The sequence below is a fragment of the Parabacteroides goldsteinii DSM 19448 = WAL 12034 genome (assembly GCF_000969835.1).
Lineage (GTDB): Bacteria > Bacteroidota > Bacteroidia > Bacteroidales > Tannerellaceae > Parabacteroides > Parabacteroides goldsteinii.
In genome coordinates, this window is the sequence record NZ_KQ033914.1 from 144,860 (window position 1) to 194,613 (window position 49,754).

A 49,754-nucleotide genomic window follows, 5' to 3' on the forward strand; every position below is an offset into this window, starting at 1 on the left:
TAGAGGGTGAAAATCCCGTACACGACTTTCTAACGAAGCCTAGTGGTATCCTGAGTAGCGCGGAGCACGAGAAATTCTGTGTGAATTAGCGGGGCCCATCCCGTAAGGCTAAATACTCCCGAGAGACCGATAGCGAACCAGTACCGTGAGGGAAAGGTGAAAAGAACCTCGAACAGAGGAGTGAAATAGACCCTGAACCCGTCTGCCTACAAGCGGTCGGAGCAACGTAAGTTGTGACGGCGTGCCTTTTGCATAATGAACCTACGAGTTACTTTCTCCGGCAAGGTTAAGTATTTCAGATACGGAGCCGAAGCGAAAGCGAGTCTGAACAGGGCGACATAGTCGGAGGGAGTAGACGCGAAACCAAGTGATCTACCCATGGTCAGGTTGAAGGTTAGGTAACACTAACTGGAGGACCGAACCGGTAAGCGTTGAAAAGCTTTCGGATGAACTGTGGGTAGGGGTGAAAGGCTAATCAAACTTGGAGATAGCTCGTACTCCCCGAAATGCATTTAGGTGCAGCCTTTATTTAGTATAGCATGAGGTAGAGCGACTGATTGGATGCGAGGGCTTCACCGCCTATCAAGTCCAGATAAACTCCGAATGCGTGCTATATATTGATAAGGAGTGAGGGCGCGGGTGCTAAGGTCCGCGTCCGAGAGGAGAAGAATCCAGACCATCAGCTAAGGTCCCCAAATAACAGTTAAGTTGAACTAACGAAGTCAGACTGCAGAGACAGCTAGGATGTTGGCTTGGAAGCAGCCATTCATTTAAAGAGTGCGTAACAGCTCACTAGTCGAGGAGTTTGGCGTGGATAATACTCGGGCATAAACTGTTTACCGAAGCTATGGATCCAGAGTAATGGATGGTAGGGGAGCATTCCAGTGGCGTTGAAGGTGAGGGATAACCCTTGCTGGAGTAGCTGGAAAAGCAAATGTAGGTATAAGTAACGATAAAGGAAGTGAGAAACTTCCTCGCCGAAAGACTAAGGTTTCCTGATCAACGTTAATCGGATCAGGGTAAGTCGGGACCTAAGGATAAGCCGAACGGCGATTCCGATGGAAGAATGGTTTAATATTCCCATACTACTTTATAGAGCGATGTGGAGACGGAGAAGTGACAGTCCTGCCAACTGACGGAATAGTTGGTTAAAGGGTGTAGACGTTGATCGCGGTAGGCAAATCCGCCGTGAGAGTCGAACCTGAGAGTATGCCGAGTACTTGTACAAGGCAATATGGATGTAAACAGGCTCCCTAGAAAATCCGCTAAGCATATCTATAGAGTACCCGTACCGTAAACGGACACACGTAGTTGGGTTGAGAATACTGAGGCGCTCGAGTGATTCACGGTTAAGGAACTAGGCAAATTGACCCTGTAACTTCGGGATAAAGGGTCCCTGTCAGCGATGGCGGGGCGCAGAGAATAGGTCCAGGCAACTGTTTAACAAAAACACATGGCTGTGCGAAATAGAAATATGAAGTATACAGCCTGACACCTGCCCGGTGCTGGAAGGTTAAGAGGAGAGCTCATCGCAAGAGAAGGTTTGAATTGAAGCCCCAGTAAACGGCGGCCGTAACTATAACGGTCCTAAGGTAGCGAAATTCCTTGTCGGGTAAGTTCCGACCTGCACGAATGGTGTAATGATCTGGACACTGTCTCAACCGTGAGCTCGGTGAAATTGTAGTATCGGTGAAGATGCCGATTACCCGCGATGGGACGAAAAGACCCCGTGAACCTTTACTATAGCTTTACATTGAATTTGGGCAACTAATGTGTAGGATAGGCCGGAGACTGCGAAGCAGGCACGCCAGTGTCGGTGGAGTCGCCGTTGAAATACGGCCCTTTGGTTGTTTGAGTTCTAACTCGTGGAAACGAGGACACTGTATGGTGGGTAGTTTGACTGGGGTGGTCGCCTCCAAAAGAGTAACGGAGGCTTCTAAAGGTACCCTCAGACCGATTGGTAACCGGTCGTAGAGTGTAATGGCATAAGGGTGCTTGACTGGGAGAGAGACAACTCGATCAGGTAGGAAACTAGAGCATAGTGATCCGGTGGTTCCGCATGGAAGGGCCATCGCTCAAAGGATAAAAGGTACTCCGGGGATAACAGGCTGATCGCTCCCAAGAGCTCATATCGACGGAGCGGTTTGGCACCTCGATGTCGGCTCGTCACATCCTGGGGCTGGAGAAGGTCCCAAGGGTTGGGCTGTTCGCCCATTAAAGTGGCACGCGAGCTGGGTTCAGAACGTCGTGAGACAGTTCGGTCTCTATCTATCGTGGGCGTAGGAGATTTGAGTGGCTCTGACACTAGTACGAGAGGACCGTGTTGGACAGACCTCTGGTTTACCGGTTGTACCGCCAGGTGCACCGCCGGGTATCTAAGTCTGGATTGGATAAGTGCTGAAAGCATCTAAGTACGAAGCCAGCCTCAAGATAAGATCTCCCTGAGGGTCGTTGTAGACTACGACGTTGATAGGCTACAGGTGTAAGGGCAGTAATGTCGAAGCCGAGTAGTACTAATAGCCCGAGACTTTCTATTTCCGAGAGGAAGGATTGATATATCAGCAGGGTTAGTAGAGATACTGACATAGCGAAAGTTACTGATAAAGTAGCGTTGTCCAGGTCAAACATCTTAAAAGGTATTAAGGTGGTTATAGCGTTGGGGATCCACCTCTTCCCATTCCGAACAGAGAAGTTAAGCCCAACCACGTCGATGGTACTGCGTAAAAGTGGGAGAGTAGATAGCCGCCGTTTTAGAGTCACAGACTCCAAACAATGAAAGGAATCAATCGTAAGGTTGGTTCCTTTTTGTGTTTATAGCTTCTTTTCGTTTTTATTCTTACCGATAATATTAGTCGTCTTCTCTTTGCACGAATCAAATAAGATATTTATCTTCGCTATCTAAATTAGTATTCATAGAAAAACATATAATGAAAAGAAGAGCCTTTCTTAAATCGTCACTATTAGCAGGTGCAGGAGTTGGAGTCAATCATTCTGCACAATCTATCACTTCTTCCTTGAATGAACAGAATAATGGGCAAGAGGAAAAGAAAAAGAAACCTCATGTAATTTTTATCATGACAGACCAGCATCGTGGGGATGCTTTGGGATGTATGGGTAACAAAGCTGTTATTTCTCCTAATATAGATAAACTTGCAGCAGAAGGAACACTGTTTGTAAATGGTTATTCCTCGGCTCCAAGCAGTACGCCCGGACGTGCCGGCTTGCTGACTGGTTTATCTCCCTGGCATCATGGCATGCTGGGATACGGAAGAATGGCTGAGCAATATAAATATGAAATGCCTCAGATGTTGCGTAATCTGGGTTATTTCACTTTTGGTATCGGAAAGATGCATTGGTTCCCGCAGAAGGCACTTCATGGATTTCATGCAACTTTAATTGACGAGAGCGGCCGGATTGAGTCAAAAGATTTCATCAGTGATTACCGGGAATGGTTCCAGTTAAATGCTCCGGGACAGAATCCGGACTTAACTGGTATAGGCTGGAATGACCATGGTGCAAGAGTTTATAAACTGGATGAACGTTTACATCCGACAACCTGGACAGGGCAAACCGCCTGTGAACTGATTCGTAATTATAATAATGATCAGCCATTGTTCCTTAAAGTCTCTTTTGCACGTCCGCATAGTCCTTATGATCCACCGAAGCGTTATTTGGATATGTATAAGAATGCGGATATACCTAAGCCAGTTATCGGAGATTGGTGTGGCAAATATGCGGAACATCTGGATCCGGAAAAGGCTGCTTCTGACGCTCCGTTTGGTAATTTTGGGGATGAGTATGCCGTTAAATCCAGAAGGCATTATTATGCAAATATCACTTTTATCGATGACCAGATAGGGCAGATTATTGAAACGTTGAAAGAAAAAGGTATGTATGATGATGCCGTGATCTGTTTTACTGCCGATCATGGTGATATGTTGGGCGACCATTATCATTGGAGAAAGACTTATCCGTATGAGGGTTCTGCTCATATCCCTTATATTGTAAAATGGCCGTCTTATGTCAAGAAATCAGTTCCAAATGGTACAAAGATTGAACAGCCGGTTGAATTACGCGATTTTCTGCCGACCTTTATTGATTTGGCTGGGGGGGCGGTTCCTCCCGATATGGATGGTAGTTCACTGCTGAAATTAGTGCAGGGACATGGAGATGAATGGCGTAAATATATTGATATGGAGCATGCTACTTGTTATAGTGCGGATAATTATTGGTGTGCTTTAACAGATGGCAAACTAAAATATGTCTGGAATCTTCATAATGGAAAAGAGCAACTGTTCGATTTGGTAAAAGACCCGGGTGAGTTGACCGATTGTTCTGCCAAGGCGGAATATGCAAAACAGTTGAAAGAACTCCGTGGAGAAATGGTTAAACATCTTTCAGAGCGTGGAGAGGCTTTTGTGAAAGATGGCAAACTAATGACATTAGAGAAAACAATGCTGTATAGTCCGAATTTCCCTCAAAAATAATGGTTCTTATAAATTCTTTAAACAGTGTAGTGTATGGTCAGAAAATGGATGCTCCTGCTTGTCGGAGCAAGTTGTTTAATAGGTTCAGCTATGGCACAAGATAATCCGATCCTGTTGTTCCCGAAAGGTGCACCGGGAGAAACAACCAAGCTGATAGAAAAAGCAGATACTGATGGCGGTAAGACAGGTGGTGAAACCGTCTTACGGGTTACTAATGTAAGTGAACCGACAATCACTGTTTATCCGGCTCCTGATGAAGTTGCTACAGGGGCGGCAATGGTAGTCTGTCCCGGTGGAGGGTATAATATTCTGGCTTACGACTTGGAAGGAGACGAAGTTTGCGAATGGCTGAACAATTTGGGAATAACAGCTGTGTTGGTAAAATACCGTGTCCCGCGTCGGGAAGGTCACGAGAAGCATGAAGCTCCTTTGCAGGACTTGCAGCGTGCGATCGGTTATGTCAGAGCCCATGCAGAAGAGATGAATGTAGATCCGCAGCGTATCGGTGTGATGGGATTTTCGGCAGGAGGTCATCTTTCTGCGATGGTTAGTAATAATTTTGAGAAACGGACATATCCGGCAGTGGATGCTGCGGATAAGGTAAGTTGTCGTCCTGATTTCTGTCTTTTGGTGTATCCTGCGTATCTGGACGGTGAAAACTTCCAATTGGCACCAGAGATCAAAGTAACGTCGGCAACACCTCCGACTATGCTGATTCAGGCGGAAGACGATAAGTCATATATAAACAGCAGCCTTTTCTATTATTATGCATTAAAAGAAGCAGATGTTCCTGCCTGGATGCACCTGTATAGTAAGGGGGGACACGGTTATGGACTTAGAGATACCGGCGCAGCCGTGAATGAATGGCCTGACAGAGCCGAAGACTGGTTCCGTGAAATAGGGGTAATAGAATAAAAAAACTAAATGGAGTACAGAGATACGCAGAATCTTTGTATCTTTGTACTCACAAATCATGGGGATGACCGGTTTTGACAGCGGGCAGAAGTGGTTTGTAAGCATGTAGTGCGTGGTTGGCTTGCACTTAAATCTCAGACAACGAACAATTAACTGGCGAAAACAATTACGCTTACGCTGCTTAATCGAAGTATAGTAGATTCAAGCTTAATCCCTGCAAAAGTTGTGGGGACGTGACATCACCCGGATGCTGTGGCTCCGAAGCTTTCCGATCAGGTGGTGCAGCAATATCGGAGATAGTCTGAAATGAGCCTCGGGTGTCAGGCGAAAATTTAGAGGATAAGGATTAAGTGGGTGGCTTCGGTCTTGCTTGGTCCCGACAATCGAAGGCGAAGATAAACATGTAGAAAGCAGATTAATTCCTCGTTTGGACGAGAGTTCGAATCTCTCCATCTCCACGAAGGCCACTGAAAATCAGTGGTCTTTTTTGTTTATGGACCAAATTAGAAAATAAATAAGAATATCAGTTGTTTTTTACATCAGGTATGGATAAATGTTTATATTTGCAGAATGAAGCTCCCTTTGAAAATCAGCTTCTACTAATCACTTAAATAACCATATTATGCTTAAACTAGGAACTCACAACTCAATGACTTATCTTAAGCCAACCGGACTAGTCCAGATATTAGCTTGGAATACCGGAAAATGTCAGAACCTGTCTCTTGAAGAACAGTATGAATTTGGCGTCAGATTTTTTGATCTTCGTATTCGTTTTGATGAAAAGGCAACACCTTATTTTGCTCATGGCCTTTTGGAATTTCATGAAAAGGCAGTAACGGATGTACTGGCCTTTCTGGATCAAAAGCAGGATTGTATTGTGAACCTGGTCATGGAAAGTTAAAGTATTTTCCTTGTTGAATGAAGGGACACATGAAACTACAGAGAAAATAAAAGAATCGGAAAAGGAATTAAAAGAATCATTGAAAAAGGTTGTAGAAGGAGGCTTGGAACTTCTTAAGTCACCTACATTCTTTGCCATGCAAAATAATCCGAATTATTGGAAAAATGTAAATGAAGATGTTTATACGATGATGGATTTTGTTCAACTTGGAGCTCCGGAAGAATATCTCTCTCAACTGTCGGTAGATTTGCAGAAAAGGATTAAGGTATTATTTGAGAAACTTCCTCAACTTCCTAAGTAGATTAGAAAAGAAGATGATCTTATAAAAAGACAGAGTTTGCATTCTCAAGCTCTGTCTTTTTTATTCTACAAATCCAACTTTTTATTATTATTCGGAACAGGGATTCCTAAATAAGAGTATTGGTATTCATTGGTACGCTGTTGCGGGAGTATATCGATAGCTTTTACAGCAATATTTTTTCCTGTTTTGGTAGCGACCAGGCAAGTGTTTTGCAATTTTCGTTTTCCCAGGTCGAATACTTTATCAGGATTAAAGTGCTGCCCGTTGATACGCACTTCAAAATGCAGATGTTCCGTAGTAGCTCTGCCTGTCCTTCCTGTTAGTCCGATCGGTTCACCGGCTTTTACGCGGTCACCTACTTTAACCAGATTTTTGGAATTATGGCTGTAAACTGTTTCCAGCCCGTTATAATGACGGATGACTACAACATTACCATAAGCAGCATAAGGTTTTGCCATGCGGACAATTCCATCGAAGGCTGCAACGATGGTATCATTAGCACATGTTTTCAGATCAACACCGGAATGATGTCTTCTGCGGCCGGCATAGGGCGATATGACTTTTGCTCCGGGGAGTGGAAAAGCATAATCTTCATCTGTCATGAGAGCCAGGTCGATAACAAGAGAGTTTTCGTCAGCCAGAAGTTTTGGATCCGGAACAGCTATATCGGCTTTTTCCCGTGGAGAAAAATCCTCAGTAATATCTTTACGTGCATATTCTGTTTTTCCCAATTCCGGTGTAGGAGGAAGGAATATATCTATCTGGGGAAGAGGGATTTCTGTTGACGGAGACAGCATGTTAAATTCCTGATCGGAAACGGATGGTGGTGATTGCACTGATAGTACCGAAGAACAGGTACTTAGTGTTATTAGTGTAATAAATAATAATATATAACTGTAGATCTTAGGCATTATGAAATTTTTTAGCTGGACAAAAATAGAAAAAACAATCCAGTCTAAAGTCCTTATCAGGAATACTTTATAGTTCTTTTTCATTTGTTTATGCTTTTCAATGGTCTGGTGAATGTATTGGAAAGCCATAAAACAGAAAAAAGCGCCAACCGGAGTTGAACGCTTTTTTCATTATAAATCAATAAGAAATGAAATTTCAGTCTCTGTTATTTATTGAAAAGAGATTTGGCTATACCCATCTCCAGGCCGCGAAGTTCAGCTAAACCTCTCAGGCGTCCGATGCAGGAATAACCCGGATTTGTCTTCTTTTTCAAGTCATCGATCATCTGATGGCCATGGTCCGGACGCATAGCGATCGAGCAACCACGTCTTTGTTGTAACTCGAGTAACGCTTTCATTACACCGTACATATCCACGTCACCTTCCAGGTGGTTTGCTTCGAAGAAGTTTCCTTCTGCATCCCGTTGTGTGCTGCGGAAGTGAACGAAGTCGATGCGGTCGCCATAGCGTTCCATAATACCGGCAAGATCATTGTCGCTACGAACACCGAATGAACCGGTACACAAGCACAGACCGTTACTTGGATTCGGAACAGCTTCGATCAATTTTTTGAAATCGTCTTCCGTACTCAGGATACGTGGTAAACCGAGGATGGAGTAGGGAGGATCATCCGGATGGATCACCAGTTTAACACCCGCTTCGTCGGCTACCGGAGCAATTTCCTGCAGGAAGTAGATCAGGTTGGAACGCAGTTTTTCGGCATCGATATCTTTGTAGCGGTCCAGTGCTTCCTGGAACTGTTCGATCGTAAAACTTTCTTCCGATCCGGGCAGACCGGCAATCATATTACGGGTAAGTAGTTTACGGTCATCTTCGGTCATTATATCGAAGCGAGCTTTCGCTTTAGCCTTCTCTTCTGCCGAGTAATCGTTTTCAGCTCCCGGACGTTTCAGGATGAAAAGGTCGAAAGCAACGAAAGCTGCACGTTCAAAGCGAAGAGCCTTTGAACCGTCCGGCATCGTATAAGCCAGATCAGTACGTGTCCAGTCAAGTACCGGCATAAAATTATATGTCACAACATTAACACCGCACTTTCCGAGGTTACGCAGACTTTCCTTGTAGTTGTCGATATATTTCTGGAAATCTCCGGTTTGTGTTTTGATATGTTCATGAACGGGAACACTTTCGACAACAGACCATCTCAAGCCTACCTCTTCGATCATTTCTTTCCGTTTCATGATTTCCTCTACTGTCCATGTTTCCCCGTTAGGGATATGGTGTAAAGCATTTACGATACCGGTTGCTCCGGCTTGTTTAATATCCCAAAGGCTGACAGGATCATTCGGCCCGTACCAACGCCAAGTTTGTTCGCATAAATACATAGAAAATAATTTATTAATTTGTCAATGTGCCAATTGGCTACGGCATATGCTTTAAAGTAATTGGCATATTGGCACATTAACCTATTGGCATATTATTAGGCATTTAGATTGAGAAAGCATCGAAACCGCCGTCGACAATTGCAATTGTTCCGGTTACAAATTTGGATGCGTCACTGATCAGGTACTGAATCGTACCGAATAATTCTTCCGGTGTTCCCAAACGTCTGAACGGTGTGTGGGCAATGACAGATTTGGCACGTTCCGTATAAGAACCATCCGGATTAGTCATCAATGTCCTGTTTTGTTCTGTCAGGAAGAATCCCGGAGCGATAGCATTTACACGTAAGCCTTCACCGAATTTGATAGCCAGTTCACCGGCCATATATTTGGTCAGGTTGGAGATGGCAGCTTTTGCTGCGCCGTATCCGACCACACGTGTCAACGGACGAAGAGCGGATTCAGAAGAGAAGTTTACGATAGCACCTTCTTTCTGTTGAGCCATTACTTCTGCAAAAACCATAGTAGGAAGCACTGTGCCGAACAGGTTCAGATCTACCACTTTTTTGAAAGCATCGACCTGCAGGTCAAAGATGTTGTTGTCCGGACCGATTGTAGCACCGGCCATATTACCACCGGCAGCATTCAATAATGCATCGATGCGGTCATATTTGGCAAGGATATCTTTTTTATTCTGTTCGAGGATCTCTTTATTCAGAACGTCAGTCTGGAAGAAACAGGCTTCGCCACCTTTTGCTTTGATATCGGCAACGATTTTTTCTCCGATTTCCACTGCACGGTCAAGGATTACAACTTTAGCACCTTCTTCAGCCAGATGGCCTGCGATTCCGCTACCCAGAATACCGGCTCCTCCGGTAATGATGACAACTCTGTCTTTAATACAAAATAAATTAGCCATTTTATATATGATTTTTATTGTGATATTTCCATTTTATGTTCAATATGTGCGCGAGCACACGTTGGGTGCAAATGTATGGTATTTATTTGTCAAACAAAAAAAATATAGAAGAAAAATAATTAATTTATGCCTTTAAATATAGTTATTGTAGTACTTAATGTTCTCTTTGATAAGTATATCAATAGGCATATAATTGATTTGTTCGACTTTTTCTTTTAATACTAGGTGTCGGAATAAAGCGCGGACACAATTGAATCCCTGCACTTCCGGACGTTGGGCGATCAGATGGGTGATGTATCCGTTGTTCAGATGGCTCAGATTCGATTCGATCACGTCGTAACCGATTAGTTTAAAATGTTTGTCGATGTCCTGATGCTGGAAATAATCACCCAGGACATGTGCTCTGGAGTTGAAGATTATACCAGCCTTGATCTCTTCATGCGTTGCGAAGAAAGAGTCGAGTATCTCTTTGTTTTCTACTGATTCATCGGCATGAATATGTACAGGGTATATTTTTCCCAGAAAATCGTGACCGTACAGATAATCGCGGAAACCTTCCTCACGTTTCATAACCTGAGTTGAATGCATATCGCCTTTACGGATAAAGCGGAAAATAGCGATGTTGTCCTCCGGATGTATCTGTTCAAAAAGTAACCGCCCGGCGATATATCCGGAATCATAGGAGTTTGTTCCGTAATAAGCGATACAATTGGTATTTTCGATAAAGGCATCGATCAGCACATAGGGGATTTCGAGTTTATCGAGTTGTTGCGTGAGTTGGATAACGCTCTCCTTAAAAAGGGTTGCTATGATTACTCCCTGGCAATCCGCCTCTTCTATTTTGGGAATCAAATTATCGAAACTACTTCTGTCATACTGGTTGAAGTACATCCGCTCGACCTCAATATTGTAACTGAATAATTCCTGTTCGGCCTTGTTGATCCCTTCGGACAGCTTTGCCCAGTATTCCCCCTGTCCGAAAGAGGGTATCAATGTAACGAATTTATACTTTTTCTTGAGGGCTAACGAACGGGCTATCAGATTCGGATGATAGTCTATCTCTTTTAATACTTTTTCGACCTTCTTCTGTGCTTCTTCCGACACTTTGCCACGGTTGTGCAAAATACGATCGACGGTTCCGGTAGAAACTCCGGATAATTCTGCTATATCTTTTATTCTATACGTTTTCCCCATAGGGCAATTCTGTTATCATAAATAATCCGCAGAACATGAAAAGATTCTGCGGACTGTTTGTTTTGTGTTATAAAAATTATAATTCCTCAATAATCTGCAAAGGTGCATTTAATTTACGAAAAACATAGCCATACATCATATATATAAGAGGCATTGCTACAAAAATTCCTATACCCAACAGGATAAGTCCCAATATGAAAATACCGATCATAGCCAGCATAAGCATAAATAACGGCATGCCCTGTCCGCGGGTTATTTCCCAACTGCGTTTCAGCGATTCGATGATACCTGTATCTTCTTCAACAATAAAAGCGGTGAAAAATTGCAATCGGAGAGCCAGATAAATGCCTGGAATAATGAACAGGCAGATACCGAACACCACGATGATCCCCATAAAAAGATTAGCCACAAAATAAGTGATGATTTTACGGGCCTGTTGTCCGTAGGCCGAGAATTGCGGTTCCTCTCCATCCAGGGCTTGGAATATGTTTTTCATGTATCCTAATGCAAAAATGCAGGAGATAATGCAACTGATCAAATTAATAACGATTGTACCCACTATGGATTTTTGCATAGGCATGGCAAAAGCGCTCAGCGTAAAAGAAATTATTGTCATACCTATCAATAAGCCGGCTAAAACCCATATCTGAGTTTTAGTACGTTGCCATGAAGTACTGCATACTTCCGAAATAGAAAACTTTGGTCCCATCAGATTGTAGATTAATTATGTTTATAGATAGCTGTAAATTTAAACTAAATTATTGAATAAACAAACAACAACAACGGAATGTATGCAATTTTGGACTAATTTACTTTCGATCCGGCAAAAAATAGCTATCTGTTTGATCTCTACATATAAATAAAGCTATTTTTTAGTATAAAAGAATGTATAAACGGTAAAAGTGCAATAAAAAGATTCTACATTTGTACGTTTTTTAGGATATGAGTCCCTTTGTTGTCGAGTCTGATAATACAAGCCTTCAGGAATAAATGTACGAAAAAATAAAAGGCAGAAATATATTAAATTATAATTATGGATAAACAAATGTTGAGAACTACTATTACCCAATGTAGACAAATTGCATTATTTGCGCTGGGAGTGTCTTTATTAACCGCCTGTGGTAACAGCCAGAGCGGCATGAAGTTAGGTGACAGTGAATATGCTGTTTTGACCGTGAATTCATCTTCCAGCAATCAGACAACTTCCTATCCGGCGACTATCAGAGGTACGCAGGATATTGAAGTCCGTCCCCAGGTGTCGGGTTTTATTGTTAAGTTATGTGTCGATGAAGGAGCTACGGTCCGTAAAGATCAGCCCTTGTTTGAAATTGATCCCACGCAGTATAAGGCGGCAGTGAACCAGGCCAAAGCAGCTGTTGCTATGGCAGATGCAAACGTAAAAACGTTGACATTGACAGAAAAGAATAAGAAAGACCTGTATAATAATGCTATTATCAGTTCTTTTGAATATGAGACAGCCGTCAACCAATTGATGTCTGCAAAGGCATCCTTGGCACAGGCAGAAGCCTCTTTGGTTAGTGCGGAACAGAATTTATCTTTTTGTAAAGTGACCAGTCCTTCCAATGGCGTTGTCGGAACTTTCCCTTACCGTATCGGAAGTTTGGTGAGCCCTTCTATCTCGAGTCCGTTGACAACTGTTTCCGAGATCGGAGAAGTATATGTTTATTTCTCAATGACGGAAAAGGAATTGTTGCAGCTCACAAAAGCCGGAGGCACACTGAAAGAACAATTGGATAAGATGCCAGCCGTTCAGTTACAGTTGGCAGACGGAACGATGCTGGAAGAAACCGGTAAGATCGATGCTGTCAGTGGCGTTATCGACCAGTCGACCGGTTCGGTTAGTATGCGTGCCGTTTTCCCGAATGACAAAAGAATCCTGCGAAGCGGGGGAACAGGAAACGTGGTATTCCCTTACACCATGGAAGGTATTATTATGATTCCGCAGTCAGCTACGGTTGAAATCCAGGACAAAAAATTCGTATATGTACTGCAACCCGATAATAAAATTAAAAATGTTGAAATTCAGATTTCCTCTTTGGATGATGGTCAGAATTATCTGGTTACTAAAGGTTTGAAATCCGGTGATAAGATCGTTGTTGAAGGCGTTCAGAGTTTAAGAGACGGTCAGGAAATCACGCCGATTACACAGGCTGAGCAGGCTGCAAAGTTCCAGCAGGCCATGAAAGACCAGAACGAAGGAAATTTAAAAACAGCTTTTAATTAATTAAAGGTATAGGATAACCCGGGCTTTCCCGGTGATATTCGTTTATAAAAAAGTAACATATGAAATTAGATAGATTTATTAACCGTCCGGTGCTTTCAACGGTGATTTCCATCCTGATTGTCATCCTGGGTATATTAGGTTTGTTCACATTGCCTATTACCCAATATCCGGACATTGCGCCTCCTACTGTTTCGGTAAGGGCCACTTATACAGGTGCCAATGCGCAGACTGTATTGAATAGTGTGATTGCACCGCTGGAAGACCAGATCAACGGGGTAGAGAACATGATGTATATGACATCAAATGCTTCCAATAACGGTTCTGCCGATATCTCCATATATTTCAAACAGGGAACCGACCCGGATATGGCAGCAGTAAACGTTCAGAACCGTGTGTCGATGGCACAAGGTCTGTTGCCTGCCGAAGTAACGAAGATCGGTGTGACTACCCAGAAACGTCAGAACTCCATGTTGGTTGTTTTTGCCGTTTATGATGCGGAAGACCGTTACGACCAGAAATTTCTGGAAAACTATGCAAAGATCAACCTGATTCCTGAAGTACAGCGTGTACCGGGGGTCGGTGATGCCAACGTATTGGGTACCGATTATTCTATGCGTATCTGGTTGAAGCCGGATGTAATGGCACAATATAAGCTGGTGCCTAACGATGTATCGAACGTGTTGGCTGAACAGAACGTGGAGGCTGCTCCGGGTTCTTTCGGTGAACAGGGAAACCAGTCGTTCCAGTATACGATCCGTTATAAAGGACGTCTGCAAACAGCAGAAGAATTTGATAATATTGTAGTAAAAGCATTGCCCGACGGTGAAGTGCTTCGTCTGAAGGACATTGCCGATATCGAATTGGGACGTTTGACTTACAACTATGTAAATAAAGTAAACGGCCATAATGCAGTAGCATGTATCGTTTATCAGATGCCGGGAACGAATGCAACAGAAACGATCAATAATATCCAGGATTTGCTGGTGAGATCAGAGGCGACTATGCCTCCGGGAATGAAGGTTGAAGTATCCATGAATGCCAACGACTTCCTTTATGCTTCTATCCATGAGGTTCTCAAAACTTTGCTGGAAGCCTTTATCCTGGTGTTTATTGTGGTATATGTGTTCTTGCAGGATTTACGTTCAACCTTGATTCCTGCTATTGCGATTCCGGTAGCCTTGATCGGTACATTCTTCCTGTTGTCACTGATCGGATTCAGTATCAACTTGTTGACACTTTGTGCGATGGTACTTGCCATTGCGATTGTGGTCGATGATGCGATAGTCGTCGTCGAGGGGGTCCATGCCAAGTTGGACCAGGGATATAAATCGGCGAAACAGGCATCTATCGATGCGATGAGTGAACTTGGCGGAGCGATTGTTTCTATTACATTGGTGATGATGTCCGTGTTTATCCCTGTAAGTTTCATGGGAGGTACAGCCGGTATATTCTATCGTCAGTTCGGTGTGACAATGGCTATTGCTATCGGTTTGTCGGCATTGAATGCCTTGACATTGAGTCCGGCACTTTGTGCTATTTTCCTGAAACCTCATGATGAACACGGTGAAAAGAAGACGACATTCGTATCCCGTTTCCATACCTCTTTCAATGTGGCTTACGATTCTTTATTAAAGAGTTACAAGAAGCGTGTATTGTTCTTTATCCAGAAGAAATGGCTGGCATTCGGAACTGTAGCTGTCTCTATTGCCCTGTTGATCTTCTTCATGCAGGTAACGCCGACCGGTATGGTGCCGAATGAAGATATGGGTACTATCATGGGAGCTGTAACATTACCTCCCGGAGCTTCTCAGGAACGTACATTGGAAATCATGGAACGTGTAGATAGTCTGATCGCTTCCGACCCGGCTGTGAAATCACGTACGGCTATTACCGGTTTCAGTTTTATCGGTGGTCAGGGACCTTCTTACGGTTCATTCATCATCAAGTTGAAAGACTGGGAAGAACGTTCTATGACGCAGAGTGCGGAAGTAGTTTACGGTAGTTTATTCATGCGTGCCCAGAAAGTGGTGAAGGATGCACAGGTATTGTTCTTTACTCCGCCTATGATTCCGGGTTATTCCGCTTCCAGTGATATCGAGTTGAATATGCAGGATAAGACCGGTGGTAGCCTGGAGAAATTCTTTGATGTTTCCAAAGACTATATGGCAGCATTGACGGCCCGTCCGGAAATCAAGTCGGCCCAGACTACTTTCAACCCGAACTTCCCGCAATATATGATCGATATCGATGCGGCAGCCTGTAAGAAAGTAGGCATCAGTCCGAGCGATATCCTTATGACTTTGCAGGGATATTATGGTGGTCTGTATGCTTCCAACTTCAACCGCTTCGGTAAGATGTACCGTGTAATGGTGCAGGCCGATCCTTCTATGAGAGCGAATATGGAATCGTTGAAGAATATCAAGGTCAGAAACGGTAACGAAATGGCACCGATCTCCCAGTTTATTACAATAGAGAAAGTATATGGTCCGGATATCATCAGCCGTTTTAACATGTATACCTCAATGAAACTGATGGTTGCCCCGGCTGACGGATTTACCAGCGGTCAGGCACTGAAAGCACTGGAAGAAGTGGCAAGTACCACCCTTCCTGCCGGTTTCGGTTATGAGTTGGGAGGTATGGCACGTGAAGAGGCGGAAACGAGTGGAAGTACTACCGGCTTGATCTTTATCTTGTGTTTCGTGTTCGTTTATCTGTTGCTGAGTGCACAGTATGAAAGTTACGTATTGCCGTTGGCCGTATTGCTTTCAATTCCGTTCGGTCTGATGGGTAGCTTCCTGTTTGTACAGGGTTGGGCTGCGTTAGGTAGCATCCCGGCATTGAAGATGATATTGGGCACAATGTCGAATAACATTTATATGCAGATCGCGTTGATCATGTTGATGGGTCTGTTGGCAAAGAATGCTATTTTGATCGTAGAGTTTGCCCTCGAACGTCGCCGTATGGGTATGAGTATTACCTGGGCTGCTGTATTGGGTGCCGCTGCCCGTCTGCGTCCTATCCTGATGACCTCTCTGGCAATGGTAGTCGGTTTGTTGCCGATGATGTTCGCCTTTGGTGTAGGTGCTCACGGTAACCGTACGCTGGGTACTGCCGCTATTGGTGGTATGTTTGTCGGTATGATCTTCCAGATCCTGATCGTTCCTGCCTTGTTCGTGGTATTCCAGTACTTGCAGGAAAAGGTGAAACCGATCGAATGGGAAGACCTTGACAACAGCGATTTGAATACGGAAATAGAACAGTACGCTAAAAAATAAGTGAGAAGACAATGAAGAAAAATCAAATAATATATATGATGTGTGCAACTGCCCTGCTGAGCAGTTGCCACATCTACAAGGCTTATGATCGTCCTGAAACGATAGATACGTCCGGTCTGTATCGTGATCCGGTATCGGTAACGGATACATTGGCTGCCGATACGACCAATATGGGAAATCTTTCCTGGAAGGAAGTTTTCCGTGATCCTAAATTACAGGCTCTGATTGAAGAAGGACTGGCGAATAACGTGGATATGCAGGCTGCCGTTCTCCGTGTGGAAGAAGCGAAAACGTTGCTGACTGCTGCCCGTTTATCTTTCCTTCCGTCTTTGAACCTGGCCCCGCAAGGCTCGCTGACCACCATGGGAGGATCCAGCTATGCAAAAGCCTATACTTTGCCGGCTGCTGCTAATTGGGAAGTCGACCTGTTTGGTAAGCTGCTCAATGCAAGCCGCGACCAGAAAGCAATCTATTTGCAGAGCCAGTATTCACAGCAAGCTGTCCGTTCACAGTTGATCGGTGGTATTGCCAATACTTACTTTACCCTGCTGATGCTCGACCGTCAGGTAGAGATCACAACCGAAACGGTTGCTATCTATAAAGAAAATGTACGCGCGATGGAAGCAATGAAGACGGCCGGTATGACAACCGAGGCTGCAGTCGTTCAGATGAAAGCCGTATATCATCAGGTATCGTCTTCGTTAATCAATCTGCAACGCCAGGTTCGCGAAGTGGAAAACTCTTTGTCCGTACTGTTGGCTAAAGCACCGCAACGTATCGACCGCGGCAGATTGGAAGATCAGGTGATCCCCGACGAGATCATGGCCGGCGTACCTTTGCAGTTGCTGGAAAACCGTCCGGATGTGAAGATTGCGGAAATGTCGCTTGCCAGTGCTTACTATACGACAAACAAGGCACGTGCCGCTTTCTATCCCGGTTTGAATATTACGGCAACAGCCGGTTGGACGAACGGTTCGGGTATTACTGTTGCTAATCCGGGACAGTTCATGTTCCAGGCCCTGGCTTCACTGGCACAGCCTATCTTCAACAATGGTAAGCTGATCGCTAACCTGAAGGTATCGAAAGCAGAGGAGAAGATCGCCCAGATGAATTATCAGCAAGCAATTCTTGAAGCTGGTAAGGAAGTAAGCGATGCCCTGCATCTTTACGATGCAACCAACAAGATGTTGATTCAGGACAGACAACAGATCGAGCAATTGGAAAAGGCCGTAACCTATACGAAAGCCTTGTTCCAGTCAGCCCAGTCAACTTATCTGGAAATCCTGTCAGCTCAGCAGAGCCTTCTTGGTGCGCAATTGACAGAAGTATCCGACAACGTTCAGCGTATGCAGGCTGTTATCAACTTGTACAGTGCTGTTGGTGGAGGAAGAGAGTAATAACCATTAAAACATAGATTATTATGATTAGTCCGTTAGCTTATGTAGATGCCGGTGCAAAACTGGGAGCGAATGTAACAGTTCATCCTTTTGCATACATCGACAAGAATGTAGAGATTGGCGACAATTGCGAAATCATGCCTCACGCCAGTATCATGAGTGGCGCCCGTCTGGGTAAGGGAAACCGTGTATTCAACGGGGCTGTCATTGCAGCAGAACCTCAGGATTTCAAATATAAAGGCGACACGACATTAGCCGTTATAGGCGATGATAACGTGATCCGTGAGAACGTAGTGATCAACCGTGCCACGACTCCGGATGGGCAGACTTTTATCGGTAATGGTAATTTCCTACATGAAGGGGTGCATATTTCACACGATACACATATCGGAAACCATTGCGTATTGGGTTACGGTAGCAAGGTCTCCGGTAATTGTTTCTTTGAAGATTATGCGATCTTCGGAGGTAATATATTGGCAAGTCAGGGCAGCCGTGTCGGTACCTGGTCGATGACACAGACCGGTTGCCGCTTCCGTAAGGATGTACCTCCTTATATCGTGGCGGCTCAGGAACCGATTTCCTACTACGGGGTCAACTCCGTAATCCTTTCCCACCAAGGGGTGAGTGAAAAGGTGATCAAGCATATCAGTCATGCATACCGTATCGTTTACCAAGGAAAGACCAGTATTTTCGATGCCTTGCTGATGATTAAGGATCAGGTGCCGATGAGTGATGAAATACAGCATATCATTGACTTTATCAATGATTCGAAGCTGGGTATTATCGGAAGGTAAGACGTTTATTATAGAAAAGAAGAGAGGATATTGCTTGGGCGGTGTCCTCTTTTTTTATAACCATCCACTCCGGGAATTGATGGATACCTAAAACCTGTCTCTTATGGGTTAATCAAAGAAAAACCAATACTTTTAAGAGGTAAATGTGTCTGTTTTGACACTCTCTTATTTTTTCATGCAACAGTTTCATATAGGTATCTGTTGTATAGCCGTCCGACTACTTCTTTATAACCCAAATACTACTTCTTTCTGATCTTAAAATAACTGTATGCTAATATAAAGATACCTATCCGTTGATTTTTTGACCTGGGTAGTAAACGTTTTCGACCTAGGTGCTAAACGTTTTTTACCCAGGTCAAAAAATTAGCAGATAAGTATGTTCAGATTAGGAACAAGTAGTATTTGCTTTAGGAGACAACTGTATTTAGAATACAAAATAAGGAACTTTTGTTAGTTGTTTAGGCGTTATCCTTATGGTATATCAATAACAACTGTATAATAATGGCCAGGAAAATATTCATAACTAATGGTCGTAATATTATTAGGCTTTCAATTTTTCCCGTGTATACATTTGCCAGGTTACAAATCACTGTACTAGAGATAAATGACAAGCATAGTAAAAGTATATATCGGGAATAGCGTATTTTATTTTTTCTTTTACATTGTGTATAGATGATAGTAAAAAAGAACCAATATGAAGAACACTCAATAGCATAGAGTAATTGAGTTCCAAATCCAAAAAATAAGTTTTTAACGGAACTTATAATTAACATTCCAATAAAGAATATAGCTGTAAATAATATATATTTGTATATAGACATTTGTTTTCTGGTTTTCCGTAGAGGTCTCTAATGTAAACAAATTAATGGAATATCAAAAATGACAAGAAGATTATTACCATATTTTGATATCATTATCGTATGTGAAAATTCTTCCTTTGAACTTTAAGTCCCTTTTGTCTAGAATTATATATATTGTATTTGAAGGGACATCCTGTGCATAGAGAGTTTTATATTGATCTCCGGAGATACTTATTGAACTCCAATGACTAATATTCCAGTAAGCTAATTCATAGTTATTGATATTGTCTGTTATGTGAAGGCTAGCTAGGTATTGGGTGAGATTAATATGTAATGTGTTCTTGTTGTTGATTTTGTATTTTTTTATATTGCCAAGAAAATCAACAGAAAGAGGGACTCCCATTGTTTTTATGCCACCATAATCTGTTTTAGAGATTGGTAAATACATAATGGATCTTCCAATATTGTGAAATTTATATGATTTATCATCAATCCTTTCTCCTTTAGTGATCTCTTTCCATTTATTATTATTGAATACAGCTAAGTAAATATCTTTTTGTGTTGATTTAATTGAAATCTTGATATTTGATGTCGCTATATATTCATTTGTTACATCTAGATAGTAATTATTATCAAACATTTCAATATTAGTCAATTCTGTGTTAGAGTATACTTGTCGGAATATTTTCGGAGGATGGGCGGCTAGCCAATTTCCTGTTTGCAACATTACTGGATTACAATCTTCATCAAAATAAACGACTTCGACATGTCCATTATTTGTATTCCCCCATAAGGGAATATAGTCTTTCGTTGATGCAATGCCCATAGATCGTAATGCCAGTACTATAATATCTGCTATGACAGAACAGTTTCCTTTTGAAGATAAAAAAGCTTCTTTGTAATCTAAAGAAGGTTTAATATTGAGTGAATTGTTGGAGTAAGATATTTGATTGTTAATGTCTTTGATTATTAATTGCGCAATATTTTTTATTGTCTTTTCATTTTTCATAGTATCAATCAATGGTTTATAGCGTTTCATGAAGAATGATCTCCAGTCTGTTAGATTTTCCTTATTTATTCTATATGGTAGGATATACTCGTAAAATATACTTTTTGTATATCCTTTAGACCAAGGATAGTTTTTCCATGCATAAAATGCTTTGTTACAATTTTCTATTAAATATTGAGGATCAATATATTGTGTGTCATACATAAGATCTGTTTTGATATGCAGATTTAAAGAGTCCAATATGAATTTATAATTGTTTTTATTTATGTGTTTGTCAAATAAAGAGAAATGTGTATTTGTGTCTGATAAATCTTTTATTATTACTTTATGGGTATATTTGTTTGCCATATTTTTAATTAAAAATAATGCTGCGTTATATTTTTCTTTGTCGTTTTTATAATGTTTTAAAACTTTATACAGATTATCGTTGTCTGATTTATAAGAAAGTATATCTGTATTGTTCTTTATGATACAAACAGCACATATAAAAGTAATCGTTGTTGAAAATATAACAATTATTTTTTTATTAATTATATATTGAAATAATTTCATTTGCTTCTTCTTTTATTTTTTGTGTAGTATAAGATGGTATTTTTACATTAAACTCCTTAATATGTTTTGCTATTTTTATCATCTGATTTTGTTTGTTGTATTCTTTGTATATAAGCATTAATTGATATAAAGGGAAGATTCTATTTGGGACTATTTTAGAAGCGTAGGTATAACATTTTATGGCTTCGTGAAGATTGTTGATGTTTTTATAGTTGTTCCCTTTTAATATCCAGATAGATGATGTGTTCATGTGCGTTAATATTTTGTCTAAATGAATATTGCTTTCTTCATTTTTTTGACATTTAGATAGTATGACAGCATAATTGTATAGAAACTGTGTGTCATATTTTAACTTGTCTTTAATAGAATTGTAAATTGTCATTTTTTCTTTATCCGATATTGATGTGTTTTTTGTATTTTGCCAAATAGTGTATGCGTTTTTTCTGTTTATTATAGATCCAATGAAGCTAAAGCTGAAAAAAGAAAATAGTATAATTAATAATTTGCATTGTATTTTATTGAAAGAAAAAAGAATCCTTTTTTCAAATGACGCAAGTATTCCAATAAGGATTGTTATTGTTAATAATGTTTCAACCCTTCTTAATGGATAACTTGATAGTGAAACTATTAATATAGATAGAACTGAATATTTTAAAGGAGATATAATGAACTTATTTTCATTCGTTTTGATTGTAAGCAAATATATTATGAATATTAATGTAAGTATTATTCCTATTATTCCATACTCAACTCCTATTTGTAGAACTTCGTTAAATCCATATTTAGTATTATCAGCGAATATTTTATATTTGCTATCTGGATTTGTACTGAAATAAGATGCCTGGTAATCTGGATATACAGAATAGAAAGTGTTATAGCCGAAACCGAGAATGGGTTTGTCGAATATCATTTTTGTAGTTATCTTGTATATAAGGATTCGACCATCTACAGAGTCTTTTCTGTGATTGATTAAATTGTATAGAAATAATATACCTAGTGATGTAAATAATAAAATGCAAATAGTTGTTTGTTTTATATTAATCTTCCTTATATGATTAATTATTGTGTTACTGCTCTTTATATAAATGTAAATAGTACATATTGATATGGATAGAATAGCACTTCTTGAATCTGTTAGATATATGCTGATAATAATCAGTACTGAGTTTGATCCATATATGATTTTCTGCATAATATCCTTGGTATTCAATAAGAAATAGAATCCAATCGGATAAGTTATGGCCAGATATATACCCGTTATGCCGGAGTTTCTCATTATGCCAATTAAAGGTGATGTATAATTGTTGTATATTGATATGAGAGCATGTATTGTACTTATTGAAATAATAATGAGTAGGATATTAATATTCCATCGTGTCTTTGATATGCAGAAAAACAGAATAATGTAACAGATGATTACATAAGTGTCATTATCCCAGTTCTTAATATTAAAAATAATGTATATTATCCCTATAGCTATATAAATATCATATATGTATATGAATATTCGGTTTTTGAATAGTAGATAATGTAAAATGAATATTATACTAATACTGAAAACAAATATTTCTTTTAGATATCCATAATTAATATTATTTGTTATCAAAGGGTAGAAAAATAATAAACAGGTTAATAAAGTGCTTGGTAATAGATTTGTTTCCCATTTATTTGAAATGTACAATCTGCTTTTCATTAGTAATTGTTAGATAAAATAATTAGTCTATTCTTATAAAACAGAATAGACTAATTTAGATTAAAGTTACTTGTTTGTTTTATACTTTACAGTACCTATTATAATTAATAGAATTATGAAAGTTAGAATTAATGCTTCTATATTGGATAATAGATAGTTCGATTTTAGATCATTTATAATACTTAATTTATAGAATATTAATGATTGTATGATGTAAAATAAAAAAGAATTAATATATAATTCTTTGAGTATTATTTTTTTCTTCTGTATATATCTTGTGACATTTATGAAAAAGAAACAACAGGGAAAAGAGAACATAAGGCTCCTATAAAGAAGATAGCTAAGATTGTTATCTCCTCTTTCTATTATTATGTTTGATAGAAAAAAGAGCGCATAGATAAATAATGCGAATAGAGTCCATTTTATTATATTTTTCATCTTGTTGTAATTTAAAATATTTTGTGAGCAGCTTCTGTACCAGAAGCGATACATCCCCCACCTATGGCTCCTGGTACAGCTCCTACTCCGCCTATGCCTGCTCCTCCCAGAGCTCCCAAAGCAGCACCTATCGCATCTTCTTTCGCTATATCCCATACGCCATCCCAAAAACCTTCTTCAGGATCTCCGCTTTTCGTTGTAATGATTTTTTGTTGGGAATTTTTTATCCCTATGATTTCGACTTTCCATTTTTCTAGATTTTCAGTCCAATATATTGCAGAATAACGAGCAACAGAACATCCACATAAGATAGGAAAACTTTCATTATCGCTAATAGCTTCATTTTGTAATATTTCGTTTTCAAATTCAATTATATTATTGGTTATTTTTTTGAAATCAGCTTCTTTGGGAACCGATAGGATATCGATCAAACGTATGAGATAATCTTTTTGAATATTAGTCATAGTTACATCGGAGAAATTAATGGAATCAGGGAGATTATAGTTGTCTGTCGATTTCGTGATTTTATTATTAAGTAGTTCTTTCTTCTTCATAAAAGAAATAGTTGCTTGCTTGATATATGAGATGTCAACAGGTCTTATTCCTGATTTTGTTTTAGGTAACTGGGTTATTTCATCTAAAATGTAATCCATACCTTCATTGTGGAGTTGTCCGATATAATCTTGAGGATTGTTTGAAACTTTACTTTCTTCGTCGAATATGGACTGACAAGAAAATAACACTGTGCCAATTAGCACTAAAATAGATAAATAATAATTTTTTTTCATATTGTTGAATTTTAAATTGAGGCAAAATTACTATTCATTGGTATTATGCGATCTAACCATTATATCATAAATGAGTAATCAAAGATGTTTTTTTTGGTTATATTTGTATCTATTTTGTAGTATATGAAAGTTGCGAGCATCATCCTTATAGTAGGTTTCCTGTCAATCATTATAAATCAGGGGATCTGGATTTATAATATGAAGAAAACTTATTATGAAGATTACTCCCTGTTCTTCAACAACCTGTTGAATATCTATGTCCAACAGGAGAGAGTCGGCTCTTTGCCTTTTGATCTGTTTGAAATGGATAAATATTTGCAAAAGCGTTTGGATGCGCTCAATCTTATGTTCATCTATAAATTAGAGCTATATGAAAATGGGCGGATGGTCAATACTATCGGGTGCGATGTGAAAAAAGAAGATGATTATGTTTATATCTCTCCGTGTATAAAAATTTCTGATGCTTTATCTTTGCAATGTTCGACAGTTATTCCCTCCTCTTTTATTATAGGGAAAATGAAAAGAATTAATGATATCTCATGTTGGGCAATGGTGATTAGTATCGGATGTCTGATTTATTTGTTGCTTAATATATTGAAAAGAGAAAAGATGTTGAAATCGAATATGTTGGCTATATATGGAACCATACATGATTTGAAATCTCCTTTGAATTTAACTTATCTGCTCATTTCCAGATTTGCAGGTAAAGAATGCGATGAGGCGAAGAAACAGTCTTTTTTGAATTGTAAAGCACAATTGTATACATTGAGTAATGCGATTGAAACTTTATTATCAGTTTTGAAAATGAGAGATCTACCAATTTCATATAAAAAAGAATATGTTGATTTGGTAGGATTGATAAATTCCGTCGTAGGTAATTTATCTAGACTCTACTCTGATAAGCATTTTGTATTATCAATAGAAAATGAGTTGACAACCGAATGGGTTAATGTAGATCCTTTTTACTTGGGAAATTGCATTACAAATCTATTGGATAACTCATTAAAGTATTCCGATGAAAATGTGGCGATTGAGATTTTTCTTGAAAACAGTTCTGATGAATATACTATTACAATAAAAGACACGGGATGGGGGATACCTGCCAAACTTACAAAAAAACTTTTTATCCAATCTTGCAGAGGCGATCACCACAATCAGCCTAGGGGGCATGGTTTGGGATTGTTATATACAGCTCGGGTGATAAAGGATATGGGGGGCTCTCTCGCTTTTCAAAGTGTAGAGGGGAAAGGTTGTACATTTTTTATAACGTTGCCATGCTAAATACAGACAAAAAAATAAAAGTAATAGTTTTCGATGATGATATTTTGTTAGGAAATATGATCGTGTCTTTTTTAAAAGAGGAAGAGATGAAGGCCATTTTTCAATCGTCTTTATATGGAGCAGTAAATGCAGTTCTTTCTTTTGAACCCGATATAATAGTGTTGGATGTTGAAATGGGGGAAGATAATGGGATTGAGTTTGCTTCTGAGATACAGTCCCGTGGTATTACAATTCCTATTTTATTTGTTTCGTCGCATGTTAGAGGATATGAGATTGCTCAAGGTATAGAGGCTGGTGGAAAAGTATATATTAAAAAGCCGTTTGATATGGAAGAACTGATTGTCTACATCCGGCAATATGCCTGTTTTCCAGGACCTTCATGCTTGGTTCCTTTTGGCAGGTTGCAATTGAATAAGGAGACTCGCGATTTGCTTGTTGACAATAGACTGATAAAGAAGCTTAGTAAAACTGAATATCAAATATTGTTATTGTTAATAGAAAAACAAGGCGAAGTGGTTTCCCGTAATTGTTTTTATAAGGAAATTTGGAATGATTGTGATCTTTATGAAGCTAGCTTGAATAATTTTATATCGAAATTGAGAACTCTTTTGCTAGTGGATGATAGCCTGGCTATTAAAACATTGCCGGATATAGGATATATGCTTTCTATTGCCAAAAGAGAAATTGTTGAGTGATTACTCAATAATCAGCTCATAGTCGGCCACATCCAGCCAACGGTCGAATTTGCGGCCTACTTCATGGAAGCTGGAGACTTGTTTGAAGTGTAGCTTTTCGTGTAGTTTTACACTGGGGGCATTGGGGATGGTGATGCAGGCAACCAGCACATGAAATGAGCGGTTGCGGCAGTCTTCGATCAGTTGGTTCATTAATGACCGGCCGTATCCTCTGCCGGGATAGTCGGGATGCAGGTAGATAGTCGTTTCTACGGTTGTGTTGTAGGCTTTTTTGGTTTTCCATTCGTGGGCATAGCAGTAACCGATAACTTTCCCGTCTTCAACGCAGACCCATGCCGGAAAGTTTTCTATGACGGGAGCCAGCCGCTGACGCATTTCCGCTTCGGATGGAACTTCCGTATCGAAGGTGATTACCGTGTTATTCACGTAGTGGGCATAGATCGCAACGATCTCGGCGATATCATGCAATGTCATTGGACGGATCATAATACTTTTTGAGGTAAAGATAATGATAAAATAATAAAGGCTCCTCCATATTTTTCCGGTATGGAAAAGATATGTATTATGTATCTGTAAAAAAGGTAAAATCAAAGTTATATATATTCTCATAAAAAAAGAGGATAACCTCTATGGAGCTATCCTCTTTACTATATAATCAACGAGTTTGTTTCTTGATTATAAAGCACCTACTTCTTTCAGTGCAGCGTTTGTTCCCTTAACAGCGGCAGCGCTCTTAGCGAACAATTCTTTTTCTTCAGCTGTCAGTTCCAGTTCAACGATCTTTTCGATACCGTTTTTACCCAGGATAACAGGAACGCCGATACAAAGATCTGATTCGCCGTATTCTCCTTCCAGATAAACTGAACAAGGAACCATTTTGCACTGATTGTGGATGATAGATTCAACAACGAATGCTCCTGCTGCACCCGGTGCATACCATGCAGAAGTACCCAACAGTTTTGTCAGTGTAGCACCACCAACCATAGTAGAAGCAACAACTTCCTGCAATTTTTCAGCGCTCAGCAGTTTGCTTACAGGGATACCTTTGTAAGTAGCCAGACGAGCTAACGGAATCATTGTAGTATCACCGTGACCACCGATTACCATACCTTCTACTTCGTTAGCATTGCATCCTAATGCCTGAGACAGGAAATATTTGAAACGAGAGCTATCCAATGCGCCACCCATACCGATGATACGGTTTTTCGGCAAGCCCAGAGATTTCAATGACAGGTAAGTCATTGTATCCATCGGGTTAGAGATAACTACGATAATTGCATTCGGAGAATATTTCAGGATGTTCTGAGCTACACTCTTCACGATACCAGCGTTTACACCGATCAACTCTTCACGAGTCATACCCGGTTTACGGGGAATACCTGAAGTGATAACAACAACATCAGAATTTGCTGTTTGAGCATAGTCGTTTGTGCAACCTACAACTGTAGTATCGAAACCCAGCAGCTGAGCTGTCTGCATCATATCCATTGCTTTGCCTTCGGAAACGCCTTCCTTAACATCAAGCATTACAACTTCGTCTGCCACTTCATTGAAGGCAAGAACATTTGCGCAAGTAGCACCTACATTACCGGCGCCAACAACTGTTACTTTAGACATAATAATAAGTTTTATATGTTATTACTTATAATAATACTTTCTTTTTTAACGAGGACAAAGGTACAATGTATTGCTGAATAAAGAAATATTTCCGTAAATAATTTATTTGCGAGGACTATTAATTATCACTAAATGGGGGACAGGGGGAAGGCTTGTTTAGAAAGAATGGACTCGCTTCTGATACTATTTGAGTCATCGTAAGAAATTCCCCACTTTTTTTATTTGTGTGGGGAATTTTCCCCCTATAGGAGGGGAATAATCCCCATTACAATGGGGGAATATCCCCATAGCAGTGGGGATATGTTATAGTTTAAATTCATATCTGATTAATTCTGAATCTGCCAATACAAGTAATATTACAGAAATAAGCATTGATTTAAAAACATTTATTATATTTATGAACAATCGCTTGCGGTCGGTAGTTTTTATTGAAAAGGGGTTCATAATCTTAAATCGATATGCATATGGTTAAGTTCTATTTTTCTTTATTCATATTTCCGATATTTTTATTAGCTGTCCGGGGGATTGAAGGGCAGGCGCAGGTCGCTCCGTTACCGACGGATACGTTCAGGACGGTTGTACCTGATTCCATACGGCTGGATGATGAGATAGCCGTTGGATATGCAACGGGGAATCAGCGGACCATGTCAGGTTCTGTTGATAAAGTTTCCGAAAAACGTATGAACAAGGGGTTTGTCTCCAGTTCGCTGAACGCTTTGAGCGGACAGGCGGCGGGGGTCAGTATCTCTACCGGAGCAAACAGGGCGGCTGCACTGAGTGCTGTCCGGGTGAGGGGAACGACTTCGCTGACCGGAGGGAACGACCCGCTGGTCATTATCGATGGGGTTTCTTCCGACCTGAATACGCTTAGTTCCATTTATCCGGCGGATATCGAGAGTTTCACTATCCTGAAAGATGCTTCCGAGACGGCACAGTACGGTTCGCGTGGTGCTTCGGGGGTGATCGAGGTGGCGACGAAGAAAGGGAAAGGCGGCGCTTTCAGTATCAGTTACGATGGCAGTTTCGGGGTGGAGGCTGTCTATAAGAATATGAAGATGCTGTCGGGAGACGATTTCCGGGCGGTGGCTTCCGAACGTAATATCGACATACTGGATCTGGGTTATAATACGAATTTCCCGGATGAAATAACCCGTACCGGGATTGTGCAGAATCATCATATAGCTTTGGGGGGAGGCTCTGAAACGTCCAACTATCGTGCTTCCCTTGGTGTTATGGACCGGGATGGCGTGGTGCGGACAAATGATTTTCAGAACTTTACCGTTAAACTGGATATCGCCCAGCGTGCTTTCAATGACCGGTTGAAGATAGACCTGGGTGTCTTCGGCTCCTTGCAAAAGAACCGTTATCTGAATGATATCCAGAAGACTTTCTATTCAGCTGCCGCGTTTAATCCGACATTCCCGAACCATCGGGACGAACAGACCGGAGCATGGAACGGGGTAACCAATGCCAGCCAGATTACCAATCCGCTTGCCTGGCTGGAGGTGAAAGATGATGATTCGAATGCCCATTTCAATACCCATCTGAAGTTTACGGTCAACCTGAGCAAACAGGTTAAGTTTTCAGCCTTCGGTTCCTATACATATAATATAATAGATAACTCCCAGTATCTGCCGACCACGGTATGGGCGCACGGACAAGCCTATAAAGGAGAGAGGAAGATGGAGGACTTGTTGGGTAATTTGTTGCTGAGTTATTCGAATGATTGGGGAAAGCATCACCTGGATGCGCTTGGACTGGTGGAAGCTCAGAAGAATATCCTGACCGGATTTTATACGACTGTTACGAATTTCTCAACGGATAAATTCGGATATAATAATTTGCAGGCAGGGGCTGTACGTCTTTGGGAGGGAACGAACTCTTATTATGAAGACCCACGGTTGAGCTCTTTTCTGGGACGTGTCAACTATATGTATGCCGGAAAATATGTGGCGACGGTCAATGCCCGTGCGGATGCTTCCTCCAAAGTCGGCAAGAATAATAAATGGGGGTTCTTTCCTTCTGTCTCGGCTGCCTGGATAATCACGGAGGAGGATTTTATGAAACAGTTCACTTTTCTGAATAATCTGAAACTGCGTGCCGGCTACGGTCTTTCCGGTAATCAGGATGCGATCGATTCTTATAACTCCCTGCAACTGGTGAAACCCAATGGCGTGGTATCGGTAGGAGGTAGCCCGACGGTAACGATGGGGGTAATCCGGAATGCCAACCCCGACCTGAAATGGGAAGTAAAACGTACCGTGAATGCAGGGATAGATGTCGGTTTCTTCCGTAACCGTCTGTTGATGACTGTCGATTATTATCATTCGAAGACCAGCGATATGCTTTATCTTTATGATGTGAGCGTTCCGCCTTTTGCCTACAATAAACTGTTGGCAAACCTCGGTTCGATGCGGAATAGCGGTGTCGAACTGGGTTTCGGCGTTACTCCTTTGCAAACGAAAGATATGGAATTGAGCATCAATGTCAACGTTACTTTCCAGCAGAACAAACTCCTGTCCCTGAGCGGTATGTACAAAGGCGAACAGATGTCGGCACCGGAATATACCAGTATCTCCGATCTGAATGGCGCTGGTTTCCACGGAGGTTATAACCATATCGTCTATCAGATTGTCGGACAGCCTTTAGGTGTCTTTTATCTTCCTCATTGTACCGGGCTGACACAGCAGGAGGATGGTAGTTACAGATATGAGATTGCCGACCTGAATGGCGATGGTGTGAATCTGGAAGATGGCGAAGACCGTTACATTGCCGGACAGGCGACTCCCAAGACGATGCTGGGATCGAATATCAGTTTCCGCTACAAGCAGTTCGATGTCTCTTTACAGATAAACGGAGCCTTCGGGCATAAGATATACAACGGGACTTCCCTTACTTATATGAATATGGGCAGTTTCCCCGATTACAATGTGATGCAAGGTGCTCCGGAACAGAATATAAAGGATCAGACGGCAACGGATTACTGGTTGGAGAAAGGTGATTACATCAACTTTGACTATCTGACCGTGGGATGGAATGTCCCGCTGGGCAAGTGGAAGAAATATGTGCAGAACCTGCGGTTGTCCTGTTCTGTCAATAATCTGGCAACGATCACCGGCTATTCCGGCCTGACTCCTATGATCAATAGTTATATTGTGAATAATACGCTGGGGATAGACGATAAGCGGAATTATCCGGTTTACCGTTCTTATACGGTCGGTTTGAGTTTTCAATTTTAATAATTAGTAGTGATGAAGAAGTTAGTTTTACTATCCTATATTTTGTGCGGTTTTACTTTTCTTTCCTGTAGTAAGTTCCTGGAAGAGAATCCGCGAGATCAAATTTCGGAAGAGGAAGCCTATGATAATGCCACTTCGGTCTACCTGAACACGGTTGCAACGCTTTATAATTATGTAGGTGGTTACAGCGATAGCCAGGGATTACAGGGAACTTACCGGGGAGTATATGACCTGAATACCTTTACGACGGATGAGGCGATCCTTCCGACCCGTGGCGGTGACTGGTATGACGGTGGTTTCTGGCAAGGTTTGTTTCTGCATAAATGGGGTGTCAGCAGTGATGCCATACGGGCGACCTGGGAGTATTTGTATAAGGTGATTGTGTTGAGCAATAAGTCTTTGGAACGTCTGGACGAATTTTATAAGCAGACGGACAACCGGTATATCCCGGCTTATATGGCTGAGGTGCGTGCTTTCCGGGCCATGTATTATTATTACCTGGTGGATATGTTCGGACGTGTTCCGCTTGTATTGTCGTCATCCACTCCGATGAAAGATGTAAAGCAGAGTACCCGGCAGGAAGTGTTTGAGCTTGTGGTAAAAGAATTGCAGGAAGCAGCACCGTTGCTAAGTGCGGAGCGTAGTAACCAGCTCGGTGACTATTACGGGCGTTTGACACGTCCGGTTGCTTATTTTCTGTTGGCTAAACTGGCTTTGAATGCCGAAGTTTACACAAATAATAACTGGACGGCCGGAAGTCAGCCGGATGGAAAAAGTGTGTTTTTTGAAGTCGGCGGTCAACGGTTGAATGCGTGGGAAACCGTGATCGCTTATTGCGATTCCATAACAGCGCTTGGTTATCAGTTGTCACGTACTTATGAAGAGAACTTTTCCGTATTTAACGAAACCTCTGTAGAGAATATCTTTACGATTCCGATGGATAAGAATTTTTATACGAACCAGATGCAATACCTGTTTCGCTCCCGTCATTATAATCATGCGAAGGCTTACGGATTATCCGGTGAGAATGGCTCTGCCGCTACAATAGAAGCACTCCGGACTTTCGGTTATGATACGGATTCGGTCGATGCTCGTTTCAGTAAATGCTATTTTGCCGGTGTTGTGCTTGATCTGAATGGGGATACCGTTCGGCTCGATACCGGGCAGGTGTTGGAATATCTGCCCTGGAAGGTGGATGTGGATATATCCGGCAAACCGTTTGAGAAGGTGGCGGGTGCCCGTATGAAGAAATATGCAATCGATAAAACGGCGACTAAAGACGGGAAGCTGATGGATAATGATATTGTGCTGTTCCGTTATGCCGATGTTTTGCTGATGAAAAGTGAAGCATTGGTCCGTAACGGGGGAAACGGGGATGCAGAGTTGAATCAGGTCCGTTCCCGTGTCGGAATGCCGGACCGTCAGGCTACTTTAGATAATATACTGGCCGAACGTCAACTGGAATTTGCCTGGGAAGGGTGGAGGAGGCAGGATCTGGTCCGCTTTGGTCTTTTTACACGGACCTATAGCAGCCGTCCGCAGTTACCGGGAGAAAGCAGTGGTTATACGACTGTCTTTCCGATTCCCGAAAATATACTTTCCCTGAATAGAAATCTGACACAGAATCCTGGATATTAAATAAATATGAAAAAAGGATGCCCCCGTTATGGAAGCATCCTTTTTCATATTTGCTATAACTGTTTATTATAACTGAATCCAACGAACATAAGCAAAGTCCATACGGTGAGGCAATTCTTTGTTTACAGGGTAAACACGGAAGCCCATTTTATGAACACCAGCTTCGCTCGGAGTTGTTTTCAATTCAAAGAACAGTTTAGAACCTTCTTCTTTCTTCAGCACGAACGGTTTTGTATAAAGCAATTCAAGCTGATGATTTTCCGAGTTTTCTTTGGTCACAACCACTTCAGCTCCAAGCATTCCCTGAAGGTCTTTGCGGTCGATTACCAGATTGAATGAATATTCTTTGCCGACAACCGGTCCGTCGATAGCCAGATCCTTGCTGCAAGTGAATGATTCAACCTGGAAGCTGTCCCAATGTTCTGCCACTTCTTCTTTCCATGCTGCGATAGCTTTGGCTTCAGCGTAGTTACCTTCACGCAAATGGGCGGAACGGTTAGCCAGTTTGCTGTAGAAACGGCTGATATAATCGTCCAACATACGTTTCATTGTATAGTCGGGAGCGATCTGAGACATTGAGTTCTTGATATATTGGATCCATTCGGGAGAGTATCCCTTGCTGTTTTTAGCATAGTAAGTCGGGATGATCTCTGTTTCCAATATATGGTAGATCGTAGCGGCATCCAACTGATCCTGATACTGCTGGTTTTCGTAAGTACGCTTGTCGGTCAATGCCCAACCAGCGCCTTCTTTATAACCTTCGTACCACCATCCGTCGAGTACGGAGAAGTTCAGTACACCGTTCATCTCTGCTTTTTCACCGGATGTACCTGATGCTTCCAGCGGACGGGTCGGAGTGTTCAACCAAACGTCGACACCGGCAACCAGGTGACGTGCCAGACGCATGTCGTAGTTTTCGAGGAAGATGATCTTACCCAGGAATTCCGGACGACGTGAGATTTCTACGATATGTTTGATCAATCCCTGTCCGCCGCCGTCAGCCGGGTGGGCTTTTCCGGTAAATACGAACTGGATCGGATATTTTTCATTGTTTACGATCTTAGCCAAACGGTCAAGGTCTGTGAACAATAAGTGTGCACGTTTATAAGTGGCGAAACGACGGCCGAAACCGATCAGCAACGCATTCGGGTTGATCTTTTCAAGGATAGAAACAACCTTTACAGGGTCTCCCTGATTCTTCAACCAGCTCTGTTTGTACTGGCCTTTGATGTATTCGATCAGTTTATTTTTCAGAGTTTTGCGCAGTTCCCAGATATCGTCGTCGTTGACGTTCTGGATAGCTTCCCAAAGTTTTTTGTTGGATTGGTCTTCAAAGAATTTTTCACCGAAACGCTGGTGGAAGAAACGTTTCCATTCTGTAGAAGCCCATGTCGGCATGTGTACGCCGTTAGTTACATATCCTACATGCAGTTCATCCGGGAAATATCCTTTCCATACCGGAGCAAACATGCGTTGTGATACTTTTCCGTGCAACCAGCTTACGCCGTTTGCTTCCTGGCAAGTATTCAAAGCGAATACACTCATAGAGAACTTTTCGTTAGAACCCGGGTTTTCGCGTCCCATATCGATAAATTCCTGCCAGCTGATACCCAGCTTACCGGGGAATTCACCCATGTAGCGACCGAACAGGCCTTCGTCAAAATAGTCGTGTCCGGCAGGAACCGGAGTATGTACTGTATAAAGAGCAGAAGCGCGTACAACTTCCAATGCCTGATTGAAAGTAAGTCCGTCGTTCTGGATATAGTTAACCAGACGCTGAGCATTGATCAATGCTGCGTGGCCTTCGTTACAATGATAGATCTGTTTTTTGATACCCAGTTTATCCAGCATCAGGATACCGCCGATACCTAACAGATATTCCTGTTTCATACGGTTTTCCCAGTCGCCGCCATATAACTGGTGAGTGATTGAACGGTCCCATTCACTGTTCTGAGGAATGTCTGTATCCATCAGATACAAAGGAACACGTCCTACGCTTACTTTCCAGATATGAGCATATACGGTTCTGCCTGGATAAGGTACTTCCAATACCATCGGTTCGCCGTTTGACTGCATTACCTGAGAAAGAGGTAAAGAGTTGAAATTCTGCGGTTCGTAGTTTGCAATCTGCTGTCCGTCCATAGACAGTGATTGTGTAAAGTATCCGTAACGATACAGGAAACCTACAGCTGTCAGATCGATGTTACTGTCGCTGGCTTCTTTCAGGTAGTCACCTGCCAGAACACCCAGACCACCGGAGTATATTTTCAACACGTTGGTGAGTCCGTATTCCATACTGAAATATGCAACAGACGGTTTAGTAGCATCCGGTTTTACGTCCACATATTTTCTGTAGCTGGCGTAAACTTCCTGGATTTCGGCCATCAATACTTTGTCGGCCTGGATTTCTTCAATACGTTTGAATGATAAGCTTTGGAGTAAAAGCACCGGGTTACCTTCCGTAGATACCCAAAGGTCTTTGTCGATTTTTCCAAATAATTTAGCTCCTTCATGATTCCATACCCACCACAAATTAGTAGCCATTTCGTGTAAGGGTTGTAATGCTTCGGGAAGCATCGAATGTGAATAAACGTCCTTCCAGATCGGACTGTTTGCGTTATTCGCCTTGATTTTCATTATTGTGAGATTTAAAATGATTCAACTTTTAATAAGATGTAAAAAACTGTGGCAAAGATAGAATTATCTTGCTAATTATGAGCTATGTTTAACTGTTTCTTTTAGTTGCAGCTTCCAATGCGTCGCTGAAAGCTTTTTGATAGAAAACAATGAATTTACTCCATTCAGCCTGCTTTGCCAGTTTAAAACAGCGTTTGCGTATTTCTTCAACTTCTTTTTTGTCTTTCTTGACGAGTGAGAGGATTGAAGCAGTGATAGCATCAGCAACATCGAAATAGTTGAAGTCTGTCCGTTCAATAACAGCCACACCTTCGCTGATGTTTTTGCCGGAGACACTTTTTTCCGCCCAAAGGCCGAAGCCGGCCAGATTGGTCGTTACTGTCGGTATGCCAAAGGCAACACTTTCCAGTGGAGTGTATCCCCAGGGTTCGTAGTATGACGGATATACAGTTGCGTCCATACCGATCAGCAGATCGTAATAGGGCTTGTTAAAGATTCCGTCGCGTCCGTCCAGGTAACAGGGCACAAATATTATTTTCAGTTTTTCGGAAGCCTGATTTGTGAATCCTGCGTGTGAGATATAATTTAATACCTTGTCCTGATCCATCAGATTCAGCCAGTGGGTAATAAAAGGCATTTGCATGGGAGAGGTGGTCTGAATATTTTTTTCAATCACCTCTTTCAGGTCGGCGCGTGCGTCGCGGACCCAGGCCGGAACCATCAGGAAGGCAACGACTTCACGTTGTAATTCTCCTGAATTGCGTACACGGTTCATGGCTTCGATGAAGACATCGATCCCTTTGTTGCGGTATTCATACCGTCCGCTGGTCGATACGAGCAATGCATCCGGAGAGATGGGACATCCCAGTAATTTCTCGGCTACATTGATCAATCTCTTGCGAGCTTCTGCACGTTTCTTGGTATATTCTTTTCCTTCGGGAACGAAGTTGGGCTCAAAACCGTTCGGGGTAACAATATCCGGAGCCTTGTCCAGTAATTGCTTACACTCCCGGGCAGTGATATCGCTGACTGTCGTGAAACAGTCCACATGGTGAGCCGTTTGCTTTTCCAGCGAATGTTTGGCCTCCATATTCAGTTCCTTCGCCATCTGGTCGCCGTTGTATCCGTCCATATAAGCATATAATGCTTTGTTGTTGCCGGCAATGGAACGGCCGATAGATGTAGCATGAGTAGTGAACAGGGTTGCAATGGCGGGGATTTGCTTTTTGATATAAAGCGCTCCCATACCCAGCATCCATTCATTGAACAGTGCTGTAACTTTCTTATCGGAAAGATTATAGAAGTTGTAGAAACTTTCAATCACTTTTCCTACTGCATAGGCAAAAATACAGGATTCGTCATAGTCGCCATAAGCGTGCATCGAATCTACCCTGAAGTTTTCCCACATGGAGTAAAAGAAAGCGTCCCGATCACTGAAAAAAGGCTTGAAGTCGATTAATACCACCGGAGGAGTACCAGGTACGTTCCAGCGTCCGACTTTCATTTTTAGTTTGTCAGTGGTTCTTGCATGTTTTTTCCAATCAGCAAACAGAGCATCATCTTCGATAAAGTCCGGAGCGTTAGCGGGTCCCCACACATCAGGTCCGATAAATACCACTTTATCGTTAAACATCTGTTGCAGAGTGTGCGCTTTTGTAGACAGCACTGTGTAGATCCCTCCCACTTTATTACAGACTTCCCAACTGCTTTCAAAGAGATATTCTGGCGTTGTTGTCTTTGTATCCATAAACGATTTTGTTTATAATCAGAGAATTTGAAGCTGCAAAGATACATTATTTTTATCTTTTTTCCTGCGGTGTGAGTTATTTAATAAAGGATTTTGTAGATTTGTAGATATTTTAATGCGAAAATTATGGCTAAAAGAAGAATTTTAAAGAAAGAAATCAGCTATGTAGCAGGTGAACTGTTTTCTGAAGTATTAGTTTGTAAGCTATTTATTCCTGGAGTAGAGGGAGATAAAGCTGATGTTCTGTTGACAAGGATACTGGATATGCAGGATGAATTTATCCGTCGTGCCGGAACTCCGGATGCCAAAGACAACAAAACACTGGTAAAAGAGTATTATCGTAAACTTAGAGTTGATTTGCAGACAGAAGTCGACGCTATTGCTAACGAAATAGGAGAGCTAAGTAAAGAAAAATAATGAAGAAAGCGATCTGTAAGGCACTTCTTCGCATGGCCGGATGGAAACTGGGACCAGTTGGCGAAGATGTGCCTAAATGTGTGATATGCGTTGCCCCGCATACCAGCAATTGGGATTTTATTGTCGGAAAGTTGTTTTATACGGCATTAGGGCGTAACGCCAGTTTTCTAATCAAAAAAGAATGGTTCTTTTTTCCGTTCAATATATTGTTTTCGTGGCTGGGTGGTGTGCCTGTCGACCGTCATCAACGGACTTCGGTAACCGACCAGATGGTTGAGGTGTTTAATAAACGCAAAATTTTTCAGCTGGCTGTGACACCGGAAGGTACACGTAAAAAGGTGGAAGAATGGAAGAAAGGGTTTTATTATATTGCTGAAAAGGCACAGGTTCCTATCATGATCGCTTATTTTGATTATGCAAAGAAGGAAGCCGGGTTTAAAGGATTGTTTTATCCAACCGGGGATGCAGAAAAGGATATTCGTACAATTCGTGAAAGTTACCGGGATGTGACAGCTTGTCATCCGGAAAATTTCGTAAAAGTTTAATTTACTATTATGGCAGACAGCTTACGTATCAGTATGATTCAATCCCATATCATTTGGGAAGACAGAGACGAGAATCTTGGTTATTACGGAGAATTACTCCGGCGTGTGAGTGGGAAAACGGATATTGCCGTACTTCCCGAAACCTTTACAACCGGTTTTTCCATGGAGGTGGAAAAGCTGGCAGATACGATGGATGGCCCGACTGTCCCGACTATAAAGGGATGGGCCGCTAAATATAATCTGGCTGTCGCCGGTAGTTTTATTGCGAAAGAAGACGGAAAATATTTTAACCGTGCTTTCTTTATCACGCCGGAAGGGGACGAATATTATTATGATAAACGTCATTTATTCCGGATGGCTGCTGAAGATAAGCATTTCACGGCTGGCGATAAACGTACGGTAATAAAGTATAAAGACTGGAATATCTGTTTGCAGGTTTGTTATGATCTCCGTTTCCCGGTATGGAGCCGCAACGTGGATAATGAGTATGACCTATTAATATATGTAGCAAACTGGCCTGAACCTCGTAAAAAGGTATGGAAAGCATTATTGCCTGCCAGGGCCATTGAAAATATGGCGTATGTGTGCGGTGTGAACCGGGTGGGTATCGATGGTAAAGGGTTTACTTACCGGGGCGATTCCATGATCTTCTCTCCGAAAGGAAAGAAACTGGCAGATGCCGGCAAACGGGAGGAAATAACTCGTACCTGTACATTAAATAAGAGTGATTTGGAGGAATTGCGTGCTAAATTCCCGGCGTGGAAGGATGCAGATGCTTTTTCGATTCTCTGAGTCATAGAGTTATTGAAAAAAAAGAGCGGCTATCAGGAAGAAACCTGGTAGCCGTTCTTTTTAGGAAATACGTAGAGGGTGTGAGTTGTGTTTTGGTAAAAAAAAGCGACTGCCGGAGATTAATCCGACAATCGCTCTTCATCTTATGTGGAAAATGTAATCTATCTTACTTCACTTCTTCGAAGTCAACATCTGTTACGCCACCGTCCTTAGCTCCGCCAGCATTGTTGTTGGCCTGTTGCTGTCCGAAATCAGGTCCCGGTTGTGCACCGCCCTGAGCATTCTGAGCATTGTACATTTCCTGGCTTGCAGCCTGGAATACTGTATTCAGTTCAGTCATGGCAGCATCGACACCTGCAATATCCTGAGCCTTGTGAGCTTCTTTCAGCTTATTCAATGCCGCTTCGATAGGAGCTTTCTTATCAGCCGGAAGTTTGTCACCCAGGTCTTTCAACTGTTTTTCAGTCTGGAAGATCATACTGTCAGCCTGGTTCAGCTTGTCGATACGTTCTTTTTCTTTCTTGTCGGCTTCAGCATTGGCTGCAGCTTCGTCTTTCATGCGTTTTACTTCGTCGTCGCTCAAACCACTGGATGCTTCGATACGGATGCTCTGTACTTTACCGGTTCCTTTATCTTTTGCAGATACGTTCAGGATACCGTTTGCGTCGATATCGAAAGTAACTTCAATCTGAGGTACACCACGCTGTGCAGCAGGTATTCCGTCCAGATGGAAACGGCCGATTGATTTGTTATCCTTAGCCAGAGAACGTTCGCCCTGCAGGATATGGATTTCTACAGACGGCTGGTTGTCGACAGCTGTTGTAAATGTTTCCGATTTCTTAGTCGGAATTGTTGTGTTGGCTTCGATCAACTTAGTCATCACGCCACCCATTGTTTCGATACCCAGAGACAGCGGAGTAACATCCAGCAACAATACGTCTTTTACTTCACCAGTCAATACACCACCCTGGATTGCAGCACCTACAGCTACTACTTCATCCGGGTTAACACCTTTGGAAGGAGCTTTGCCGAAGAATTTTTCAACGATAGCCTGTACAGCCGGGATACGTGTAGAACCACCTACCAGGATTACTTCGTCGATATCGGAAGTACTCAAACCTGCATCTTTCAATGACTGACGGCACGGTTCGATACAAGCCTGGATCAGGCTGTCTGCCAACTGTTCGAATTTAGCACGTGTCAATGTTTTAACCAAGTGCTTTGGAATACCGTTAACCGGCATGATATACGGCAGGTTGATTTCTGTGCTTGTTGTGCTTGACAATTCGATCTTAGCTTTTTCAGCAGCTTCTTTCAAACGTTGCAAAGCCATCGGGTCTTTGCGCAGGTCAACGCCTTCTTCACGAAGGAATTCTTCTGCCAGCCAGTCGATAATCACGTGGTCGAAGTCATCACCACCCAGGTGAGTATCACCGTTTGTTGATTTTACTTCAAATACACCGTCACCCAATTCAAGGATTGAAATATCGAATGTACCGCCACCAAGGTCGAATACGGCGATCTTCATATCTTTGTTGGTCTTGTCAAGACCATAAGCCAGAGATGCGGCAGTCGGTTCGTTCACGATACGGCGAACATTCAGACCGGCAATTTCACCGGCTTCTTTTGTAGCCTGACGCTGAGCATCGCTAAAGTAAGCCGGAACAGTGATAACTGCATCTGTTACTTCCTGTCCTAAATAATCTTCAGCAGTCTTCTTCATCTTCTGAAGAACCATTGCTGAAATTTCCTGCGGAGTGTACAGACGGCCTTCGATATCCACACGCGGAGTGTTGTTATCGCCACGTACTACCTTATAAGGTACGCGATTGATTTCTTTCTGAACCTGGTCGTAAGTTTCACCCATGAAACGTTTGATAGAAAATATAGTTTTTTCCGGATTGGTGATAGCCTGACGTTTTGCGGGATCACCAACTTTACGTTCGCCGCCTTCAACGAATGCAACGATTGAAGGAGTCGTTCTTTTACCTTCGCTGTTTGCAATAACAACCGGTTCGTTACCTTCCAGTACGGCAACACATGAGTTGGTTGTTCCTAAGTCGATACCAATAATTTTTCCCATAATTTTCTACTATTTTAATTGTTATTATTTTTCGTCTTTGCTTTTTCTCTTGTCGAGTTGCACCAATTAGTATACAAAACGTATGCCAAAGTAACAATGAACGGTTCCGAATTGTTTTTGCTGTCAGAAATAATGACAATACGGCAGATGTTAAAACGATATATTTTTATCTTTGTGGCATAGAAGTGATTCTTGTATAATTTTAGACCGAAGGTGGAGAATATTATTAATTAAATCGTATATAAAATGAAAAACTATCTTGTTTTTACCATGGCTACACTTTTATTGGGAACGGCGTGTTCCTCTAAGAAGGAACACGCAGAAGGGTTTACCGGCGCACCGGGCGAGGTGAAACTGATAACGCTCGATCCCGGACATTTTCATGCAGCACTGGTACAAAAAGTCTCTTATCCACAAGTTTCCAAGGATGTTTATGTGTACGCTCCCACAGGTTTCGATGTAAACGAACACCTGAAGCGTATCGAAGGATTTAACACTCGTGCGGAGAATCCGACACTGTGGAATGAAATTGTTTATACAGGTACCGATTATCTTGAAAAAATGCTTGCCGAGAAGAAGGGTAATGTCATGATTCAGGCCGGTAACAACGGTAAGAAGACAGAATATATAAAGAAGACACTGGAAGCCGGTATCAATGTGCTGTCTGACAAGCCTATGGCAATCAATAGCCAGAATTTTAAATTACTGGAAGAGTGTTTTGATATTGCCAGGCAAAAGAACGTCCTGTTGTATGACATTATGACTGAAAGGAATGAGATTACAACGATGTTACAGCGTGAGCTTTCAACAATTCCGGCGATATATGGTGAACAGCTGAAAGGTTCTCCCGACGAGCCGGCTATCGTAAAGGAAAGTGTGCATCATTTGTTTAAGCTGGTGGATAACAAACCACTGACCCGTCCAGTGTGGTATTTTGATGTAACTCAGCAGGGGGAAGGTATTGTGGATGTAACAACTCACCTGGTAGATCTCGTTCAGTGGGAGGCTTTTCCTGAACAGATCATCGATTATAAAAAAGATATCGAATTGGTTGATGCGAACCGTTGGACAACTTCAATCAGTCCGGAGGAATTTAAGCAGGTGACAGGCACGGATGCTTATCCTGATTTCCTGAAAAAGGATGTGGAGAACGATACATTGAAAGTATATTGTAATGGTGATATCGTATATAAGATCAAAGGGGTAACGGCCAAAGTTTCAGTTATCTGGAATTATACTTTCCCTGAAGGAGGTGGTGATACTCATTTCTCTGTCATGAAGGGAAGTAAGGCCGACTTGATTATCCGTCAGGGACAGGAGCAGGGATATAAACCGGAATTATATATCGAGGCATTGCCTGATATCGATCTGGCTGCTTATGAAAAGGAACTGGCTGCTGCCATGTCGACCGTGGCGGATAAATATCCGGGAGTTGCTTTGGATAAGGTTTCGGATAATGTATGGCAAGTTCAGATCCCTGCAACATACAGGGTAGGGCATGAAGCCCATTTCGGGCAGGTGATGGAAAATTATCTGCAATATTTGCAGGACGGAAAATTGCCGGACTGGGAAGTCCCGAACATGATCGCCAAGTATTATGTGACAACGCATGCGTTGGAGATGGCTAAGGTAAAGGCAAAGAAGTAAAGGAAGGCAGGCTATTAGGGAGCGTAGATTGTTTTAGCCATCAGCGCTCCTTAATATTCGGTAGCCAACCAATCGGCAAAGAAATAGTCGTATACCCGATAAACACCATCTGTTTGCGTGATAAGGTTTTTCTCTATCAATCCTTTGACAGCTGCTTGTACGGAACTGGCAGAAGGCAAATTGTATTTCTTGATAAAGGCAGAAGATGTTATGCCTTGTGCCTCCCGTTCTTTAGCTATGGCCTGCAGTACCTGTTTTTGCTTGGTTGCAAGGTTTGCTAATATTTCCCGGTAAAGGCTGTCTTGTGTTTGGATAACATTTTTTCGTGCTGTTTCGATCTTATCTGTTTTACACCATTCTCCATGAGCAGTCAGGGCAAATAATTCGTTCATCATCATTTGAACGAACCAGGTATAACCGGCAAACATCGAATAAACTTTCTCAGTAACCGTCCTTTCAATATGTTTCCCACGTTCCTCAAACATACGATTTGCAAATTTGATATAAGTTTCTTGTGGGATAGCTTTCAATCCCATACCTATGGAACTTTGATAGAATGGTTTTGAGGGCGAATTGAACATATTATTCATAAGATGTCGTTTACTACCGGCAAAAATAAACATGGTATGGCTGCATTGCTGAATTTTCGTACGTAGCAGAGCCTCGACATTTTTCTCTTCGTAACCGGCTATTTGCTGAAATTCGTCTATCGCCACAATACAAGGTTTGTCTGCTGATTCTAAATAGTTGAAAATCTCATCCAGTGTGATTTGTGGCGTCTGAATATCTCCCAATCCGATATCGAAGCCGGGTTCTCCCGTCAATGCATCCAGTTTAAATCCAACGCGTAATGAAGTTATTATTTGAAAGAACTTTTCGCTCCAGGACGTTTTCAAAGGTTTTAGTTCGTCATAAATAGATTTTCCCAATAAATAGACAAATTCAGCCAGTGAGGTCGTTGCATAGATATCAATAAAAAAAGTATAATAACTTTCCTTGATTTGTTTCTGACGGAAACAGTGATTTATCAGCCCTGTTTTCCCTAGGCGACGAGGAGAAATCAGAGCTACATTGCGGCCATTCTCAATCTGTTTAATCAAAAAGTCCGTTTCTTGTTCACGATCACAGAAATACTTGTCGGAAATATACCTTCCTACGACAAAAGGATTCGTCACTGCTATATCCATATTTTCTTTTTATTGCAAATGTAATTATTATGTTTATAATAAAAGTATGTTCTTGGAATATTTTAGGAACGTAGTTACTTTATCGGATATTGATTTTACTATATTTCATTAATTTATTATTTATAGCTTTTCTATTCTAAATTATATTTATTATCTACAATATCTACAACTATGCTATGATTTAATTGAAAATAAATATATTATATAGTGGTTGCAGGTGAAAATATATCTACAACTAATATCAGTTATCTACCACTATAAGCTTATTTTGTAACTTTTTATTTGTTTTTCTGAAAAGAAGTGCCAGTATTCGCCTGAAGACTGATATTTATATACATCATTATTCTTAGTTATTGAGTGAAAGTAGAATTTACGTTTGTTTCTTGGCAGGCAACGATGGGTGGAGGATAAGGAACGAATAAATAGTTTATTGCATGAAAAACTTTTGTTTTGTACATGAAAAATTAAAGTTTCTATGTGGTGAAACAAAAGTTTTGTGCCGTATAAACTCTTGTTTCTTCAGCAGGAAACAAATGGAAACAGGTTGGTTGATTCTCTCAAACAGCGTATTCGATGAAGAATAATGTTTATGATGTATCCGGTGAGCAGGAAGATCTTTCGATTGTTAGTTGTAAAAACGGAAAATAGTGGTAGATGTAGGCTGGTAATTGTAGATGATTTTTTATCTGCAACAATTATGTATATAGTTGATAAACAATGGACTGAAGTGTAAGTTGTAGATATGGTAGATAATTTTGAATAATTAATCTTTTTCTGATTCCGATAAATAGAAGAGCCGGGAATCAGATCAAAGGAAAAGAGACATTGAGACACGGATTTAAATTTGTTATTTCGCGTGTCTCAATGTGAAAAAACTACTACTTTTATTTACCGATTTATTGTACCCAACGATTCAAATGATTGTTGGGGGGTTCCAGTAAAAATTTGTAATAGTGAGAATCCGGTAATTTATCGGTAGAAACCACATACATCTGTTTCTTGGCAGGAACTCTCGCGATTTTCTTCCATTGATCTTTGCCACCTTCTTTGTATTGGTTCGTTGAAGAAACATAAATATCCACCATTGCGTCTGGATTGAGGCAATTCCAAGAAAGTGTGACAGAGTCGTCGTAAGGGGAAGTACCCATTTGTGTGATATCTACTTGACCTATAAACGGGATTCCATCCTGTTCCCATCGTACCTGTTGCGGAATATTAAATTCCATAAAACGGCAAATGGAAGGGGTTATGTCGACGATGGCCAAGCCCTCTGTGTTAAATCGCTCATTGACAGGTTGGTTAGTCGATATCCAGGTAGTCCGTTCGCGTTTCGACTGGCCGCCATGTCCATGACCATTCTCGCCACGACCATGATCGGTCGTTACTACGATCATCCAGTCTTCGTTAAAATTGGCTTCCCGATACTTCACTGCGTCCCAAATCTTGCCGATCTGTGCATCTGCTTTCTGTGTGTAATCGTCAAAGAAACGTCCGTTTCCTTCAATATGGCCTGCATCGTCCGTATACCATAGATATACCCAACTCAAATCTGCGGCATCCTGTCTTATACCTTTGGCAGCCTGTTCCGTCACATACTCATCGATATCGAAAATGCGCAGGTCTTTCTCCTTTTTCGGGAAACGAAGTGTATCCAAATCATATCCATCGCATATAAAGTCTATCTTCAAATAATTAGTTTCCGGCTTTCCTTCTCCCAACAAGACTGTCCGGTTATCTGTCCAGCTTGAATAAATTGCCGTTTTATACGGTTTAGATTGCTCTTTGGCAATCCGGAAAATCGTCCAATAATTGTAATTAGGCTTCAAATTCGAATTACCATCTACATTATGTTTATTCATCCAGGTAGCTGTAAGTAAATTGGTATAGCCGATTGCTGAAATTGTCGGAGTTTGCGAATAACTTCCAATTTCTCCTCCGGTATAAGCTCGGGCATAAGCTCCTTTGGATGCGATTTCGTCAATAGCTGGTGTGTTTAGACGCTCTATCATGTCGGCAGGAATACCATCAACAATAATAAACACAGCTTTTTTTGTTTTTGCAGCCATAGATATTAAAGAAAGACTGCAAAAAAGTATTATCCATTTGAGTTTCATAAGTCTGTTTTTATTTTAATATCCACATTAATTCATTCCAATCGTCATTACCATTATATTGACGTTGAATCGCTTCTTCCAGGTTTTCGCGGTTAAAATCATACTCCCGCTGTTCATATCTCCATCTCATTGGCATCTTGTCCGGAACGGTATTCATGTTTGTCGACGGATTAACGGGAAGTTTAGGGTATCCGGTCCGACGAAAATCATAATAGCAGGTATAAGTATTATGCATGAACAGGTCCAGATATTTTTGTGTGAGGACTTTATTCAAGTCGTTTTCAAAAGTACTTTCTTTTGCACCTAATTGTAATTCGGGTTTGTCTAAGAAAGACTGAATATAATCGTCTGTTATTTCTCTATTATGCCTGTAAGCGAGAGGTGTGTAAGCAGCGGCGAAATTCATACTGGCTTCAATCCCCTTATGATAATAAGAGTTTGCATCTCCATCAATCCACCCCCTGAGACAAGCTTCCGCTAAAACGAAATTTAATTCAGCATACCCCATTTGGATTGTTGGCTGGCAGTTGTCTATTTCAAAGAAACGGGAATTTATATTTGATATGCTATCGGCAGTGTATAAATCCAATATTTCACTATACACCCGGGATGGGTCAATTCCTAAATAAGCATCCCAGTCTTCGTCGGGTATACCCGCTTTGGTTTGTGCCTTTGCCGGGTTGCAGTAAAAGAAAAGACGATTGTCCTGATATTTTTTCAGAGTATCTATTATTGTTACAGATACTCCCGAGTAAAAATTGAATCGTGAAAGATAAAGAGGATACAGTTGAGAAGATAATGTTCCGTAAACTAACTGGAAATTGTCGGCGTTTGACTCAAATAAAACTTGTTGAGAGACGATTGCCGTAAAGCGTTGTTTAACGTTCAGTTCTGCCTCTTTCTCTTTTTTAGACAAGCTCATCAATATCCTTAACTGCAAAGCAGATACAGCTCTTTTCCATTTTTCAGGATCTCCGCCATACACGAAATCTCCATCGAAATTACGAGTCGCATTGGAAAAATGTGTGTACGAAGCATCCAGGTCATCCAACATTTGTACGAATACTTCTTTTTGGGTATCATATTTCGGTTTGATATTTCCTTCTTCTCCTTTCAATGCATCCGAATAAGGAATATCTCCCAGACTCATCGTTGTGTCATAAAGCCTGAATACTTTAATGAACAGAGCTAGTCCTTGATAAGCCTCCTTATCGACATCCGACGCCAATTCTACCATCTTAAGACAGTTTGTCAGGCTATTGTATACTCCAAATCCGGTTGTGTTTATCCGGTTATACTGGACTTTTCGGCTATCTTCCGCTCCCTCATGCCAACTGATCATTTTGGTGAGGAACATATCGTAAAAATATCCTTTAGGATCAGATTTTCCACCTATTCTCAAGGTCTCTTTCAATTGTCCGGTAGCCAACATTCCCGGAGTTGCGGTAGTTGCAGAATCCGGATTCGTATTAATTTCATCAAATCTGCTGCAGCTATAAGTCATGCATATTACTACAACCAAAAGACAACAGTTGATATATGATTTTATTTTTTTCATGTCATTTCTGTTTTAAAAGTTCAACTTTAGATTCACCCCGACATAACGTACAGACGGCGAGTTTATATTTTCTGTATCGACATCCGGATCCGAAAATTTAAAACCTTTCGTCCATATTAATAGATTTTGTCCTACCAAGGCCGCTTCCGCCCCTTTCACTATATGTGTACAATATTTTTTCGGTAACCGATAGCCGATTGATAATTCCCTTAATTTGAAAAAGGTTTTACTCTTCTTAAAGTTCGATTTAGAAGAACTGCCATTATAAGAACGCATATAAGTTTCATAAGAAACGGCTACATCATTCGGAGCAAAAACACGAGTGTCTTCAAGTATATTTCCGTCAGAATCATACTTGACATCTCCGGAAATAACTTTTACTCCTTCAGCGATATACCCTTCATGGTTTCCGTTTACCACTTCATCATACCGATATTCGTTATCAGAATCGATATGCCGCCCGGAATGCCATAAACGAGAACTCATGTAGTCAAACATATGACCACCGACGCGACCGTCAAACGAGAAGCTCAATGTAAAATCTTTATAATTGAATGTATTTGTCCAGCCCCAGATCCATTTGGGGTTATAACTGCCTGCATAACTGGGGTAAATGCTTTCCTTTGGCATTCCGTTGTAGAGGATCAACTGTCCCTCGGGGGTTCTTTCCCAATCATACATTTCCAGCCAGTTCCAATCTTTTCCGGCTGCCACCCAAGGTTTTTGGGTCGAATATTTTTCGTCAACTTTTGCATAGTAGTACCGATCGGCGGCCCAATTGAATGAAGAATTCCATGAAAAATCTTTTTCTTTGATAATGTCGCCGCTGATTGTAAATTCAACTCCCTGGCTTAGTTGTTCTTCCCCGTAATTTATCAATGTATTTGAGAAACCGCTGGCATAGCTCATGTCGACGTATCGTTGTAAATCATAAAGAAGTTTATGGTAATAAGCCAAGTCGAATTTTAATCGGTTATTGAAGAAATATAAATCCGTACCTATTTCATAAGATCGGGAAGAACGGGGACGTAATGAGACGTCACGAATTGTAGAAGGATAAAAAGCGGCAGTCGTATTACCCCAGTAATTACGTGAAACGCTATACGTCGAATTTATATCATATACTCCGGTCGGATATTTGGTTTGTGCCCATGAACCTCTTATCTTCCAGAAATTGAAAATCTCGGGCAGCGGGGCAAGTTCAGATATAACAAGGCTTCCGGAAATGGAAGGATAGAAATAAGACCGTTCTGATTTTGCCAAAGTAGAAGCCCAGTCATTACGTCCGGTAACTTCTATAAAAACAGCGCTTTTCCAGGAAAATCCGATTTTTCCATATAGACTGTTTATTTGTTCCTTAGTCACGGAAGAAGATGTAGTTGCCGGATCTACGGATGCATTCAATGAAAAAAAACCGGGCATATTCAAGCCGTTGCTGGTAGCAGATTTTTGTTCATTATTTTCTCTGAAATATAAAGATCCTCCCAGAAAACCATCTAATGTAAAATCTCCCAGTTTTTTATTTGCCAATAACATCACATCATCGGTTGTACTGTATCCTGAATAGTTTGACAAGCTATATCCTCCTTTGCGGTTGCTTCGTGTGCTGATAGGTTCTTTAAACACGTATTTATTTCTGAACGCATCACCTCCTACACGCATAACCAATTTCAACCAATCGGTCAGTTCCAGGCTCATATTCAAACTTCCATTTGTTAGATCTTGATGGCGTTGATTGGTACGTTCATAGGCCAGAAAGTAAGGATTGTCATACCACCAATCATCCATCCAGTTTTGTTCTTCCTGCACTTTTCCTTCTCTCCAGTAATTACGATAATCTCGGATATCATATTCCGCCCCTGTCCAAATAAGCAGATTATACATATAACTCCCCATTCCATAACCGGCTCCATTATTATTTGAGAATATATTTTTATTGTAAGCGATCTCTGCATCTAAATGAAATTTTTTGTAATCCATGACACCGCCCACAGAAAAAGTCAGTTTCTGTTGTTTGGAATTCGGATATTGTCCTTTATTATACACATGGTTCAAAGATGCACGTACACTACCGAACTCTCCTTTTTGCGAAACGCTGATATTGTTGTTGGTGACTAATGCCTGTTCAAGGAAATTTTTGAAATTATCTTTTCCTTTAGAGGTTAAAGGTTGGTCTTCCCATTCATAGGTGGATGGATTATATAGACTGACTACCCGGCCTATATCCAACTTATCTCCCCATACATAATCTCCAGGGGCGTATTTCCCACTTCCTCCCGAACTATATGAGTTTTGCACTTTTGGTAATTTTAAAAAACCAGCATGAAACATCCATGAAATAAATTTCGTCCAAGAGAATGTAAATAGGGGGGTATTGTTTACTTTAGTGTCATTCACTCGAAAAAACGAATGCAATGAAAACAGTACCTTTTGAACAAGTCATCCTCCGGGGTTGTGGAATAGATGTCCACAAGGACATGGTAGTTGCTACGATAAGTGGCGAAGGTCTCAAAACTGAAACCCGCAGTTACAAGACCTTCAGTAGTTCTTTGACAGAAT

The 49,754-nt window shown here is 41.3% G+C and carries 34 protein-coding genes, 1 rRNA gene, 1 other RNA gene and 1 other annotated feature; of the genes, 18 read left to right on the top strand and 18 right to left on the bottom strand.

The genetic code is table 11. The features are described 5' to 3' along the window. Nucleotides 1-206: 206 nt before the first annotated feature. Nucleotides 207-380 carry a hypothetical protein gene (locus tag HMPREF1535_RS26130; protein WP_162201393.1) on the bottom strand — a complete coding sequence of 58 codons (174 nt, stop codon included), beginning with the start codon at nt 378-380 and terminating at the stop codon, nt 207-209. Further along, nucleotides 209-2,525 (top strand) — a sequence feature (most likely nonfunctional fraction of RNA operon). It overlaps the preceding gene by 172 nt. A 115-nt stretch (nt 2,526-2,640) precedes the next feature. Between HMPREF1535_RS26130 and rrf the strand changes: the two genes are divergently transcribed. The 6 genes from rrf (at nt 2,641) to HMPREF1535_RS23190 (ending at nt 6,604) form a co-directional block, all read left to right on the top strand. After that, nucleotides 2,641-2,751: ribosomal RNA gene (gene rrf, locus HMPREF1535_RS23170) — 5S ribosomal RNA — on the top strand. A gap of 176 nt (nt 2,752-2,927) precedes the next feature. Next, entirely contained in the window at nt 2,928-4,487 is a 1,560-nt protein-coding gene (locus HMPREF1535_RS23175; protein ID WP_046147763.1) for an arylsulfatase, read from the top strand. A 33-nt stretch (nt 4,488-4,520) separates the two neighbouring features. After that, nucleotides 4,521-5,402, top strand: coding sequence for an alpha/beta hydrolase (locus HMPREF1535_RS23180; protein WP_007653808.1), 882 nt, complete (start codon nt 4,521-4,523; stop codon nt 5,400-5,402). A gap of 60 nt (nt 5,403-5,462) precedes the next feature. Continuing rightward, nucleotides 5,463-5,863: a transfer-messenger RNA gene (ssrA, locus tag HMPREF1535_RS25595) on the top strand. A 161-nt stretch (nt 5,864-6,024) separates the two neighbouring features. Continuing rightward, nucleotides 6,025-6,303: a PI-PLC domain-containing protein gene (locus tag HMPREF1535_RS23185; RefSeq protein WP_007653806.1), complete on the top strand. Its 279-nt coding sequence runs from the start codon at nt 6,025-6,027 to the stop codon at nt 6,301-6,303. 13 nt (nt 6,304-6,316) lie between these two features. Continuing rightward, a complete protein-coding gene (locus HMPREF1535_RS23190) occupies nt 6,317-6,604 on the top strand; it encodes a hypothetical protein (protein WP_007653803.1) in 288 nt (95 codons plus the stop codon). Nucleotides 6,605-6,669: 65 nt separating this feature from the next. On the opposite strand, the gene HMPREF1535_RS23195 is transcribed toward HMPREF1535_RS23190, so the two are convergent. The 5 genes from HMPREF1535_RS23195 to HMPREF1535_RS23215 all read right to left on the bottom strand — a co-directional run bounded on the left by HMPREF1535_RS23195 (nt 6,670) and on the right by HMPREF1535_RS23215 (nt 11,716). Then, entirely contained in the window at nt 6,670-7,518 is an 849-nt protein-coding gene (locus tag HMPREF1535_RS23195; protein ID WP_224265793.1) for a M23 family metallopeptidase, read from the bottom strand. Nucleotides 7,519-7,721: 203 nt separating this feature from the next. Next, a complete protein-coding gene (gene uxuA / locus HMPREF1535_RS23200) occupies nt 7,722-8,897 on the bottom strand; it encodes a mannonate dehydratase (protein WP_007653799.1) in 1,176 nt (391 codons plus the stop codon). 103 nt (nt 8,898-9,000) lie between these two features. Then, on the bottom strand, nt 9,001-9,813 hold the full coding sequence (locus HMPREF1535_RS23205) for an SDR family oxidoreductase (RefSeq protein ID WP_046147764.1): 813 nt from the start codon (nt 9,811-9,813) through the stop codon (nt 9,001-9,003). 132 nt (nt 9,814-9,945) lie between these two features. Further along, entirely contained in the window at nt 9,946-11,007 is a 1,062-nt protein-coding gene (locus tag HMPREF1535_RS23210; protein WP_007653795.1) for a LacI family DNA-binding transcriptional regulator, read from the bottom strand. A gap of 76 nt (nt 11,008-11,083) precedes the next feature. Further along, nucleotides 11,084-11,716, bottom strand: coding sequence for a DUF7847 domain-containing protein (locus HMPREF1535_RS23215; RefSeq protein WP_007653788.1), 633 nt, complete (start codon nt 11,714-11,716; stop codon nt 11,084-11,086). A gap of 324 nt (nt 11,717-12,040) precedes the next feature. Here HMPREF1535_RS23215 and HMPREF1535_RS23220 point away from each other — a divergent pair, with 324 nt between their 5' ends. Genes HMPREF1535_RS23220 through lpxA form a run of 4 tightly spaced genes read left to right on the top strand, consistent with a single transcriptional unit; the run spans nt 12,041 to nt 18,718 of the window. Further along, complete coding sequence (locus HMPREF1535_RS23220; RefSeq protein WP_007653786.1) at nt 12,041-13,252, top strand: efflux RND transporter periplasmic adaptor subunit; 1,212 nt, start codon at nt 12,041-12,043, stop codon at nt 13,250-13,252. 59 nt (nt 13,253-13,311) lie between these two features. Beyond that, nucleotides 13,312-16,527: an efflux RND transporter permease subunit gene (locus HMPREF1535_RS23225; protein ID WP_046147765.1), complete on the top strand. Its 3,216-nt coding sequence runs from the start codon at nt 13,312-13,314 to the stop codon at nt 16,525-16,527. 11 nt (nt 16,528-16,538) lie between these two features. After that, on the top strand, nt 16,539-17,924 hold the full coding sequence (locus HMPREF1535_RS23230) for an efflux transporter outer membrane subunit (protein WP_046147766.1): 1,386 nt from the start codon (nt 16,539-16,541) through the stop codon (nt 17,922-17,924). A 23-nt stretch (nt 17,925-17,947) separates the two neighbouring features. After that, nucleotides 17,948-18,718: an acyl-ACP--UDP-N-acetylglucosamine O-acyltransferase gene (lpxA, locus tag HMPREF1535_RS23235; protein ID WP_046147767.1), complete on the top strand. Its 771-nt coding sequence runs from the start codon at nt 17,948-17,950 to the stop codon at nt 18,716-18,718. Nucleotides 18,719-19,612: 894 nt separating this feature from the next. On the opposite strand, the gene HMPREF1535_RS23240 is transcribed toward lpxA, so the two are convergent. The 3 genes from HMPREF1535_RS23240 to HMPREF1535_RS23255 all read right to left on the bottom strand — a co-directional run bounded on the left by HMPREF1535_RS23240 (nt 19,613) and on the right by HMPREF1535_RS23255 (nt 23,998). Further along, on the bottom strand, nt 19,613-21,079 hold the full coding sequence (locus HMPREF1535_RS23240) for a transglutaminase domain-containing protein (RefSeq protein WP_010800345.1): 1,467 nt from the start codon (nt 21,077-21,079) through the stop codon (nt 19,613-19,615). Beyond that, complete coding sequence (locus HMPREF1535_RS23245) at nt 21,054-22,772, bottom strand: O-antigen ligase family protein (RefSeq protein ID WP_046147768.1); 1,719 nt, start codon at nt 22,770-22,772, stop codon at nt 21,054-21,056. The genes HMPREF1535_RS23240 and HMPREF1535_RS23245 overlap by 26 nt, the downstream gene beginning before the upstream one ends. A 449-nt stretch (nt 22,773-23,221) precedes the next feature. Next, entirely contained in the window at nt 23,222-23,998 is a 777-nt protein-coding gene (locus HMPREF1535_RS23255) for a hypothetical protein (protein WP_007653765.1), read from the bottom strand. 198 nt (nt 23,999-24,196) lie between these two features. On the opposite strand from HMPREF1535_RS23255, the gene HMPREF1535_RS23260 reads away from it, so the two are divergent. Together HMPREF1535_RS23260 and HMPREF1535_RS23265 are read left to right on the top strand one after the other, a co-directional pair. Next, the gene (locus HMPREF1535_RS23260; RefSeq protein WP_224264474.1) at nt 24,197-25,279 is read left to right on the top strand and encodes a sensor histidine kinase; all 1,083 of its coding nucleotides are present in this window, start codon (nt 24,197-24,199) and stop codon (nt 25,277-25,279) included. Then, nucleotides 25,273-25,974 carry a response regulator transcription factor gene (locus HMPREF1535_RS23265; protein WP_007653763.1) on the top strand — a complete coding sequence of 234 codons (702 nt, stop codon included), beginning with the start codon at nt 25,273-25,275 and terminating at the stop codon, nt 25,972-25,974. The genes HMPREF1535_RS23260 and HMPREF1535_RS23265 overlap by 7 nt, the downstream gene beginning before the upstream one ends. On the opposite strand, the gene HMPREF1535_RS23270 is transcribed toward HMPREF1535_RS23265, so the two are convergent. Next, the gene (locus tag HMPREF1535_RS23270) at nt 25,975-26,460 is read right to left on the bottom strand and encodes a GNAT family N-acetyltransferase (RefSeq protein ID WP_007653762.1); all 486 of its coding nucleotides are present in this window, start codon (nt 26,458-26,460) and stop codon (nt 25,975-25,977) included. It lies immediately after the preceding gene. A 189-nt stretch (nt 26,461-26,649) separates the two neighbouring features. Then, on the bottom strand, nt 26,650-27,591 hold the full coding sequence (mdh, locus tag HMPREF1535_RS23275) for a malate dehydrogenase (protein WP_007653761.1): 942 nt from the start codon (nt 27,589-27,591) through the stop codon (nt 26,650-26,652). Nucleotides 27,592-28,055: 464 nt separating this feature from the next. Between mdh and HMPREF1535_RS23280 the strand changes: the two genes are divergently transcribed. Both HMPREF1535_RS23280 and HMPREF1535_RS23285 read left to right on the top strand, forming a co-directional pair. After that, nucleotides 28,056-30,830, top strand: coding sequence for a SusC/RagA family TonB-linked outer membrane protein (locus HMPREF1535_RS23280; RefSeq protein WP_082207587.1), 2,775 nt, complete (start codon nt 28,056-28,058; stop codon nt 30,828-30,830). Nucleotides 30,831-30,842: 12 nt separating this feature from the next. After that, on the top strand, nt 30,843-32,468 hold the full coding sequence (locus HMPREF1535_RS23285; RefSeq protein ID WP_046147770.1) for a RagB/SusD family nutrient uptake outer membrane protein: 1,626 nt from the start codon (nt 30,843-30,845) through the stop codon (nt 32,466-32,468). Nucleotides 32,469-32,534: 66 nt separating this feature from the next. Here the strand turns inward: HMPREF1535_RS23285 and glgP are convergent, their stop codons facing one another. After that, nucleotides 32,535-35,105: an alpha-glucan family phosphorylase gene (gene glgP, locus HMPREF1535_RS23290; RefSeq protein WP_010800339.1), complete on the bottom strand. Its 2,571-nt coding sequence runs from the start codon at nt 35,103-35,105 to the stop codon at nt 32,535-32,537. A gap of 88 nt (nt 35,106-35,193) precedes the next feature. Continuing rightward, the gene (locus tag HMPREF1535_RS23295; RefSeq protein ID WP_046147771.1) at nt 35,194-36,852 is read right to left on the bottom strand and encodes a glycosyltransferase; all 1,659 of its coding nucleotides are present in this window, start codon (nt 36,850-36,852) and stop codon (nt 35,194-35,196) included. A 126-nt stretch (nt 36,853-36,978) separates the two neighbouring features. On the opposite strand from HMPREF1535_RS23295, the gene HMPREF1535_RS23300 reads away from it, so the two are divergent. From HMPREF1535_RS23300 to HMPREF1535_RS23310, 3 genes are read left to right on the top strand one after another with little or no spacing between them, the layout of a single operon-like run. Then, nucleotides 36,979-37,269, top strand: coding sequence for a hypothetical protein (locus HMPREF1535_RS23300; RefSeq protein WP_007653753.1), 291 nt, complete (start codon nt 36,979-36,981; stop codon nt 37,267-37,269). Continuing rightward, nucleotides 37,269-37,814 carry a lysophospholipid acyltransferase family protein gene (locus HMPREF1535_RS23305; protein WP_046147772.1) on the top strand — a complete coding sequence of 182 codons (546 nt, stop codon included), beginning with the start codon at nt 37,269-37,271 and terminating at the stop codon, nt 37,812-37,814. The genes HMPREF1535_RS23300 and HMPREF1535_RS23305 overlap by 1 nt, the downstream gene beginning before the upstream one ends. Before the next feature lie 9 nt (nt 37,815-37,823). Then, a complete protein-coding gene (locus HMPREF1535_RS23310) occupies nt 37,824-38,606 on the top strand; it encodes an amidohydrolase (RefSeq protein ID WP_007653745.1) in 783 nt (260 codons plus the stop codon). A gap of 166 nt (nt 38,607-38,772) precedes the next feature. On the opposite strand, the gene dnaK is transcribed toward HMPREF1535_RS23310, so the two are convergent. Beyond that, nucleotides 38,773-40,689, bottom strand: a complete 1,917-nt coding sequence (gene dnaK, locus HMPREF1535_RS23315) for a molecular chaperone DnaK (RefSeq protein WP_007653744.1) — start codon at nt 40,687-40,689, stop codon at nt 38,773-38,775. A gap of 246 nt (nt 40,690-40,935) precedes the next feature. Between dnaK and HMPREF1535_RS23320 the strand changes: the two genes are divergently transcribed. Beyond that, nucleotides 40,936-42,336, top strand: coding sequence for a putative oxidoreductase C-terminal domain-containing protein (locus HMPREF1535_RS23320; protein ID WP_046147773.1), 1,401 nt, complete (start codon nt 40,936-40,938; stop codon nt 42,334-42,336). Nucleotides 42,337-42,386: 50 nt separating this feature from the next. Here the strand turns inward: HMPREF1535_RS23320 and HMPREF1535_RS23325 are convergent, their stop codons facing one another. The 4 genes from HMPREF1535_RS23325 to HMPREF1535_RS23340 form a co-directional block, all read right to left on the bottom strand. Then, on the bottom strand, nt 42,387-43,523 hold the full coding sequence (locus HMPREF1535_RS23325; RefSeq protein WP_046147774.1) for an AAA family ATPase: 1,137 nt from the start codon (nt 43,521-43,523) through the stop codon (nt 42,387-42,389). Between the two features lie 896 nt (nt 43,524-44,419). After that, complete coding sequence (locus HMPREF1535_RS23330; RefSeq protein ID WP_235438509.1) at nt 44,420-45,589, bottom strand: alkaline phosphatase family protein; 1,170 nt, start codon at nt 45,587-45,589, stop codon at nt 44,420-44,422. 58 nt (nt 45,590-45,647) lie between these two features. Then, nucleotides 45,648-47,195: a SusD/RagB family nutrient-binding outer membrane lipoprotein gene (locus tag HMPREF1535_RS23335; RefSeq protein ID WP_046147776.1), complete on the bottom strand. Its 1,548-nt coding sequence runs from the start codon at nt 47,193-47,195 to the stop codon at nt 45,648-45,650. A gap of 12 nt (nt 47,196-47,207) precedes the next feature. Further along, nucleotides 47,208-49,493, bottom strand: coding sequence for a SusC/RagA family TonB-linked outer membrane protein (locus tag HMPREF1535_RS23340; protein WP_187386449.1), 2,286 nt, complete (start codon nt 49,491-49,493; stop codon nt 47,208-47,210). Between the last annotated feature and the right edge of the window lie 261 nt (nt 49,494-49,754).

Coding starts and splice junctions, on each gene's coding strand:
- HMPREF1535_RS26130 (WP_162201393.1), bottom strand. CDS start 380: ATGGGTAGATCACTTGGTTTCGCGTCTACTCCCTCCGACTATGTCGCC.
- HMPREF1535_RS23175 (WP_046147763.1), top strand. CDS start 2,928: ATGAAAAGAAGAGCCTTTCTTAAATCGTCACTATTAGCAGGTGCAGGA.
- HMPREF1535_RS23180 (WP_007653808.1), top strand. CDS start 4,521: ATGGTCAGAAAATGGATGCTCCTGCTTGTCGGAGCAAGTTGTTTAATA.
- HMPREF1535_RS23185 (WP_007653806.1), top strand. CDS start 6,025: ATGCTTAAACTAGGAACTCACAACTCAATGACTTATCTTAAGCCAACC.
- uxuA (WP_007653799.1), bottom strand. CDS start 8,897: ATGTATTTATGCGAACAAACTTGGCGTTGGTACGGGCCGAATGATCCT.
- HMPREF1535_RS23205 (WP_046147764.1), bottom strand. CDS start 9,813: ATGGCTAATTTATTTTGTATTAAAGACAGAGTTGTCATCATTACCGGA.
- HMPREF1535_RS23210 (WP_007653795.1), bottom strand. CDS start 11,007: ATGGGGAAAACGTATAGAATAAAAGATATAGCAGAATTATCCGGAGTT.
- HMPREF1535_RS23215 (WP_007653788.1), bottom strand. CDS start 11,716: ATGGGACCAAAGTTTTCTATTTCGGAAGTATGCAGTACTTCATGGCAA.
- HMPREF1535_RS23220 (WP_007653786.1), top strand. CDS start 12,041: ATGGATAAACAAATGTTGAGAACTACTATTACCCAATGTAGACAAATT.
- HMPREF1535_RS23225 (WP_046147765.1), top strand. CDS start 13,312: ATGAAATTAGATAGATTTATTAACCGTCCGGTGCTTTCAACGGTGATT.
- HMPREF1535_RS23230 (WP_046147766.1), top strand. CDS start 16,539: ATGAAGAAAAATCAAATAATATATATGATGTGTGCAACTGCCCTGCTG.
- lpxA (WP_046147767.1), top strand. CDS start 17,948: ATGATTAGTCCGTTAGCTTATGTAGATGCCGGTGCAAAACTGGGAGCG.
- HMPREF1535_RS23240 (WP_010800345.1), bottom strand. CDS start 21,079: ATGAAATTATTTCAATATATAATTAATAAAAAAATAATTGTTATATTT.
- HMPREF1535_RS23245 (WP_046147768.1), bottom strand. CDS start 22,772: ATGAAAAGCAGATTGTACATTTCAAATAAATGGGAAACAAATCTATTA.
- HMPREF1535_RS23255 (WP_007653765.1), bottom strand. CDS start 23,998: ATGAAAAAAAATTATTATTTATCTATTTTAGTGCTAATTGGCACAGTG.
- HMPREF1535_RS23260 (WP_224264474.1), top strand. CDS start 24,197: ATGAAGAAAACTTATTATGAAGATTACTCCCTGTTCTTCAACAACCTG.
- HMPREF1535_RS23265 (WP_007653763.1), top strand. CDS start 25,273: ATGCTAAATACAGACAAAAAAATAAAAGTAATAGTTTTCGATGATGAT.
- HMPREF1535_RS23270 (WP_007653762.1), bottom strand. CDS start 26,460: ATGATCCGTCCAATGACATTGCATGATATCGCCGAGATCGTTGCGATC.
- mdh (WP_007653761.1), bottom strand. CDS start 27,591: ATGTCTAAAGTAACAGTTGTTGGCGCCGGTAATGTAGGTGCTACTTGC.
- HMPREF1535_RS23280 (WP_082207587.1), top strand. CDS start 28,056: ATGGTTAAGTTCTATTTTTCTTTATTCATATTTCCGATATTTTTATTA.
- HMPREF1535_RS23285 (WP_046147770.1), top strand. CDS start 30,843: ATGAAGAAGTTAGTTTTACTATCCTATATTTTGTGCGGTTTTACTTTT.
- glgP (WP_010800339.1), bottom strand. CDS start 35,105: ATGAAAATCAAGGCGAATAACGCAAACAGTCCGATCTGGAAGGACGTT.
- HMPREF1535_RS23295 (WP_046147771.1), bottom strand. CDS start 36,852: ATGGATACAAAGACAACAACGCCAGAATATCTCTTTGAAAGCAGTTGG.
- HMPREF1535_RS23300 (WP_007653753.1), top strand. CDS start 36,979: ATGGCTAAAAGAAGAATTTTAAAGAAAGAAATCAGCTATGTAGCAGGT.
- HMPREF1535_RS23305 (WP_046147772.1), top strand. CDS start 37,269: ATGAAGAAAGCGATCTGTAAGGCACTTCTTCGCATGGCCGGATGGAAA.
- HMPREF1535_RS23310 (WP_007653745.1), top strand. CDS start 37,824: ATGGCAGACAGCTTACGTATCAGTATGATTCAATCCCATATCATTTGG.
- dnaK (WP_007653744.1), bottom strand. CDS start 40,689: ATGGGAAAAATTATTGGTATCGACTTAGGAACAACCAACTCATGTGTT.
- HMPREF1535_RS23320 (WP_046147773.1), top strand. CDS start 40,936: ATGAAAAACTATCTTGTTTTTACCATGGCTACACTTTTATTGGGAACG.
- HMPREF1535_RS23325 (WP_046147774.1), bottom strand. CDS start 43,523: ATGGATATAGCAGTGACGAATCCTTTTGTCGTAGGAAGGTATATTTCC.
- HMPREF1535_RS23330 (WP_235438509.1), bottom strand. CDS start 45,589: ATGGCTGCAAAAACAAAAAAAGCTGTGTTTATTATTGTTGATGGTATT.
- HMPREF1535_RS23335 (WP_046147776.1), bottom strand. CDS start 47,195: ATGAAAAAAATAAAATCATATATCAACTGTTGTCTTTTGGTTGTAGTA.